The organism is Clostridium sp. D43t1_170807_H7, assembly GCF_015555905.1.
Classification (GTDB): Bacteria; Bacillota; Clostridia; order Clostridiales; family Clostridiaceae; genus Clostridium.
The window spans coordinates 1-57671 of sequence record NZ_JADNLK010000015.1; the positions used below are offsets into that span (position 1 = coordinate 1).

The following is a 57671-nucleotide window of genomic DNA, read 5'->3' on the forward strand; positions in this document are numbered from 1 at the left end:
ACCCAGCCGTTAATTGTTGATTTTGCAATGCCATATTCGCTACTTAGCTCTGCTAAGCTCATTCCTGACTTAAATAAGTCTACTATCATATCTTTATATTCTTGATCGTATCTTCTGCCCTTACCCATAATGGACACATCCTTTCTTAATTAAATATAATTTTACTTAGTTCTACTTAATGTGTCCACTACTTTATACTAACACCAAGATTATCTAGAAGTAAAGGATACTTTATGGTAGATGAAGCTGGAGAATATGAATTCCAAGCTTTTGGAGATGATAGAGCTGCTTTTCAAATACATTTAGATGATGGAACAACACTACAATCTATAACTAATGATTATGCAAATAATGCTGATGATGCACTTAAGCTTGCACAGCAAACTGATAATCAAGGCAGAGCTAAATCAACTAGCTTTACTGTAAATTTAGAAGCTAATAAAATTTATCAATATACATTGGTAGCTAAAAATACTGGAGGTATAGGCTGGGCTGATGTAAATATTAGAAAAACTTCTGGCGACACTAGTTGGAAATCAATAACTAAGGTTTATTCTAAGTTAGATGATGTAGGTAAAACTACAGATAGAAACTATATCATGCCAGATCCTGAGTATATTAGACCATCAATTTTAGCAACAGCAGATGAAACTACAGTAAAAGGATTAACAGTTATTAGTACTCCACAAGGAGTTATTCCTAATAATGATCCAAACTCTCTTAATGAAGGTATTAAAGAAAATATAGTTGACGGAGATATAAATACATATTTCCACTCATCTTATGATAATTCTAATAAAACACCTTTTCCACATGAATATATATTTGATTTAGGTGGAGAAAAATCTTTTAATAATCTAGAAATATATACACGTACATATGACCATGTTGGTGTAATAGGAGATTATGAAATATTTATAGCAGATGAGTATGATGGAGATAAAACTGTTTGGACACAGATAGCTGATGATAAAACAAGAAAAGGTAATTCAAAGGCCTCTGCAGACATAAAAATATCATTACCACAAACAAAGGCTAAATATTTAAAAATTAGAGCTTTAAATAATAGAGATGGCAATGATATAACAATAGTTGCAGAGGTAAAGTTATCAAATAAAACAAATGTTAAAAATGTAATAGCTCAAGACTCTAGTTTTATACAATACGAAGGAGATTGGACAAAACATTCTAATGGAGCTTTTGTAAATGGTGCAACATACAATACAACTACTGGTTACTTTATGTATTGTTTTGAAGGAAATGAAAGTAATATATATGTAGCTAAAGATGTTGAAGTATAAATTAGAATAGATGGTGGTAAGTGGGAAAAAGTTAAATTAACAGGATCACTAAGAGAACCTTCAATTACATTAAATATGCAAAGCGAAGGTAAGCATGTAGTAGAAGTTCGTGCTATAAATGAAGAAATAGCTCTTAATATGATATCTACAGATGGTATCTTTTATAAAGGAAAAGTTCCTGCTAAATCAAATCCACCAGTTATACATGGTGCTGATAATATAAAAATAGGAGTTGGACAAGTTGACACCTTTGATAAGATGAAGGGAGTTAGCTACAGTGATGATGTTGATACAACTGGATTACAAATAAATGTAACTGGGGAATTAGGTAAGTCTACTCCAGGAACAAATAAAGCTAATGGAGTAAGTGTAACAGATTTAGAAGATGGAGATTTAATAAAATCACTACAATTACCTACACTGGACTTAAGTAGCTTAACTGAAGGAAATTATTCTGTAAAATATGAAGTAACAGATAGCGATAATAACACTATTATAGTTGAAAGAAAAATAATAGTATTGTCAAATAAAGTTAATGATGAAACAAAACCAGGAGAAACTCCTGATATGCCAGAAACACCTGATACTCCTGTGGAGAAACCTGAAGGAACTCCTAATGTACCAGTAACACCTGATACTCCAGTAGAAAAACCGGAAGAAGCTCCTGATGTATCAGAAATACCTGGATCCTCAGATGAAACTTCTGATAATACAAATAGTAATAATGAAACTAATAAAAATCCAGAAAAGCTTCCTTCAAAAGGAAATGTATTATCAAATTATGTAGTTGTTTTAGGCTCATTACTATTAGTAGCATTAGGATTAGTTTTAACAAAAAGAAAAATTACAAGTTCTAAATAAAATATAAAAAGAGAATTGGATATATAATCTAATTCTCTTTTTATCACTTGATAACTATTAAGATATTTTATAATTCTTAATAACACTATACTCTCTCCTAAAACTATATTAAGGCTACAAGGTGCCATAAGAATTTTTCCTGTTCCAGTATATACTTTAATCATATATTATTAATATTTATATTTTTCATAAATTATCCCTTCTCTAAGTCCTATAGCACTTATAATATACTTTTCTGAATCAAAATACTTAAGTATTACTAAAATAGCTCCAAGAGGTGCTGCAAATATTTCAGCTCTCTTTTTTGATAACCCCTTAAAATTACTTCTTTCTTTTATAGGTAATTTTAAAAACTCAGCATATATTTTAGAAATCTCATCTCTTGTCATACTATAATTATGAAGTAATTCTTTAGGATAATCTTCATTACCTTTAGATACTCTACCTATATGTTTTGCAATACCACCAATTCCAATTACATTTAAGTTATTATTTTTCTTCAACCATGATATTTCTTGCAATCTATCATAAATAAATTTATTAAGCTCAATCTCCATTTCCTTACTTTCAAGATTATTAAACATTTTAGTAAGAGGAATACTTCCTAGTGGTAAGCTTATTGTTTCTTTAAATTCCCCATTTTCCATAAGTGTGATTTCCATACTAGATCCACCTAAATCCAATAAAACAGCATTTTTCTCTAACATTGAATTTTTAATTGCTAAATATCCATACTTAGCCTCTTCCAGTCCAGATAAAATATTTACCTCTAATCCTAAATCCAATTTAATTTTATTGCATACATCATACTTATTTATAGATCTTCTAATAGCTTCTGTTGCAACAACATATATTTCTAAGACTTCATATCTTTTGCATATATCCTTAAATACTTTTAATACTTTAAGAAGTATATTTAATCCACTTTCACTTAAATAATCATCTTCTCTTAAATAACTACCTAATCTAATTGTCCTCTTTGCTTCATTTATTACTTTAAATGTTGAATCTCCCTTTATTCTATAAATTATTAATCTTACTGAATTAGATCCAATATCTATTATTGCTCTTCTCTCCACCTTACTCACCCCTTAATTAACATTTTAAACCTTTCCTCATCTGATATAAATTTTTTTTTACTTTTATTAAATTTTATAATATTATATTTAATTTTATTTCTTATAAACAAAATTAAATATAAGTATATTAAAAATGATAGTTAAACGTTTCCTTATTATTTTTGTTTTTACTTTATTGACGTTTTATTATTACTTATCTATAATTACTAATATATTATAATTTATAAATATTTTGTAAATTATATTTAATTTTTAAAAGGGGGCTTTTATAATGAATGGATTAACTATAGTAGGACTTGCCATATTAGTTTTAGCTATTGCTTATGTTACTTATGGAAGATATCTTGCTAAAACTTGGGGTATTGATCCAAATGCAAAAACACCAGCTTATACAAAGGAAGATGGCGAAGACTTTATTCCTACACCAAAAGCTGTAGTATTTTCACATCAATTTTCATCAATTGCAGGGGCAGGACCTGTAACAGGACCAATTATAGCAGCAATGTTTGGCTGGGTTCCTGTTTTATTATGGTTACTAATTGGTGGAATATTCTTTGGGGCAGTACATGACTTCGCAGCTTTATATGCATCTGTTAAAAATGAAGGTAAATCAATTGGAGGCTTAATTGAGCAATACATCGGAAAAGCAGGAAGAAAATTTTTCTTTTTATTTGCTTGGATATTTACTTTGCTAGTAATTGCAGCCTTCTCTGATATAGTTGCTAGCACATTTAATGGAATAGCACAAGATGGTTCTTTACTTACACCAAATGCATCAGCTGCATCAATTTCAATGCTATTTATAATAGTTGCAATGATTTTTGGAGTTTTTATTAAATATAAAAACCCAAGTCAAAGTTTACAATTTATAATCGGAGTTGTTCTTTTAGTAGCTATGCTAGCTGTAGGAATAGCATTTCCTCTATATTTTGATAAAACAACTTGGTTAATAGTAACTTTTGCTTATCTTTTCTTAGCATCAATTACTCCAATGTGGCTATTAATGCAACCAAGAGATTACTTAAGTACATTTTTGTTACTTGCAATGATTATTGGTGCTGTTTTAGGTGTTGTAGTAGCTAAACCTGAAATGAACCTACCTGCATTTGTAGGATTTGAAGTAGATGGAAAGTTCTTATTTCCAACATTATTTATAACAATTGCTTGTGGTGCCGTTTCTGGATTCCATAGTTTAGTTTCATCTGAAACTTCATCTAAACAAGTAAAAAATGAAAAAGATATGCTAAGTATAGGCTATGGTGCTATGCTTATTGAATCTTTATTAGGTGTAATTGCTCTTGTTGTAGTAGGTGCTGCTGCTATTGGCGGAAAGATGCCTGAAGGAACTCCTTTTGCTATATTTTCAAGCAATGTTGCTGGTTTCTTAGGTCTTTTAGGAATTCCAGAACATATTGCTAATTGTATAATGACAATGTGTGTATCAGCATTAGCACTAACCTCTTTAGACTCTGTTGCACGTATTGGCCGTATGTCTCTTCAAGAATTATTTAAAGATGATTCTAAAGAAGCTACTGGAATTTCTAAATTAATGACAAATAAATATTTTGCAACAATTCTTACTTTAGCAATAGGACTTATCCTTTCACTTGGTGGATACAATAACGTTTGGCCATTATTCGGAGCAGCTAATCAATTATTATCTGCATTAGTATTAATTACTCTTGCTGTATTCTTAAAAAGTACTAAAAGAAAAGGCTTTATGTTATGGGCTCCTATGGTTGTAATGTTATCTGTAACATTTACAGCATTAGTACAAGCTATTTTAGGTATTATTAAAAAAATAACTGCAGGTCAATTTGTATTTCTTACTGATGGATTACAATTAATATTTGCAATTCTACTAATATGTTTAGGATTTATGGTTGCAGTTTCTTGCTTTAAAAAATTATTTAAAAAAGATTCTAAAAATAATGTAGTTACAACTAATTAAAATAATTAAAAAGCGTGGAATCATTTATTTGATTCCACGCTTTTTACTATATTTATCTAATAGTATTTCTATTAATGATATATTAAACTGTTATACCAAAATGTTGTTAACAACATTTTGGTATAACATAATGCTAAGCTATTAAATAAATATAACCATCACTTATCTTATTTAACTATCTACTTCATTATTTATATAAAGGTTTATTTTTATCAAATCATTTTAACTTATAAATTTAAACATCAAAAATAAGCCATCATCAAAACTAACAATGGCCAACCTTATAATATATTTTTTATTATTCATTCTATAGAAATAATGCTGTCTTTCTATATTTTATATAGGTATAACTTTTGCTTTTATATTATTCCATGATAAATATGTGTTAATTTCTGCTTTTATATTAACTTTAAAATCAAATTTTTCTATTATAGATATATTCTTATCATACTCTATATTATTTCTATATTCAAAAGCTCTCCAATTCAAATAATTATCCAAATACTTACTTGCCACCCCATTAAATCTACCAAGCCATTTCTTAACTTTATTTGAATATAATATATCTATACTTGAAATTTCATTAATACTTACTTTTATTTTATTAATTTCATTAAAAGCTTTAGCAAAAGTTTTTAATCTGCCATCTATAAATCCAACAACATATGCTTTCCTATCAATTCTTGGAATAATATTGTCTCTTATATCAAAAAATCCAATAAAATTCCTAGCCGCAAATATTGGAAGAATATCTATAGAATCATTAATAGCATTAACTACTATAATATTATCCCTTTTTTCTCCATGATATTTTCTTGCACCTTTAAAATTTTCAGGTAAAACTAATTTTGTTAATTCAACATATGATCCTATTTTTTCAATATAATTTTTCTTACATAAATCATGTAAAAATCTATGTCTCCAAAAAAATGCTGTTACTAAAGTAATACCTATCTTTAGAGCACATTCTCTTAAAGATAATCCTTGAATAAAAACTTCAAAATATTTTTCCCACATCTTTTTAAATTTTTTAGAATATCTAAATGGATTATTTTTATTACCATTAAAAGTTTTTCCACACTCTTTATTTTTACATTTATATCTTTGAATACCGTTATAAAAACCAAATTTAATAATATGGGCTCCTTCACAATAAGGACATATATTTTCATGATTTTTTTCAAAAGTATCAATAGTATTTCTTATTTCTTTTATATCTTTATTATTAGATTTATTATTCATTAAAGTTTTATAGACATTGATCATAATTACATCACCAATTGTAATTATTGACCTGTATCTATAGTAATAAACAAAATCTACTTCTAATTTTTATTTTTTGTCGATTTACCAATCTAGCTTTTGTTCTATAATTTTATAAAAAATACTATTACCCAAAAGATTATTGAGTAATAGTATTTTTTATAACGTATAATCTGTAATACACAACATAATCAATTAATTTCTACTTATGCTGATTCACTAAACTTATCCATAGTTAAAATCTTAGTTTTATTTGCCTTTATCATAAGAATAACTGCCACTACTAAGGCAACAGCTTCAGCTATTGGGAAAGCAAGCCACATTATATTTATTCCATTTGAAAATTTAGAGAATAACCAAGCAAGAGGTAATACAACAACACATAATCTTAAAAGTGAAACAACTAATGAACTTATTCCACACCCTAATGCTTGGAAAACACCTTGAATTGCAATGCTACATCCTGCAAATAAAAATCCTACTGAAATAATACGTATTGATAAAATACAAAGTCTTGCTGTTTCATGTGATAAACCAAATAAATTAACTAAAGGCACTGCAAAAATTTGAAGTCCTATAGTTCCAACAATCATTATAATACTAGTATATAAAATACCATATTTAATTCCATCATTTACTCTCTTATGATCTTCCATTCCATAGTTAAAAGCTACAATTGGAGTAATTGCACCCCTTAAACCTAATGCTGCAAATAATATAAATTGTTGTATCTTGTAAAATATTCCATAGGCTGTTACTGCTGCCATAGATACTGCTCCAAATATAATATTTACTCCATATGTCATAAATGACATTAAAGCTTGCATTATAATAGCAGGAAGACCTACAACATATATTTCTTTAACTATTTTTTTATCTAATTTTAAATAAGCTATCCCATTTGATATTTCCTTATTCTTTTTATAATGGAAGTACATTGCTATTAACATAGATACTACTTGCCCAATTACAGTTGCATATGCGGCACCAGCAACGCCCATTTGTGGACAACCAAGCCATCCAAATATTAATATTGGATCTAATACAATATTTGTTATAGCGCCTGCAATTTGTGCTATTGTAGAATATAGTGTTTTTCCTGTTGATTGTAAGACCTTCTCATAAATAGAAAACATAATCATCCCAAATGATAATAATGTACAAATCATTAAATAAGTTCTTCCCATTGATAAAACAACATGATCAGAAGTCTGACTCTTTAAATAAATATCAATTCCTAATATTCCAAATATAAAAAAGCATATATAAATAATAATACCTAATGATACACCATTTCCAGCAACTCTTGCTACTTTCTTAGGATCATTCTGTCCAAGTGTTTTTGAAAGTAATGCATTAACACCTACCCCTGTTCCTATTCCAAATGCTACAATAAGCATCTGTATTGGAAATGCTAGTGTAAGAGCATTTACAGCATACTCTCCTGCATGAACTAATCCTCCTGAATCTGGTATTCTAGCTACAAATATACTATCAACTATATTATAGCAAGCTTGTAATACCATTGACAAAACTATTGGTATCCCCATACTAAGCATAACTTTTGGAACTGCTACTGTTCCCATTTTGTTCATATTTATTTTTTTATATTCTAAATTATCTAATATTATTCAACCATCTTTTCACTATTAATTTCTTGATATGATGAATTTTTATCTTTAATTGTATGCAACTTTACCATTGCTAATCTTGCTATAGGCTGTGCTATAAATAATTCAACTGCAAAGGAAATAGCAAAATTTCTTGGCCACTTATAAAAGAACATTTTTATTGGTTCCATACTGATTGATCTCATTCCAATCCAGCTTCCTATAACAGTTAAAAATATAGACATTAATAATACTGTACATAAAGTATTTACAATAATATGTGAGTTAAAACTATCTTCCTTGTTTATTATTTTTTCAGTCATTATTTCTGCTGGTTTAAAAGTAAGTAAAACAAGAACTACAACACTAATCCATATTAAAGGTAATACTTTCATAACATCAGCCCATACACTCATATTAAATCCAATTTCAAAACAAGTGATTAGTGGTGCAATTATATTTACTGATATAATTGATATCATAACAATAAAAAGTACTGACTCCTTGCTATTTCTAGGTAGTTTCATGTAAAAATCCATAATTTAATTCCTCTTTCTTTTATTTTGTATTGAAATTTTTCCGGAAAAAAATAAGCGTGAGACCAATTGCTTGATCTCACGCTGAACCATTATACTCGCTAAAACTTTCTTTTTTATTATAAACCAATTTAAAAATATTTTCAAATTATTATTTTATATAAATTTTAGATTTTCTTTTCCTTAGAAATTTCAAGATTATAACCCTTCTAACTAACCTTTTTTTCTCTTTAATAACCATAGCTCCACCTAAAATCATAATAGCTGCAAAAGCTACTATTGGCATTACATTTTTGCCCCCTGTTTGTGGCAACTTATTATTTTGATTATTATTGTTATTAGAATTCTCACTCTTGTCTTCACCAGGACTTAAAACTACTTCATTATTTTTATTATCTTCTGATTCATCTTTATCACTATCATTTTCTGAACCACTATTATCGGCATCATTGTCTGTTTCATCATCTGAAGCTTCCTTAACCACCAATCTCTCTTCCTTATCAATAGCAATAATTCCTTCTGAGCCAACTTTTTCAATATATTTAATTAAGCTCTCATCTAATGCTGAGTATTCATTTAAAGTTGGATAATCACTAAGCATTGTATATCCATCTCCACCTACAGCCATAAAATCATTTGTAGCTAAAACATATTCTTTGTTTAAATCCAAATCTTCACCATTTATCTTAATAGAAAGAACTTTATGTCTAGTTACACCTTGATCATCTGTTTCCTTTTTAGTCTCAACTGTAATTCCTGCAAAATGTGTAAATGAACCAGCACCTTCTACCATTCCATGCTCTAAAGCTGCCACTATATCACTACCCTTAACCTTTTTAGTTACAATATAATTACCAAAAGGTAGAACTTTAATAACTGAATCTTTAGTAATATCTCCGGCTTCTATTGAATCTCTTATTCCCCCACCATTAGTTATTGCTATATCTGCTCCAGTTTCATTTAACATAGCTGAAGTTATTAATCTTCCTAGATTAGTATGTCCACTTCTAACTAATTCTCTAGAACCTTCTAATTTAATAGGGGTACTTCCAACAACTTCATTTAAAATATCCTGTTGATTATCTCTTATACTAGTAATCAAATTAGAAATTTCTGCATCTTCTTCTACTAAATTAGCTGTATCTACAGTTTTTAAATCAATATTTTCAACCTCTAAATTTTCATTAAATGATACTGTAACTTGACCTAATCCCTTTAAGTACTCTCCAGTACTTGCTATTTTAGTTTCATTATTATTATTAAACTCTGAATAATCTTCTAATATTGAATGGCTATGTCCATCAATAATTAAATCAATTCCGTCCACAGCTTCTGCTATATCAGTTGCTTTTACTGTGCTATCAGTATCAATACCTAAATGACTTAATGCAATAATTATATTAGCTCCTTCATCATTTAATTTTGATACCATATTTTCAGCATCTTTAATTATAGAATCTTTAGTTCCAAAATCTAATCCAATTACATTATTAGGATTTGTTTTATATGCTGTTTCTGGAGTCGCAAGTCCAAAAATACCTATTTTTACTCCATCTATCTCTTCTATAGTGTATTCATCATATTGAGCAACTCCATTTTTCTTAACATTTGCAGCTAAAACCTTTATTTCTGCTTCTTCCCCTAATTCCGCTAATCTCTCTTGTCCATAGTTGAAATCATGATTTCCTGGAGCCATTGCTGAATATCCCATTGCCTTTAATATTTTAGCTATACTACTACCAAACTCTAAAGTTGCAATACTTTGACCATGGAATGTATCTCCTGCATCAACTAATAATTTATTATCGTAATTATTTATATAAGCCTTAACCTTGGAATAATTATCAACTCTTGAGTGAACATCATTAGTATTGAAGATTGTTATTTCTTTAGACTTCTCAACATATCCTTCATTTATCTGCATTACAGCAACTGTTCCACTTACTTCGCAAGCAACTAATAATAATGGATATCCTGTTTGACTATCTTCTGCCGCTATAAAATCCATCCCCTCAGGCGCAACGTCTCCTGCCATATCACTGCTAAAATCTCTAGTATTTATATATTCTTTAAAAGATATATTATTAGGATCTGTAATATCATATGCCATTACTCCACCAATTCTCTCAAGACCTACAAATGCATAAATTTTATCACCAACAACTCCAACTCTAACTTCTTCTGGTTCAGGCCCCTTTTTACCACTTCTATTATCAATTTCTACTGATTTATTAGTACTATTAAAATAATCTGGATACACTTCTGCAGTTATCTTTTCAAAATCACTACCACTATCATATACTAACTCCATAGTATCAGCATCCCAAACTGAAAAAGAGCGTCCACCTAATACATAGTTTTTATCTTCTTCTAATCCATCAAATTTACTATTATCTAAAACTTCTACTTTTTTACCATCTATTTTTATTTCTTTTACCGCATTAAAGTCCCCAAACTCTCTTGCATCACCTTCATTTGCAGTTAAAATATAACTTTTACCATTTACCTCATATAAAGTTATACCATCAGGCATATACACACCATAAATATTTTCTTCTTTTTTAATATTAATATTCTTGTCTTTAACTACATCAATTTCATTTCCTTCTTGTGAATGATCTTTAAATCCTAACCCCTTTACAGAAACAAATTCTCCTGATTCAATATCTAAGGTTGCTATTGAGTTAGCTTCTTGTAAAGAAATATATGCCTTATTGCTACTTGAATCAACTGTAATATATTCTGGCTCTAAATCAACTGATGGCTTTGCATCTTTCATTAATATTACATTATCATTTAAAAGCTCATCTCTCTTATCATCAAACTTTTCAAATGTAGCTAACTTTGATTCCCCACTTTCAAGATTAACTATAGTTACTGAACCCTGTGGATCAACAATTCCTTCTCCAACCCCTTCTCTTGGTTCACCTTCATTAGCAGTTAAAATATATTTTGAGTCAGGAGTATATGTAATCATATCTGGTTGAACTCCACATTCATAAATAGCTTTTAAGTTACCATCATAATCAACAATTACTATCTTTCCATCCTTAGTATAATCTTGCTCTTGTACTGATACTGCAATTTCTTTTCTTTCATTATTTATAGAAATACTTGTTATATCACCATATACAAAACCGTCTTTTTCAACAAAAGATTTAACATTAATAATACTATCCTCATTTAAGGTACCACTAGCATTATCTAAACTAACAATATGTATTTGAGACATAATACCATTAATAACATAAAATTTATTATTATCTTTATTATATTTTACAATTTCTGCAGCTCCACCATCTTCACTAGATGAACCTGTGCTAAAGCTTGCTACCTTTTCTATAAAACTTTTACTTTCTGCTTTTACTAATGTGAAATCAAACATAGATGTCATAATCATAGTAGTAAGTGCAGCACTTAATATTTTATAAAGTATCTTCTTTTTAATCACTCTGTTTCCCCCTAATAATCTTAATAAATACTACTGTTTTACAACCTAATTATAGTTATGTTCTTTAAAATCTAGTTTAATTCCATGTTAAATATTGTTAAATAAGAGAATCTGATTAAATAATATAAAAAAATATGGCATGTAATATAAGTTAATATATTACATACCACATTTTACTTATCAAATATTTAATAAAACTTTATTTCTTTAATCCTTTAGAAACTGCATATTCTAACATTAATACAACTAATGCTAAAATCGATAATATAGGGTTAGGAAATCCTCCTAATTGTTGGAACGTAAAAAAATCTGCTAAGAAAAATATCCATATTATAGCTGTAATAATATGCAATATGACTCTTGGCCACTTTTTACTCATGAAATTCATAAAAGGACCCTTTGCTTTTATGTTATTTTCTTCTTTAATAACTTTTTTATTTCTTATACTACTTGATTTTTTATTTACTGTTTTATTCTTACGTTTCTTACTTTTTGCCATTATATTGCCTCACTTCTCAGTTCATACTTTAATGAGTTAATTATATAATTTTTATAGGTATTTTAAAAGGCAAAATATTCTCACTTATTAACACTGCTCTACCAAAAAATATATAGTAAAATGCTTTTACTCTATACTTTTTAAATATTCTACAAACTGACGAGCAATTCTGCCTGAACGTCCTCCCCTTGACATAGCATGTTGTTCTGCTAACATATCAACATTTTCAATTTTTTTAACTTTATATTCCTCAAGCAATCCATGTATAATATCTAGATATTCCTTTTTATACTGTATTCTTCAACTTTTTTAATATCACTTTTTTCTTTAATATCTATCATATTAAGAAATGCCTTCATAACATCATCTTCTAATATATTATTAAATACTACAAATGATTTAGCCTTCATTCTAATTCCTCAAATCCTTTTTTAGTTACAAAAAAGCCTTCCCCAAAATAAAGGTCATATGTTGCTAAACCAATCAACTCTTCATTCAAAAACCATAGCCCAATTTTCTCTATTAAACTTCTATTGAATTCTGGGTGGAAAAACATCCACTCCCATCTTGCCCAATTCCAATTAATATGTTCACGATTATATTGAGATATTTCAACTAAAAAATCACATACTTTATCATAATAAGTATAATTAAAGTTTTTAAACTTAAATTTCAATTTTTTCATCTCCTTTATATACAAAATATAAGTTATCTCCACTACAAATTTCTACTTATAGAGTTGTTAAAGAAACAAATAACTTGCAAAATAATACGATTACTAAGCAACTGTTGCTTTTCCAACTGGTTCTCAAAATTTATTTGTTATTTTTCATTTAGTTGCATAGTTTTAAATTTACACCTATTCTAAAAATGTATTACACATCCATTCATAAAATTTTTCTTTCTCTTCAAATTGTGGGTAATGGGCAGAATCTTCAAATATAACCATTTCCTTTCTTCTTTCTCCTCCTAGATTGGTTAAATACTTTTCTGCTACTTCTGGTGAAGTCATACAATCATATTTCCCCATAACAAAATAAACTGGAATATCAATACTTTCTACAATATCTGTTATTTGATATTTTATTGTTTCCATGATTAATTCATCTTGATATTTAGATGTTGCAACAAAAAAACGAATTGCATCACTCCAATTATATTCAGTACCAAATAAAAAACCTTTTATATAATCTTCATTTTCATCAATATTTCTTGCTGCAAATTCATATTTTCTAACATATTGACGTGGAACAATAGCATTACCTTGTTCAATATCATTTCTAAAACTTTCCAACTGCTTCACATCCTCCATATCTCCTGCTATTTTTGCAGCATTTATGCATTTATTTAGTCCATCTAATTCGCTTTCAATCATATAAGATACTTGTCCTATTCCAACATAAGCTTGATATAACTCTGGTTCTTGACTTGCTGCCATTGTTGCTATATATGTTCCATATGAGTGTCCAATCAAAATTACTTTTTCTTGTCCTAAGTATTCCTCAATATACTTTGTAACTTCAATTAAATCTTCCACATGGGTATTTGCATAAACATCTGAATAATCAGTCCCAAAATCATAAGATTTTCCACTGCCCCTTTGATCATAATGAACAATTGTAAAATTCTGTTCTAATAAATTCTGATACTTTCTGACATATGGTATTTCTGAACAACATGGCCCGCCATGTACAAAAATAACAATTGGATTTTCTTTATGATCCCCTCTAATCATAACTTCTAATTCTGTTCCATTTATTTCAACTTTACGTAATTCACTTATACTCTTTTCAGCTTTTATTTTAGGACTCCATGTCGGCTTAAAGAACTGAAATAATAAAAATATTACAATCACACTCAATATAATCATGATTATCTTTAATAGTTTATACTTAATTTTCTTACTGGTATTCACATTGTTTTCTCCCCTTTAAATTCTTATTTATCACTCTCTGTATTATACAATTGTTCATTCAATCTACTCTATAAATTAATATTAGAAACGATTCCATAAATAAGTATCCAATTTCCACACCATGTACCAATCTTTAATCTTTGAAGTTCTGGTTTCAAAAATTGCAATACAACTATTAAACCAATAAATACAAACGTAAAAACCCAATCTCCAATTGAATTGTCTGTTGGTTTACTATCAATAATCTTTATGAATTCAAGAAACTTAAAACTTGACGATTAAAATCCTTTGCTTCTTCATACGCCATGTGTCCAAGGCCCTTAAGTATTATTAATTTGCTATATGGTATTCTTTCAGCAATTTCCTCTGATGAGTTTTTTCCCACTACCTTATCACTGTCACCACCTATCACTAATGTTTTACACTTTATCCTCTCCAGTTCATTATATGAATCATGGTGAATGCAAGCATTTGCCTGTATTATAAATCTACTAAAATCTTTTGGTTTTCCTATTCTACTAAGAATAGGGTATAGTAGCCTGTATTTTTTTATATTCTTATCACTATATGATTTTTCAACTGTATCAATAACTATACCTTTATAATTGTTTACTTCAGCCATGGCTATCCAATTGCTAACAACACTCTGCACCGTTGCATTTTGTCTTAATCCATATTGGTATCGCCTATCTTAATATTTCCGTTTGTTGCATTGTAAAACATATAAATTTTCCCTCCTTCTATTATTTTTTACACAACATTATATAAATAACCTAAACACTAAATTCCTATTTAGCTGTTAGTTTTTTATGCATCAATCAAACTTTATATACATTAATCATTTGTAAATTTATACCTATTATTATATATCACTTTAATCACCTGGTAAATAATACAAATAAAAATTCCTCAACAGCATTAAAGATTAATGTTGAGGAACTCTATATTCTATATGTTATCTCATTTATTAATTAGTCCACTTTAATAAAAACCTCATTTATTTTTGATACGGTTCTCCGTAAACTCTTCAAACGATGTTTTTCCATTTTATTCTTGTGCTTATTTTCTACATAATTATGGTATAATTCTAAAGTAATATTTAGAAAATCCGTAGTGGATGGCTACGGGGGTTTTGAACGTTTTATCTCCCTAGGACTATTGGTGATACTTTATCATAGTCAGGGGGTGGTATTGGATATGCTTGAATTAATTATAAAGAGCTTTGTTGTTATTTATATAATTAGATTGGTTTTAAAACATAATCTTTTTATTCATTATTTAAAGATTTCAGTAAAATTTATTGGTCTTGATATTGAAATTAAAAGCAAACAAAAAGATGCTCCATCCTCACAAGATTAGCATCCTTTTTTGTTGATATTCATCTAAATTCAATAGCCCTAAAACAAAATAAATGTTCTAAGGATTGCTTAGTGTTGACGCACTAAGCTTTTCTTATTTATATTATATCAAATTTTTATAAAAAATAAACATAAATAATTTTAATAATTATCTCATCTATAAATTAGAATTTGCATCATAGCGATGTCTTTATTTCAAAACCAAATTCATGAAGTACAAAATCATTGTTAATCACTTCATCATAAATTCCATCAACCTTTTCAAAACCGGTTTTCTTATAAAGATTTATTGCAGGATAATTTTCATCTACAACAAAAAGTCTTAAATATTCAGCACCCATTTCTCTTGAAAGTTCAATTGCTTTATTAAGTACAATACAACCAATTCCTTTTCTTAAGTAATTAACATTTACACCCAATCGGTCAATGTATAAAGCCTTAGCATGATTTTCTTTCCAGTTTACACTATCTGCTCCTGCATTTGAATGACATAAAGCAAAAGCAGAAACTATTTCATCATTATCAATCAAAACATAAAGTTGATTATTTTTAATATCATCTTCAAAAAACTCACATGGATAAATTTCATCCCAAATTTGAATATTATTGCTATCCATATTTTTAATAATTTCTTTATAGATAGCTTTAAGTTGTGGTAAATCCTCCATAACTGCCAGTCTCAAATCCATATAAAACACCTCTTAAAATTTCTATTTTTCTTTTAGTTGCATAGTTTAAAATTTACTATTCAAAGCGTTTATATCCCCACCAATCGGGCATAAGTTCTTTTAACTTTACTGTTTCACGATTAGAATAATCAGTAAGAATTTCAATTTCCCCACTTTCTTTATCTAACTCCATTAAAAGTTCTCTACACGCACCACATGGTGAACCCACTGAACCATCTGGAATAATACATACTAATTTAGATATTTTATGTTCACCATTAGTAAACATATTAAAAATTGCATTACGTTCAGCACAAATCCCTAAGCTACAAGGAGCATCAATACATACCCCTGTATATATATTTCCTTTTTCACTTAAAATAGCTGCCGATACTTGTCCGCCAGCTATAAAAGGCGAAACTTCTCTATCATTTTGAACTTCTTTTGCCTTAATATATAACTTTTCCCATATATCCATACTTTTATAATCCTTTCAACTCCCTATTTAACTGTTATCTTTTTTAGCTATATACACTATCTTATATATTAAAAATATAGTTATTTTAATTAGCTCTACAAATTGAAATTTACATACTCCTATTATTTTAAAAGTTCGTATGGTGATTTTTTATATTCAATATCTCCAATAGAAAATTTCTTTGGATTCACCCTATTACTTAACTGTCTTGTCTCAATAAACTCTTTTGATACAGATACAAAATATTGTTGATTTTCTTTTTCAATCAAATAATACTCATTACGATCTTTTAGCTGATACGCTAAATCAAAAATTCCAGATTGAGTGATAAAGTCCAAAACATTCTCAATAGGAGTTAGCTTCTTTTTACGCATAAGTGGATAAATAAAATTTGCGTCATTAAATTTATTTAATACCACTGCATCTTGCTTACATCTACAACGTCCACTCTTTTCAAAGTCATCCAAATTAATATACTCTTTGATTACTAGTTTATCTATATTACTATCATTATCTACTAAATAATCAATACTTGTATTAAGTAAAGTTGCTATTGCTTTTAGATTCCCTATATCGGGCATTCCTTTATCAGATTCCCATTTAGTAACCGCTTGTCTAGATACACATAATTTTTCTGCTAATTGTTCTTGGGACAATCCAATCTTTTTTCTTGCTTCTTTTAATTTTTCTCCTAACGTCATAATTATTACCTCCATATTCTGATTTTTACATAAACTCATTTTACTAATTTCATGGTAAGCTATAAGATTCAAAAGTAAAAGAAACTGTTGTTTTCCTTAATGCAACGTATCGTAGCAGCTAATATTTAATTTTATCTTATTTAATATTTTATATTTGTTTATCTTGCTTATTTTATTTTTTAACTTTAAATTTAAGTGTAAAATAACTAAATAAACTTAATGATAATATATATATAGGAACCATAATATATGAAAAATTCCCCATATCATAACCTAATAAAATATTTATTATACTTTGAAATGGTAACGTTGTGTAAATAGCAATAAAGCTCATTGTAGTAAATATAGTAATATCTGGTGTACTCCATCGTGAAATGAAAAGATCTAAATTTAAAAGTACAAATAAAAGTAGAAACATAATTATCCCTAAAAATATTAACACTGATTGATATTTTACTTTAAATAATCTTATTAGTATTAAAAATAATATTGTAAATACAATTAAAACCCAAAAATAATTTTTTAAATCACTTTTTATATAATCATATTCCACAACTAAGTTAGATACCACCATACTAACAACAGTAGTAATAAAATATACTATTAGTATTTTATTACTATCTTTTAGATTAATTATTTTTTTCACATATTCCTCCATGAACAATTAAATATATATTTTAATACGCAATTTATTAAAATTGTTCATCACTATTTTCATCATCGTCAAAAGCTTTGTCAGGCATAAAAACTAATAAAATAAATAGTAAGAATATAACTATACTATTTAAAACTGTAGCTTTCCCCCAACCTATAGATAATATTAATAATATTATATTTATAGTCACTATTAATTTACTATGTTTTTGTACAAAGTTCTTAATAAATTCCAATTAAATCCCTCCTCTTATAAGTCGTATTAAAATACAATAGTTCATAACTTAAAATAAGCTAAGCAGCTGTATTTATTCCTTATTTCTTATAACTTTTAACAGCTTGTCTACATATACTTTGTCCATTTGTACATACTTTGATCCTTTTTCACTAGAATCCTTTTTAGCTCCACTATTCATAATATATTCATCTATATCTACATACTCTTGCCATGTGTCATCTTCATATTTTTCTGAAAGCTGATGCATAGAGGGATAAGCCAACCTTAACTTTGTCCCATTTTTTAACTCAATATTATAAAAAAATTCACCCTTATTTCTTCCATAATCCACAAATCCAGTATTTACATACTCTACATCACTAAAGGTATATTTATCCCCCTTTAAATTATAAAAGCTATAATCATAAATCCCCTCTTCTGTAACTACAACTACGCTTGTTACTACTATGTATATAAGTGGAATTATTGCTAACATCAGAAATTTATCAAACTTTCTCCATAATGATAACTCTTTTTCCTTAGAAAATAATTTTTCTTTCTTTAACATCATCATTCCGATTTTTATAGCCACTAGTACCATTATTACAAATACTAAATATGAATATGGATATTTTATAAGATAAATTATATATTCTCCTTTTATAAATAATTTTTCCTGTATTAATGAAATTCCTATATAGAATGCTAAAAATGCTATTACTAATACTGCAATTAATAAAATGTAAAATATAAATGATATTATATAGCTTAGCAAATCTAAAAATATATTAGATTTTTTATTATATATTTTTAAATAATTTCTCAAATTATAGAATACTACAGTAATTCCAAGTATAACAAAAATTATGTTCAATACTATATCTTCATAATTTTTATCGTATATATTCATAAATAGCCACAATATTGGACCTAAAGCTATAAGTATTGATGAAAATAATCCATATTTAATATATTTCTCTTCTCTCATATATGTATCTCCTTAAAATTTATTCTTTGATTAATTTATATAGTTATCTATCTAAGCCACTTACTATAACATTTTAATACAATTATTCATAAATATTCAATATAAGTTTACGCCAAAATTAGTAATATTAAAATATTTTTTACTTTTATGTATTTATTATCATTTTATAATTAAATTTATTTATTAAAAAACATTTCATTATTTTAGTATTATTGTTATATTTTATTGATTAATGGCAATAATAGAGATATAATATTAAATAACAATTATTATTCATAGAGGTGATTTTAATGGATATTAAAGAAACTATTTTAAATGTTATGAGAGAAGCAGGAAAACCTGTTAGCGCTGGAGAAGTTGAAAAATTATCAGGACTTGATCGTAAAGATATCGATAAGGCTTTTAAAGAATTAAAGAAAGAAGAAGCTATTGTTTCTCCTGTTCGTTGCAAATGGGAACCAGCTAAATAAAGACCGCACAATGTACGGTCTTTTTTATATTTATTTACTTTTCTATAACTTAATTTTTTAATTACATCAATTTTATCCTTCAATTATTTTAACATAAAAACTTCTATTTCTTGGTCCATCAAACTCGCAAAAGTATATATCTTGCCATGTACCTAAAATAAGTTTTTCATCATCTATTATAAGAGTCTGCGATGCTCCCATAGTTGATGATTTCATATGTGCATGTGAATTACCTTCAAAATGTTTATATTTAATATCATTAGTTGGATATGCCTTTTCAAAACCATAAATTAAATCCTTAACCACATCTGGATCAGCATTTTCATTTATAGTAATTCCAGCAGTTGTGTGAGGACAGTACACTACAACAATCCCATCCTTAACTTTGCTATCTTTAATATCCTCCTTTATTATTTCAGTAATATCAACCATAGTTTGAGCCTTATTTATACTCAATGAATGCTTATATAAATTTTTCATTTTTCACTCCTTCTATACTAAAAAGATTATATTTCCTACTGATTATAATATCATATAATAAAATAAAAAAATTAAATGAGTAGTGGATTATTTATTATGAAATCTGAGTCTATTGATGATGTACATAACAATTTATCTGATGAGCCTCTTAAAATTAATAATATACAAGATTATAATATTACAGAATTTTCACCTCACTATTTTAACGAATCTCCTAGTGAATAGTTTAAAAAGTAAGATGATTTTTACACATAATTCTGATTTTATAAAAGAAGAATTAAAAAAACAAAAACACAGTAATTAACTATGTTTTTTGCTTATATTTTTATCTTTTTTCACATTTATTCCACTTCATATAATTATATATTAATTCAACTATATATAAAATAAATACATTATTTTCTTTTGCTAAATCTAATACTTCTTTACTAGTTTTATAATTATATGAAAATGGTTTTTCACATAATATATGCTTCTTTGCCTTAATACATTTTATTGCATATTCCATATGATAATTATGTGGAGTAGCTATATATACAGCATCTATATTATCATCATTTAAAAACTCATTTATATCACTATAATATTTTTCTATATTATATTTTTCTGAGAAGCTTTTAGCTCTTTCTTCATTTCTTCAAAATACAGCAACAACTTTTCCCCCTTGAGAGTTATTTACTTCTTTTGCAAAAGCATTTGCTATTGCACCTGGACCTATAATTCCCCACTTTATCATAATACGTCTCCTACCTTATATATAAATTTTCTTAATTTATTCTAACACAAATATCCAATTTATTTTATATTTTGGAATAAATAATTGGACTCAAAAAATATAAAACTAGACCTAAAATAAAAAATACCTAATAGCATTTTTATCATGTCATTAGGTATTTTTTCATATAATTTATTCAAATTCACTTCTAATTTTCTTAAGTTCATTTAATAGTTCATAAAAATTATTGATATAATCAATATATTCTTCTTTAGTTAAAATTTCATAATCATCACTAGCATATCTTCTACTAAAATAAAAATCTTTTAAGTCTCTACATAAACTTTTATACTTTTTTAATTCATAATAATCTTGTAAATATAATACTTCTAATAGTTTAACAAGATTATATAATACTTTTATTATCATCAACTAATATTAATATATCAATATCACTACTATTTCTATATTTTCCCTTTGATATAGAAGCAAATATTAATAAAAAATCCTACATCAAAAATTTACTGTAGGATTTTTATTAGTAAATTATAATAATTATTTAATTCTATTTACACTCTTTAGAATCTTTTCAAGCTTTTCTACAGATTCTATTCTTTCATTACATTCATCACTATCTAAGCATACATAAAATCCTAATGACTTATAATCATCTTCTCTTACTTGCTTACATATTGGTGATACAAAGGCTACTTCCTGTTCTGAACCAATCTTATTACAAAAAGTACATATATTAGTTGATTTACTATTTGTCTTTGGAAGTCTACAAGCCATTCCTAAAAGTTTCCCCTCTAACTTATAAGTAATAAGAAGTTTTCTAGTTGATTCATCAATCCAACCTAAATATACAAGTTTAGAATCTAGTTTATCTAAATTGGGTATCTTTAGCTTTTTCTCCTTCTTAAAAACTTTAGTGATTTCCATTGCTGTTATCTTTTCCATCCCATATACATACTTATCTAATTCTTTTAAATAAGGTTCTATATGCAACGGATCAGTAATTTTACTAATATCTAGTATGTCTTTTTGCTCTATTGATAAATCATTAAAAATTGATAAAATCTTTTCCTGAGAGCACGCCTTTACAGTTTCTATAATGTTACCATCTACGCAATTTCTAAATGCACCATTTAAATCGCCTAAACATCTTTTTATATAATTATATTGTTGTTTTTTTATAAATTCTTTCATTATTCATTACTCCTTAACTTTAAAATACTAATAATTAAAGCAAAGAATACTAAAAATCATTTATGTTTTTCTAAAACCTTTATTAAATTTACAGCTATTTTTATTTATTTAAGCTCCAGACAAAGCATAGCTGACTTTGTTGTAGTCCTTGCAAGGAGCAAGCTGATTTAAATCTGAAAGCATTATATACCTTCATGCTAATCACCTCCTAATTATAAAGAGATTATATCATATTTTTTTCAACTGCCAAATAAAAAGTCTATATCAAAATCATATAATCTTTTGATATAATATTACAAAGAATATAAAAAGGAGGATAGTAATGAATATAATTGTTTGTTTAGATGATAAAAATGGAATGATGTTTAATAAAAGAAGGCAAAGTCAAGATAAAGTCCTTAGAGCTGATATAAAAGAACTTGTTAAAAATCAAGATCTTTTTATGAACGAATACTCTTATAAATTATATAAGGATATTGATGACGGTAATATAAAGGTTTGTGAAAACTTTTTAAATGAATGCTCTGACAATGATTTTTGTTTAATAGAAAATACAGAAGTAAAAAATTATATAAACAATATAAATACTATAGTTGTCTATAAGTGGAACCGTATTTATCCATCAGACTTCTATTTTGATATTGATTTAAACACTAACTCATGGGAACTACTTAAAACAGAAGAATTTCAAGGATCATCTCATGAAAAAATAACAAAAGAAACTTATAGGAGAATATAGCAATGAAAAATATATTTAAATTAAAAAACTCACTAATTATGACATTAGGGATTTTATTATGCTTAGTTGGATTTATTGGTTGTTCTTCAACTAATAATTCTTCTATAAATAATAGTGGACAAGTAGTCGAAAACTCTAATTCTAATAATGTACCTTTAACTAATCCAAATGGAAGTAATAACAATAGTAATACTAATATTAATATTTCAAATACTACTGATATTCCAGATTACTCTGGTCAAGACTATATAATATTAAATAATAATGTTCCTAACTTCTCTAAAGCTGATTTAACTACTACTTCTTTTGAAAAATATAGTCCACTAGATAGTTTAGGAAGATGTGGTGTTGCATATGCCAATGTAGGTAAAGATATAATGCCAACAGAAAAAAGAGAATCTATTAGCTCTGTTAAACCAAGTGGTTGGCAATCAATAAAATATGATATTGTTGAAGGAAAATATCTTTATAATAGATCTCACTTAATTGGTTATCAATTAACTGCTGAAAATGCAAATGATAGAAATTTAATTACTGGTACAAGATACTTTAATGCAACATTAATGTTGCCATATGAAAATATGGTAGCTGACTATGTAAAAGAAACAAATAATCATGTTTTATATAGAGTAACTCCTGTATTTGATGGGAATAATCTTGTTGCAAAAGGGGTTCAAATGGAAGCAAAATCTGTAGAAGATGATGGTGAAGGAATTCAATTTAATGTATTTGTATATAATGTTCAACCTGGAATTACAATAGATTATGCAACTGGTAATAGTGCCCTTAGCGGTGAAGAAGTAAATAAAACTGGTTCATCAAACAGCACAACTACTTCTTCAAGCTCAAATAATAACTCAAATAACACAACTTCTTCTAATAAAACAACTGTAATAAGAGGAAACTCTAAATCAAAAATTTATCACTGCCCTGGTCAAAGAGATTACGAAAACATGGCAGATTCTGAATACCTTGTTAAATTCAATAGTGAACAAGAAGCCATTGATGCAGGCTATCGAAAAGCTTCTAGATAGTTTTTAATTTTATCTACGAAAGCTGATAATTAGTAGCTTACTAGAAATATCTTATAATAAAAAAATTCCTACAGTAAAAATTGCTGTAGGAATTTTTATTATCTCACCTCAAAACCTTTAGTATCTACCATCCTAGCTTTTGCTCTTTTTTTGTAAAATGACTATTATCATTTTTAAATTCTATATGAAATTTATTATTTTTATCTACATTTACTTTAGTTAAAGTTGCTTGTCCCATAACTTCAGAATTTACCTCTTCATCTTTAAAATAATACATAATAGCCTTTAAGGTTATTCCATGAGCCACTATTAAAATAGTTTTCCCCCTATTTGCTTCAATTATTTTATTCATTGTTCTAGCTACTCTATCTCTAACTTCTGCTAAGTTTTCTCCATTTGGTGCTGCTAATTCAGTATTTCCTTTCATAATAAGACTTATATCCCAATCAGGATTTTCTTTCATAACTTCATCTGTTATTTGACCTTCATAGTCACCAAAACACATTTCCATAAGGCCATCATCAGTTATTACTTCAATACTTTTATCGCCTTTAATTATATTAGCAGTAGTAAGTGCTCTCTCTATAGGACTTGAATATATAATATCTATATGTATATATTTTATTCTATCTCTAAGTTCTTTAGCTCTTTCTATTCCTTGTTCTGTTAATGGAGAGTTTCCTCTACCTTGTAATCTTTTTTCTATATTCCACAGAGTTTGTCCATGCCTTGTTAAGTATATTATTGTATCCATTAAATTTCTCTCCTAAAACTCTTTACTTTTATTATTCTCCATCACTTACTATTTCAGCTTCAACATAAGGAACTTCATTTTTTCCATATTCTCTTCTAATAACTTCAGTATCAATGTCTATACCTCCAAAATATACTTCAACTTCTTTGTCTACTATTGATACATCTATAACTTGTACTTTGTTTAAATCAATAAATTTTTGCTCTTTATAGTATTTATTTATTAAAGTAGTAACTTCTAATTTAAAGTCATTTTCTTCAAATGTAACACCTTCTATATCAGTAAAAGCATTAATTACATGATTAAATACTTTTTTAGATATTGGATTTAATATATTCATTTTTAAAACCTTAAAACTCTTTATATTTAAATAGATATTATTGTGTTCAACCTTAGAAAAACTTAATTCTGTTTCTATGTTTATATTCATTCCAAACACTTGAACAGTTCCTATTAATCTTAAATAATCATTAATAAAAATATCACTTATATTAATTTTATCTTGTAACTTCAAAAAGTTTCTTATATCTTTCTTTGTTATACAAACAACCATCTTTTTTAGTCTCATTTTTATCACTCCTAATAATATTAAGATAAACTATCTAATTGATTTTTATTTTATCTCTTATATATGTTAAATTCTTCTTTACTTCTATAATTTCCTCCTCCGTAAAATTTTTAAATATATTATCAAAACTATCATTTAATTTTAAAAAAATACGTTAAAACAATAATCAATAGACTATTCTTTTAACGTATTTTCTATAAAATCTATATCTTTACTAACCTCTTTAATGATTCCCTTATCTACTATATGCTATTCTTTTCATTGATATTTCAACAACCTTATATAGGAAGATACCTGCAACTAAATTAATTATTGTTGCTGGTAATACTACTGTTAAAAATAAAGCTATAAATGGTGCTGGTAATCCAACTATTAGTTGTGCAGATAATAAAAATATTGTTCCACTAATTAATGTACCAATTGGAAAAACCACAGCTGCTATTAAAGCATTTTTCTTTTTCTCAGTTAAACTACTAATAAACTTAACTTTATTTATTAAAATTATAATTAAATATACTATATTGGCAGATATAATTTTATCTATAATATTAGGTACTTGTCCACCTGGAAATTTCGTTGTTAATGCAGTAAATACGCCTGTAATTATAGCTGAAATAATTGAGGTTTTATAATCATCTTTATTAATTATCATTATTATAAATAACATAACTAATGAGAAATCTGGTTGCATAGGTAAACCTATTGCAGGTGTTATTTGATGTAGTAATGCTCCAACAGCTAAAAGTATTGCATTAATAGTTAACTTTCTTGTATTCATAATATTATCCCTCCAAAAATTAATTAATATATTATTATTCCATTGTCCAATATCATTTTCACTGGATAAAGTTCATACCATCAAAATCACCTCCTAAGAAATAAAAAAACTCCGTCCTAAATAAATAGGACGGAGTATAATCCGCGATACCACCTAAATTGCATATATAATAAGTACACCAAACTATATATTGCCTCTCATTTTCAAGCACTAACATGCTCTATCTCCTATAACGTGGAGCTTACGGTAACCGGTACTTTCAAAAATTTCCCTTTACTCCTCTCAGGCCCATTCACTAAACCTTTTCTTATTAGGATCACACCACCCCTAATTCTCTGAAACGAACCTTAATTTAGCTACTCTCCCTGTTCATTGGATTTAAATTGAATTAACTACACTTCTATATTATTCCAATTATTTGAAATTGTCAATATTTTTTAAATTTAATTTTGATTATTCTCCATCTAGTTCTTATAAATTTTACATCATTATAAATCTCATATATCCATATTCTAAAATTATATGGCCAAATCCCTCTTCTAAAAACTCAAATACTGCTTCATCATTATTAGAAATAACTCTAGAAAATATAACAATATAATCTTTAACATCTTGAATATTAACTTCATTTCTTTTATTTATACAACATTTCAAAAATATAGCATATCTAATTAATATATATTCTAATATAATTAACTCAAAAGAAAGCGCTATTTCTTCTATATCATCATTTATACAATTACTAAAAATCTTAGATGCTATACAATTTTCAATTAAATTATCATATTTCTCAAATTCATTTATATACTTTTTCCAACTATTATTAACTGAATTTGCATCAATACCTTCTGCAAATTCATATATATCTTTTAATGAATTTTCTAATCCTATAACATCTTTATAATTTTGAGTAATATCTAAAAATAAGTATTTAACTTCTTCTATTGCTTCCTCTATATTTATGTCAAATTCATCATAATTATGACTAAGGTCATTAATATATTCCTTATCCTTATAAACTTCTAATACTTTATTTATATTTTCACTTTTTATAAGATTTAATATCATTTCATAACAAATAATTAATTTCTTATATAATGGAAAATTATTATTTTGTATTATACTAACTAACCTCTCTCTAATTTCAAAGATTTTAGAATTGCTTTCAAATTTATAATTCTCTTCTGATACCATATTAATTTTTTCATTTATATTACTTATTATTTCTACAACTTCAGGACATGCACATGATAATGTTAATTCCTTTATATCTTCAAATATATTTTCTACCCTAGGAAAACTCTTACAAGTTAAAGATAAATATTCTTCTCCATCCTTTTTTACTATATTGCATAATCCTTTTTTATCTAAAAAAGGACATACATCCTGTGTTTCCTTATTAACAAAATATTGTTCTTCATCATCTATTTTTATTATATTTTTTAATATATAGCTTTTATCACATTCTCTCCACTTATTATAAGTATCGTCATCAATATTTACATCCCATCCTGCACAACATGTAAATTTACATTTATCTGCTATACACTTAAAATTATCATAATTTTGTATCTTAAAATTTTTTATCTTCTTAATCATAGGTTACTAACTCCATTTTTTATTATTAATCTCCCATTATTTTAACGTCAATTTAAAGTTTTTTACAATACTTTCTTTAGCTTAGCTAATATTACTTGCCATTTATCACTTATAATTGACTAAACTGGTAATAATAAACCTGATTTCTTTAAAATTGGTCTTATTGCATTATATATAATAGCTACTAAAATTACAGATACTACTGCATTTATAAATGTTGTAGCTGCACTTAATTTAGCTAAAATCATAGCTGCATCTTGTGGTTGCCCTAATATATATTGCTTATAGAAGAATCCAACAATAGGATCTGCTATTACATTAAAAGCAAGTCCACCAATTGATGCTATAATACTCCACTTAAAAATATATTTTCTATCATTGCTTTCGCTTATTTTAGCAATTTTATGTGCAATTAATCCTGTTATTAAGCCAATACATAATTTTAATACGAAAGTTTTAGGTGCCACTAATATATATACAGGATCCATTAAGTCTGCAATTGTCATTCCTATTGCACCTGCTAATCCTCCATACCATCCCCCAAGTAATAATGCAGCTAAAACACAAAATGCATTTCCAATATGAAGTGAAGTTGCATCTCCACCTGGTACTGGAATTTTAATTTGCAAGTAAGTAAAAGATACAAAGCATAATGCTGCAAGCAATGCTGTTTGAATTAATTTTTTAAATTTAATGTGCTTATTCATTAATAATTCCCCCTTGTTATAAAAGCTTATATCCATTTTATACCTACTAATACAAATAAATCAATTGTATCCATACAAACTAAATTAAACTGATTTTTGTTACTTACTATTTATCTTTATTTCAAAGATAAATCTATATATTACATCTTTATTTTTTTAAAACTTATTATAAACTCAATTACATTTCTATTTATAGAATATTCAATTTTAAAATTATTTTTTTCGCATAATCTTTTGCAAATATATAATCCTAGTCCTGAGCTAGATATTTCTCCCCTTCTATTAGCCCCCTTTATAAATGGCTCTAATAGCTTATCCTTTATTTCATCTTTTATATCCCCAATCCCATTCAAAATCTTAAAATAACTATTACTATAATACTGTCCTATTTTAATATCAATATTTTGTGTTGTAGAGTACTTTAAACTATTTTCTATTAAATTGGTTAATATACTTTCTACATCTTCTTTAATTGCAATAGACTTAATTTCAGTATTCTCTTCCAAACAGATATTATAACCTTTATCTTTTATTTGATTATGAAAGGCGTCTATAATTCTTTTAGTCATTTTATTAATATTTACTTCTTCCGGATATACTTGAACTAAAGCTTCTTCCCTTGAAATAATAAGTAATTTTTCTACTAACTTATTCATCTTAATACTTTCTTCTTCAACTCTCTCTAGAGCCCTAAGTACAAACTCATCTTCAAATTCTTCTTCCTGTAACATTTGAGAATATCCTCTTATAGCTGTTAAAGGTGTTTTTAGTTCGTGAGTTGCATTATTAAAAAATTCTTTAGTATTATTTTGCATTTCTACTATATTATTTTTCATATTATTAAATCCTTCAAAGATCTTCACCTTTTCCATCTGGAAGCATTAAATCTAATAAAACTAAGTCTGGTTTAAATCATTGAAATAATATTAATGCTTCTCTAACTGTAAATGCAGACATTGCATCATAACCTTCTCTCTTAAGTGATGTTGTAAGTATATCATTTATTGATACTTCATCTTCTACTATAAGTATTTTTCTCATTTTCTCCTCAATTGTTACCTTTCAATATTTATTTTAATAATTCTATCTTGCCATTCATTAGTATAAAAATCACCTATTAGATTAGCTGTTCTAAAGTTAATCAAAATTTCATTATTATCTTCATTTATAATATAATTATATAACCACACATTCTTATCTTCATCTGTGCTCACTTCTATCTTATTATATATATCTATTCTATCATCTTTTAATTCTCCAATGTAAAATTCCTGATTACATCCATTTTGCTTATTCTTTTCAAGTATACATAAATTTGATTCTCCTAAGAAAGATACAACTTCATAATTTTTATCTATGCCTTGCATAATTCTTTTAACATTATTTGTAGAAGAGTAAAAAACTTATACATAAATATAATTTCTCCATCTTCATTTATAGCTATTTGATTTTCATCCCATAATGCTATTCCACTTAAATCTATCTTCTCTTTTTCATCTAATACTACTTTATCATTCTTAAAAGACATATTTTGAACTAAATAAATACTTATTATCTAATCCACTTACATCAGATATTTCAAATAAAATAATTAATCTTTATAATGCTATGTACTCTATAGGGTATAAAAGATTAGATACAGCTCTATTTCATATTTTTTTAACACCATCAAAGGAAAGAGAATCATCATATTTTATATTAAAACACTTCTCAAAATCATCTTTATTTTCAAAATATATTTCTGTTACTAAATAACTATCCTTTACCATAAGACTTAATAACTTTAATAAGGGCTGTAAATCAGTAACATTATTACTTTTTTCTATTTCAATTTCATATTCCTCAGTATTTAATTGTAGCTTTCCCTCAAAAATAATATGATTTATATTTTTTGCTAACTGTAATAAGTTAATACTCTCTATTTTTTGTAACATAATAATTCATCTCCTTAATTTACAACCTAACTTGCTGATTTAATAAACTTTAATAATATTATGTTACTTCTAAAATATTTCTATTAATTTTACAAAATAATATATTTTTACATACATTCCATTATACTTCTAAAATGGTTGACTTTTACCCTGCATGAATATATACTTAAGTCAGATTCTAGACTTTAAATATAATGAATCTAACTTGCAACTGTAGTCTTATAAAAAAGTTGCTTCATAATTTAATAAGACAGTTCGAAACCATCCTGTCTCAAAATAAAACTAGGGATTAATAATAGAATACTATTATTGTTTATTTAGGATGGAGTTTTTTCATCCTTTTTTTATTTTTCTGGAGGTGATAGTTATGGAAATTACTATGTCAAAAACAAAAAAGCTAACAATTTCAGCAATAGTTATTGCTCTATATGTTGTAATAATGACAATAACTCAAAGTTTTTCTTTTGGAGCTATACAAATTCGTTTAGCAACTAGTTTATATGCATTAGCTTATATTTTTCCATTCCTAGTTTTACCTTTGGGAGTTTCGAACTTATTATCTAATATGCTTTTAGGAGGCTTAAGTATATTTGATATCCTGGGTGGTGGATTGGTTGGTATATTAACAGCTTTATTAGTTTATTGTGTTCGCAAATATAAACTAAATATTACACTTACAATACTACCAATAATATTTATACCAGGATTAATAGTTCCTATTTGGTTATCAATGATATTAAATGTTCCATATAGTGCTCTTGCTGTTAGCTTATGTTTAGGGCAAGTTATACCAGCAATACTTGGTTCATTTTTAATTAAGGTACTAAAAGATAAGATTGGAGATTAATTTATGAGAAATGACTTAGATTTAAACTTACTTGGAAATCAAAATGTAAAATATGATTTTGGATATAATCCTGATATTTTAGAGACATTTGATAACAAACATCCCGAAAATGATTATTTTGTTAAATTCAACTGTCCTGAATTTACTAGTTTATGTCCTATTACTTCCCAACCAGACTTTGCTACAATTTATATTTCATATGTTCCAAATATAAAAATGGTTGAAAGTAAATCATTAAAATTATATTTATTTAGTTTTAGAAATCATGGTGATTTTCACGAAGACTGTATGAATATCATAATGAAAGATTTAATAAAATTAATGGATCCTAAATATATTGAGGTTTGGGGTAAATTTACTCCAAGAGGCGGTATTTCTATTGATCCTTACTGTAACTACGGAAAACCAGGAACAAGATGGGAAGAAGTAGCTTTTAATAGATTAGTTAATCATGATTTATATCCCGAAAAAATAGATAATAGATAATAAAAATAGACAGTAGACAAGCTTATATTCCATAAGCCTACCTACTGTTTTTTATCCAAACATTTTCTTATATTTTTCTAATTCTCTTATAGCATTAAGTTCTTCATCTTCCTTCATATATCCTTCAAAGAAATCATTTAATTCTATAGATTTAAGTATATCTTCTAATGCTAACTCTAATTTATTAACCGCTACATAAAAGCAAGCTCTATTATAATATAAAAATCCTTCATCTTCATTTTCTAATATACCTTCATTTATTATTTCAATAGCTCTATTGTAATCTTCTTTTTCTCTATACATTACTGCATAATTTAAATAGCTATATGGATAATAAGGATTTTCTTCTATTGATTTCTTATAGTATTCTTCAGCTAACTCTAAATTACCTAATTTTTTATTAAATACTCCCATATTAAAAAGAATTCTAAAATGCTTACTATCTACTTCTAAAGCTTTTTCCATATATTCTAAAGCTAATTTAGTATCTCCTAATTCATCATAAATACATCCTAAATTAGCATTTGCCCATAAATCCTTTGCATTTAGCTTTAATACTTGTTTATAATTTTTTATTGCCTCTTCCTTATTACCTAATTCATCATAAGCATTAGCTAAAAAGAAATATGCCTTTTCATATTTTTCATCATACTTTATAGCCTTTTTATAATACTCAATTGCTTCTTCATATAATTCATCATCATCGTAAATTATACCTAATCCATAATAGGCTATGGCATTAGTATCATCTAATTCTAATACTCTTCTATACATTTTTTCAGCTAAATCAAAATGTGCTATTTTATCATAAAGAAATGCTAAATCTAAAATTAAATCTATATCATCTTTTCCTTCTTGACAATTATATGCTTTCTTAAAAAACTTCAGAGCTTTTAAATAGTTCTTTTCAATCATAAAATTACGTCCTATAGATATATAATTATCAAACATGTATGTCTTATCCAAAGTAATCCTCCAAATTAAATAAGATTGCACCTTAATTGGTACAATCTTATTTTTACACTAATTTTATCATATCTAACTTATATTATATTAAATTACAGTAGCACCATCAACAGATAAAATAGCTCCACTTATATAACTTGCCATATCTGAAGCTAAGAATAAAAATGCATTTGCAATATCCTCTGGTTCTCCAATTCTTCCTACTGGAACATTTGCAGTTATTGCTTTTATCATATTTTGATCAAGTGCCGCTACCATATCAGTAGCAATTATTCCTGGTGCTACTGCATTAACTCTTATTCCATCCTTACCTAATTCTCTTGCTAAGGATTTAGTTAATCCATTTACAGCAAATTTAGAAGTAGGATATCCAACACCTGACTTTTGACCATTTATACTTACCACGGAGCTTGTATTAAGTATTACACCCTTACCTTTTTCCTTCATCTTTTCAGCAGCTATTTTACTACAATTAAACACTGCTTCCACATTTACGTCTATTATCTTTGCAAAATGATCTGAATCTTGGTTATATATACTAACATTATCACTTATACCTGCATTATTGATTAAAACATCTATAGATCCCCATTTATTCATAACTTCTTCAATCATGTTTCTAACCTCTGATAAATCTAACAAATTAGTTGGAAAACCAATGACCTCATAACTAGAATTTATTTTATTAAGTTCTGATAAAGCTTTATCTACAGTTTCTTTTTTTGATCCACATAATGCAACCTTTGCTCCATTTTCAAGGAAAGCTTTTACTGTTGAAAATCCAATTCCTCTAGTACCTCCAGTTACTATAACCACTTTATTTTTTATACTTTTCTCTAATATTCCCATAATGCCCTTCTCCTTTCACCTTAATTTACTAAATAAAATATATATTTTTTTAATTAAATATAATTTTTGCAATAATATATTCAATTATTCTATGTCTTTATTACTAAAATTAATTAAAAAATTGGTTCTTGATTATTCATTGAATATCCATCATTTCTAACATCTTTCATATCTACTAGATTATCTTTTACTTCAACTTTGCTAAGCTTTTTAACTGCACCATGAGGCTCATTTAATGAAAGCTTATCTCCTCTTCCAGAAATAACCCATAAAACTTTATATCCTCTAGGTTTAACTTGTAATTTATCTTCACCCTTACCATCAGTAAAATAAACTAACAAATTAATATTTTTATTATTAGCATATTGAAAAACAGGAGTAAATCTAGTTCCCCCACCTGAGGAACATCTTTCTTTTATATCATTTATAGTTTTAACTTTATATGCACGCTTAACTTCTTTATCACATTCTATTATAGTTATTTCATGATTATAATTTTTTACTATAGATAGTACTTCTTTAATAGCTTGTTTAAATTCTTCATCACTAATACTTCCACTTATATCAATAGCAACTGCTATTTCTGCCTTGTGATTTCTAAGTTCACCTCTTAAATCTAATCTATTAGGCTGTCTTCTATTTCTTCTTGTTATAGTTTTCTTTTTATTACTTTCTACAGTTCCCATTAATCTCTTAAGATATAAATTCCAAGGAAGTTCTCCTTTACTTTTTCTTAAAGCAGATATCATTCCTTCTACATGAAGGGGAATTGTACCTTTTTCAGCATTACCTATGAACTTTTCAGTAAAATCCTTAAGCATTTTTTCATCTATGGACTCATTCTCATCCCATAAATCATGAGCTTTTTCTGGATCAAATCCACATTCTGAATCTTCAGCCCAGCTATCATCTTCTTCGCCTTCATCATTTTCTTCAAGTACATTTAATACATTTTGAATATTTTCAGCATAATATTCAAATGTATTATAAGGCTCAAGATTTAAACCGTACTTTAAATTTATTCCCTTTAAAGTAATTGCATATGGTGGTAAATTATTAAGATATTGATTTACTACTATATCCATAGCTAAATTAATTGCAAGTGTACTAAAGTTACCTTTTAACTCCTTAGCTCTTATTACGTGCATAGATAATATATGATGAATTTCATGCTTAATAGTACTTTCCATTTGTTTTATATTAAGCTGCAAGAATATTATTGGATTAAAATATATAACATATTTAGCACCTTTAAAATTTATACCAGTAGGAGTACTTATATCAAAACGTATTTCTCTTCCCATTTGAAATAAAAAGTAACCATAGAAATTATCCTTTTCTTCCATAAGACTTAGATTTACTTTATCTATAAGTTTAAAAAATTCTTCTTCAAAATCTTTAGGAATATCTATCTGAAACTTTTCACCAGCACGTAATGCTTTAAACATAACTGAACTATTTACTATTTTATCAGCTTTAATATAAAGTTCCTTTTTTAACTTTTCAAAATAACTATCCATATGCTATCCCCTTATTGCACTATAAGCTTCAAAATAACTTTCTACAAACTCTTCATTCTCTAAAGCTCTTTTATAACTTTCAGGATAGCTATTTTTCATATCCTTCATAATCCCTACCATTAAATCTACAGGATATTTCTTTAAAAATTCAATAAATCTATTTATGTGATATACATCTTCCTCATTACTATTTTTTATGTTTTCTTCTAAACTCTTTAAAATATTCATTGCACTTAAATAAAGTCTAGTATGACTTTCACTTTTAACCTTTTCTATAACTTCTTCACTTAAAGTATCACCTACGAAAACTTCCTCAAAAGATATTAAAGGACTATGTTCTGATTCAACAAAATTTATAAATTCCTCTGCTATAACCTTTCCAACATTACCTTTTATAACATTTAAAAATACTGCCCTAGGTATAGAATCTTTCTTCTCTTTATAAGCTTTAAATGCTTTAGATACTCTTTCATAACTTCTTGGTGTTGCTCTTACATCATCTTCATTTATCTTATGTAAATATTCTGGGAAAACTCCAATAAACTCTATTACTTTTTGCTCAATTTCAGCTTCCATTGCCCACTTTAACCAAGCTTTATAATCACTTTCCATGTTAAGCCATACAAATCTATTTTCTTGAGCTGCATCCATATCAACTACTTGATAGTCAAAATCTGAACCATATTTACTTGATGGATTCATTGCTGCTAATATATTTACATCATCATGTAATTTGTATCCATTAATTTCTCTATTTAATATTAAATTCATAAGTTCTTGCTGTACTGTATGCTCACAACGATTTATTTCATCTATAAATAAAAGAACTTTTTTCCCTTTTGCTATTTCTTCATCAATTTCCCTAAGCTTTGTATGAACAGCATATATTGTTGTTTTCTTTTCAACTTTATTTCCATAAGAGTCTATAGATATATACGATTCTACTGTAGGTAATCCACCTATTTCTCCTTCTTTAAGAAGATTTCCATCAATAACTATTAAACTCCAATTATTTTCCTTAGCTAATCTATTTGCTAAAGCTGTCTTTCCAATTCCACTTTCACCAACTACTAAAGGAACTTCCTCAGTTGCTAATACTAATTCCACACTTCTTAATGTATCTATAAAATTCATTTTAACTTCTCCTTACATTATCTTTAGTTTTTCATCTACAGCAATTCTTTTTGCTTTTTTACTTCCATATTTATAAATAAACATAATCTTATCAATAGCTATAACATCACTTTCTTTATCAATAACACTACAGTTTAAAAAATCTCTCACATACTTTTCTTCTACATCATCTTTTGATAATACTTCTCTTAATATCTCTTTTAGTTCATCTTGAGATATTTCTTTTAACATATCTTTACTAATATATCTAATTACTAAAATATTAGCCTTTAAAAAGCTTAATAACTTATCTTTATTTAAATTATTAATAAATTTTACTGCTGCTTCATTATTCTTAATGGCTGCAACTTCTGCTTTATAACATGGTGAATTAATATATCTTAATGCATCATAACTTATATTTACAGCTGCTTCCTGAACACTTTCATAGGGCTCTTTAATATATTTAATTGAATCGTAATCTTTTCTTACAGCTAGTAATTGTAATTCTTCATTAGGGTTTTTTGCATATCTAATAGCCCATCCCCTTTGCTCTATAGCTAATTTAATTACATAATTACTAGGATTTTTAATATAATTTAAATTACTCCACCCATTCTTTATAGCTTCTATCATCATTTCCTCTGTAGGATTATCTATAAACTCAATAGCTCTAGGATTACTTTTCATAGCTATCTCTTGCATTTCTATAGTTGGATTTTTTATATATCTTAATAAAAGTCCATCTTTTTCTATAGCTATTTTTTTCATTTCCTCTGTAGGATTACTTATATTTTTTATAATAATTGGATTTATCTTTATCATTTCAATTACTTTTACTTCATCCATAAAACTACCTCTATCTCTATTATTAATTTCTATTTTTATTTAATAATAATTATTATCTATATTCATTATAATACTTTTTCATTTATTTTAAAGTAGATAAATATAGTAGGATTTATTATTTTTTCAAATTATATTTGTATTTAATTAATATTCTCTAGTTTATTCTTTATTCTATATAAAAACTCTCCATATATTGAAACTTAATCAATATATGGAGAGTTTTATTATTCATCCTTATAAAATTTTCTATTTACTATTACTTGTATTCATATTCATAGCTGTTGTACTACTAATTCCATATGCTCTAGATCTATTTATAACATCATAAATTTTAATTGTTGGTGCAAGCCATACAGTTCCAGTACCACGATATACATTAACAAGACCTTCTCCACTTACAGCTGATCCAATTAATGACTTAGCTGATCTCTCTACTGTGAAACTAATATTTCCACTTCTTAATATAGCAAAATTTCCATCTACTTTTAAAGTTTCATTATCTAAATGTATTTCATCTATTTCGCATACAGGAACTCTACTTTCTAATACTACTATTCCCTTACCTTTTAAAGACAATTGGAATATACCCTCGCCTCCAGCTAAAGCTGATGATATATTTTTTTGAATTATAGGCTTAACTTGAATGCTTCCTTGTGCACAGTAAAACATTCCTTTATCTACTATAATCTCACCATCAATTTTTAAAACTAAAAAATGATTAAAAGAAGGTTCTAGAACTATCATTCCTGTTCCTTTATATTCCGGTTGGGATACAGATTCACCTGTTACAGCTGATGAAAACATCTTTCCTATTAAGTTGCCTGCTGTTACTCCAGAAACCATTTCTAAATTTCCTTTAAAGTAACTCATTGCACCTGGCTCTAATCTTACTTTATCATTATTTAAATATATAGCAACTTGTCTTGCTTTTATATTTTGTTGCTCCATAAAATACATATCCATTGCAGCTGATGTATCAGTAGAGCCTTGTAGTTTGTTATATTCTAATATTTCTACTTTCACACCTTCATATTCAGTTGTATCAATAACACTTACATTCTTTCTTGTTCCTATAGCACTAATCCCCATATCTATCACTTCCTAATTAAAATTCTCAATTATTATTATATCAAAACTATTTATTTTAAAATATTGTAAATATACTAAAATTCCACAAATAATATGAACCATATTATTTATGTTGAGTATATTATAGTATAAAATAAATTCAACAGAATATGAATTAAGTTTTTATATTCTACAGAGGAAAATTATGGAAAAATGTTGTAATAATCGCAACAGAAATTGTTGTAGAAATAATTGTGGTAATTTTAATAACTGCGGATTTGGTAATTGTGGATTTGGCAACTGCGGATTTGGCAACTGTGGATTCAACAACTGTAGATGTGGTAACAGCAGATTTAATAATAACTCATTGATTTGGCCATTACTATTTTTATTTTTATAAGTGCACTAAGCTATTATTAATTTTAACATTATTATTGTTATGTTGATACTCTATTTTGGTACACTTCCTTTAATATTATAATAACAAAAGTTAGGATATCATCTCCATCCTAACTTTTGTTTTCTTATATTTCTCTAGTTTCTTCTTTTAATAATTTCTTTTCCTCATCATTTAAATATGGACTTAACTTATCATAAACTTTTTTATGATAATTATTTAACCATGCCTTTTCATCATCACTTAATAACTCTACCTTAACTCCATTTAAATCTATAGGACAATATGATATAGTTTCAAATTTATAAAATTCTCCACAATCATTAATTTCATCTTTAACTACTACCATAACATTTTCAGTTCTTATTCCAAATTTCCCTTCTTTGTAAACACCTGGTTCATTAGTTAACATCATTCCTGGTTCTAATGGAACTATATTTCCATTTTGTCTTATACTTTGTGGTCCTTCATGAACATTTAAGAAAAATCCAATTCCATGGCCTGTTCCACACTTATAATCTAAACCTTGCTCCCATAATGGTCCTCTAGCCAGGATATCTAAGTTACAACCTGTAGCTCCCTTTAAAAATTTAGCTTTTGCCAAATTAATATGACCTTTTAATACTAAAGTAAAGTCTCTTTTCTCCTCTTCTGTAATATCTCCTAATACAAATGTTCTTGTTATATCAGTAGTTCCATCTAAATATTGACCACCTGAATCAACTAAAAATAATCCCTGTTTCTTTAATTCATAATCACTTTCAGCAGTAGCACTATAATGCATCATAGCTGCATGTTCTTTATATCCTGCTATAGTTCCGAAACTATCTCCTTTTGCTAATTCACCTTGACTTCTTAACTCTGATAATTTTTTACTAGCTGATATTTCAGTAACTTTTTCTTTACCAACATTATCTTTTAAGTATTTTATAAATTTAACCATTGCAACGCCATCTTTAATATGGGCATTTTCAAAGTTAGCTATTTCAATTTCATTTTTTATAGCCTTTAAATTAGTAGTTACATTTAATTTTTCTGTTATTGTGCAAGATAATAAAGAATAAAGCTTAGCATTAACTTTAGCTGGATCTATTAACGTATTTTCCTTAAGCTGTTTTACATGTTCTTCAATTTCATTATAATCATATATAACAACTTCTTGTGCCTTTAAAGCTTCTTCTACTTCATCATCAACTTTAGATTTATTAATATAAAGTTTTGCCTCATTTTCTGTTATTATTGCATAACTTAATACTACTGGATTAAATAAAATATCATTTCCTCTAATATTAAAAAGCCATGCTATATCATCTAAAGAAGTTAATAAATAGTTTTGAGCTTCATTTTCCTTCATATATTTTCTAACTTCACTTATTTTTTCTTTTACACTTTTTCCACAATATTTTTCATCATGAACAAAAATCTTATCTTCCGGTAAACTTGGTCTATCATTCCATATTTCCTCTAATAAATCCTTGTCCATCTTTATTTTGAAACTATTCTTCTTAGCTATCTTTAATAGCTCTTTATATTGATTAGCACTATAACAACTTCCATCAAAACCTAAAGTTTCATTTTCTTTAATATTCTTTTCTATCCATTGATCAATAGTATCATATCCTGGTGTTGCCATCTTCATTAAATCAATTCCAGTTCCCTGTAATTGCTCTGCCGCCTGTATGAAATATCTTCCATCAGTCCATAATTTAGCTTCTTTTTCTCCAATTAATTATTATTTTCCCCCTCTAACTTATTACAATAAACTTTTACCTTATTTATAACTTTATTATCTCCCTTTAACATATAAGTACCTATAAAAATACTTATTGGAATTATAAGTAGACATCCTATATTAGAAATAGCTAAACTAAATAAATTTTGAAAAAATTCTTTTGAATTAATAACACTTTCAAATGTATAGTTATTTTTCATAAATAAAATACTGATCATCATAGTTTCCCCTATTGTGGCAAAGAAAAGTGTGTTAACTGTAGTTCCTAATATGTCTCTTCCCACATTAAAACCCATCTTTATTAACTCTTTAATAGTAATCTCACTCTTAACTTCATTAAATTCAAATAATGATGAGGTTATTGCCATTGCTGTATCCATTATTGCACCTAATAAGCTTATTATAATCATACATATCATTAATTGATTCATATTAATATTTACATTAGGAGATAAGTAAATACTAATATCCGAACTTAAATCCAATTCACTATATCCACCAAAATTAGATTTATTACCTATAAACATAATCATTAAACTTAATATGAATGTAACACAAATAACTGATATAACTGCAGCATAAGTTTTTAAATTATGCCCATTTTGATATATTAATGTTATCTGACAAAAAACTATAACAGCTAAAATAGTTACTATTATTGGATTAATTCCTAAAATTATAATATAAAGTCCAATTACTAAAGCAAATATATTACATACAAGTGCAATAAAAGATTTTGCCCCTCTATCTCCCCCTATTAGAATCATCAGCACTAATAATACTATCGCCAATATTAGTATCATCTTTCTTCATTCCTTTCCTAAAAAATAATACCGCAACTAAAGCTGATATAGGTACAGCTGCAACTATTCCTATAGATCCAATTAGGAATCTAACTATTTCAAATGAAATATCAAATTGAATCATCCTTACCAAACTATATCCATTTATTATTTTCAATATAACAATAGCTAAACTTCCTCCTATATAAGAAAACATTAATACATTTATCATAGTTCCCATAATATCATGTCCAATTTCCCTTATAGATTTAACTAACTGCTTTATAGTAATAGATTTTGTTGAATTAACAATTTCATTAACAGCAGAATTAATTGTTATACTTACATCCATAACAGCGCCTAAACAACCTATTATTACACCTGATAAAAATATATTTTCTATATCATTGGGTCCTGCTATATAGTCCATTAATTCATAATGCAAATCACCAGTAAACTCTATAGTTAACTTATATAACACATATATTAACGAAGTTGTTATTAATGTTGAAATTATTGCACCTATATTTTTCCTTGAAAAACCTCCAAGTAACAATAATGTTACAGTACTAAAGAATATTATCATTAATAAATTTATTAACATAAAATCTTTTCCTGAAATATATAACCTTATAAAATATATAAATGCAGATATATTAACAATTAATGTAGCTAGTGTATATACTCCAAAGTTTCCAGCTATAACAACAATAGTAAAGATAAATATTTCTATAAATAAAACTATAAATTTATCTCTTTTTATCCCACTAATGCTACCTGTAAATTCTCCATTATTCTCTCTTATATTTACAAGCAAATCATCACCTTTTTTATATTTTTCATTTTTAAGCATAGATGATGAGTATGTATTTTTTAATGTAACGATTTCTCCTTTAAATTCACCATTTTTCACTTTGGCAGTAATAACCTGATTGTAATAATTTTCTACCCTTCCATCAGGTCCTTCTTCAGTTTTATCAAGAGATTCACTAACCTTTATGACCTTTGCTATAGTTGATTTGTATACACTATAATTATTATTAGTCCATATAAATATAGCTATAGAAGTAACAAATAATATTAACAAGCTAAAAACTCTTATTTTATTATTTCTAATATATTTTTTTACTTTTTCCATAGTAACTCCCTTCTTAATATTAATAGAATAACAACAACTTAAAGTTTATATCATTTATAAGTATACATCAAATATAAAAAGGTTGAGAATAATATACTCCCAACCTTTTATAACAATCAATTTTATTAACCTAATATTTGTTTTACCATTGGATTAATTTTAGCTCTATCAAACTTACCATTTACCATTGGCATTATTTCTTTCATTATTTTCCCCATATCTTTAGCTGTATAGTTGCCATTAGTTATGATTTCTTTTAACATAGCATTAACTTCTTCTTCAGTTAATTGCTTTGGTAAGTATGGTGTTAAAACTTCTAATGCAAAGTTTCCTTCTGCAATTTTTTCTTCATTACTAGCTTGAACTGCATATTCTAAAGCTTCCTTAGTTTGCTTTATGCTTTTTTCTATGATTTTAATAACATTCTCATCTGGAATATCTTCTCTGTTATTAACTTCATATGCTTTAATTTCTGAGTTGACTAATCTTAAAACGCTAACTCTCGCCTTATCTCTTGCTTTCATTGCAGCTATTTCATCTTTTTTTAATATATCTTTTAACATATTTATTATAGTTAGTTTCTATAACTAACCTACCCTCGCTTTCGTTTATTATATTTCTAAGTAAATTATACCAGTTTTATACTTAAAATCAAATTTATCCAAAAGTTATTTTTATTTCTTCTTTTTATCTATTTTCCTTTTTACATCCTTTAAATACTTATAAGCTTTATATAAAGTGGGATTCTTTACTTCCTCTTCTTTCTTATGAACAAATTTTATTAATTCCATAATAGGCTCTATTTTATTAAGAGTATCATTATATCCTTCAATTATTCTTACACGCTTTGCATCTGTATCTAAATTTAAGGTTCCCGTTATAGTATTTTCAGCTAAATTTTCTGGTGCTATTATTATAAGTCTTGAATTTGGATAAAGCGATCTATCAATTTGTGCATCTTTAGATAATAAAATCACAATTATAATGTCACATTTTTCTCCATATACAGGTTGGATTGGAACATTATCAGATATTCCTCCATCTATATATTTTTCTCCTAAAACCTCAGTACTATCATATATTAAAGGTAATGAAGCTGATGCTAATACAATCTTTTTAGCAGTTTCATCATCATAATCATTTATCTTAAAATACTTAGCATTAAAATTAGGTAACTTTGTACATGCTGCATAACATATCTTTTTATTTTTCTTAATTTTATTAAAGTCTAGATATTTCTCTACCATCTCTACAGCTCCATCATTACTAATGGCTCCATGCTCTAATTTATCTGTTAAAAATTTCTTTGCTAATTGTAGATTCTTACCTCCTATATATAATCCAATTCCTCTTTTAATCAATTCTGTTTTGCTAATAGGAACTAATTTATCCATTGTTACTTTTTCCCAAAGTTCATCTGCTTTCTTCATTTCATCCATAGCAAATAATACAGAATTAAAGGCTCCTATAGAGGTTCCAGAAAAAACTGATATGTATTTAGTCAAATTTAATTGCTTTAAAGCTTTCCAAACTCCAAGTTCGTATGCTCCTTTGCCTCCACCACCAGCTAATACTAATCCTATTTTCATAAATTCCTCTCCCTATTTTTCCCATTTTTTTATCATATAAATTATACTATAAAATTTAAGCCCATAAAATATTCATGGAATTTTTTCTCATTAATATTTTTATTTAATATTCTTAGAATTAATTCTAAAGTTTTAATTTTTATATAATAATCATTATTATATATGATATACTATTTATAACATTTCATTTAGGAGCTGATTAATTTGAACAATAAAACATTTAATATAATTATTTCGCCTGCAAAAAAAATGAATATAAATAATGATGATATTATAAGCGAATCTATGCCGTGTTTTATGGACAAGACAGAATATTTATATAGTAATTTAAAAGATTATAGCTATGATGATTTGAAAAAACTTTTAGCTTGTAATGATGAAATTGCAGAACTTAACTATTCTAGATATAAAGATATGAATTTATATAAAAACTTATCACCTGCAATTCTTTCTTATGAAGGTATTCAATACAAATATATGTCTCCAGACTCATTTAGCAATTCAGAATTTGATTATGTATCAAATCATTTAAGAATTCTATCTGGATTTTATGGTATTTTAAAACCATTTGATGGTATTGTTCCTTATAGACTAGAAATGCAAGCAAAATTAGCAATAGGAACTAGCAAAAACTTATATTCTTTCTGGGGGGACTCTTTATATAAAGAACTTACCAAAGATACTAATACTATATTGAACCTTGCTTCAAAAGAATATAGTAAGACTATCGAAAAATATTTAACTAAAGATGATACTTTTATAACATGTGTTTTCGGAAGTCTTGTTAACTCTAAAATTAAAGTAAAAGCAACAGAGGCTAAAATGGCTCGTGGACTTATGATACGCTATTTAGCTGAAAATAATATTACTGATATAGAAAAAGTTAAAGACTTCAAAGAACTTGGATTCTCTTATTCAGAGGAACATTCAAAACCTAATGAATTTGTTTTCTTAAAATAATTATAAAAATTACGCAATAAAAGGGGGCTGTATCAAAATAACTTTTTATACACCCTCTTTAGCTTATCCAATAAAATATTAATTACTTTAATATAATTCTTTATAATTATACAATATAATGATTCAGCAATATTACTTCTCTTTAAATTGTAATTTTTTGCAACAATATAATGTATATTTTTATCAAATTTACTTGTACAAAAATTCCGCTCCAGCAGTTTACTTTATTTTCCATAGGTGTTATTATATATAACTGTAGGGTGGCCAAACTACTTATAATTAAATGAGAAAATAACTAAAATTAATGGGTGTTAATTTTATAAAAATATATACTTAAATGGGGGATAGATTTTTTTATGAGATATTATATTTTAAGAACTAACGTGAAATCAGAGACTACTACCCATAAATTACTTAATGGGTATAACTTTAAAATAAATAATTTAAATGCTGAAAGATTAATTAGTGATGCTAAGGATGAAGAAATATTCTATTTACTATATAACATTTCTGAAAAAAGATTCGTAGAACAAGGATTGATTAGAAGCGTTGAATCAAATAGACCTTCAACTAAATATGAAGCTCTATTCGCTGAAAGAAAACCTTTAAATATTCGTTATTTACCATATTCAACTCCTAATTGTGGAATAATTCCAACTTCTAAAAAGAAGGTAGAAGAAATTCTGAATGTTGCAGTTTAATAAAAAAATACTCAACATTTCATATTATTTTAAGTAATACTAGTTTAAATCTTGGAATAATAAAGGAGCTGATCTATGATAAGCTCCTTTAATTTTTCCTATGTTTATTATATTATTTTAATTTCCAAATATCTTCATTGTATTGAGCAATTGTTCTATCAGATGAGAAGAATCCAGCTTTACTGATGTTTATTAAAACTTTTCTGTTCCAAGTTTCTCTATCTGAGTAATCTTCAAATACTTTGTCCTTAGTTTTAATATAATCTTCAATATCAAGTAATGTCATGAACCAGTCTTTAACTATTAATTCGTTGTGAAGTCTGTTTAGGTTAACTTCATCTCCAACCTTTAACATTTCATCACTTACTATAAAGTCAACTAGTTCTTTGATATTTTCTTTTTCATAATATTCTTTTGAAACATAATCAGCCTTCTTATAATGCTCAATTACTTGTTCACTTGATTGACCAAAGATATAGATGTTGTCATCACCAACTAATTCATGAATTTCAACGTTAGCTCCATCTTCAGTTCCTAAAGTTAATGCACCATTTAACATAAACTTCATATTACCTGTTCCTGAAGCTTCTTTAGATGCTAAAGAAATTTGTTCAGAAACATCACAAGCTGGTATTAACTTAGAAGCCTTAGTTACATTATAGTTTTCAACCATAACAACTTTTAAGTGTTTGCTAACAACTGGATCATTATTTATAATTTCTTGTAAGCAAAGAATTGTATGGATTATATCTTGTGCAATTATATAAGCTGGTGCAGCCTTTGCTCCAAATATCATTGTAATTGGAGTTGTTGGAATATTTCCTGCTTTAATATCTAAATATTTATGAATGATGTATAAAACATTCATTTGTTGTCTCTTATATTCATGAAGTCTCTTTATTTGAATATCAAATATAGAGTTTTCATCTACTTCAATATTTTGAGTATCCTTTAAATACTTCTTTAATGCAATTTTATTATGCTTTTTAATTTCTCCAAGTTTTGCTAATACTTCTTTGTTATCAACATACTTAGCTAAGTCTTCTAACTTAGTTGCATCAGTCTTGAAGTCTTCACCAATAAGTTCTGTAATATAGTTAGTTAATTCATTATTACAGTGGATTAACCATCTTCTAAAAGTTATACCATTTGTCTTATTGTTAAACTTTTCTGGATATATATCATAGAATGGTCTTAATTCTTCTTGCTCTAAGATTTCTGTGTGAAGTGCCGCAACACCATTTACACTAAATCCATAGTGAATATCCATATGAGCCATATGAACTCTATCATCTTTATCTATGATATAAACTCTTTCATCTTCGTATTTTTCTCTAACTAAGTTATCTAATTCTCTAATAATTGGCATTAACTGAGGCACAACCTTTTCTAAGTAAGCTATTGGCCATTTTTCTAATGCTTCAGCTAATATTGTGTGGTTAGTGTATGCACAAGTTTTGGTAACGATACCAATAGCTTCTTGCATTTCAATACCCTTTTCTCCTAATAATCTTATTAATTCTGGTATAACCATTGAAGGGTGTGTATCATTAATTTGAACAACTACATGCTCATGTAACTTGTGTAAGTCATATCCGTTTTCTTCTGCTTCTAAAAGAATTAATTGTGCAGCATTACTTACCATAAAGTATTGTTGGTATATTCTTAATAAGTGTCCTGCCTCATCACTATCATCTGGATATAAGAATAATGTTAAATTCTTTTTGATATCTTCTTTATCAAAGTTTATTCCATCTTCTACTAAAGTTTCATCTATAGTGTCTATATCGAATAATCTTAATTTATTTGATGCTTGATTATATCCTGTTACATCTATATCATATAATGTTGAAGTCACTTTAAATCCACCGAATAATACATCAAATTTAATATCAGATTTATTTAACCAACCTTCTGAAGTTATCCAAGGATTCTTTTCAGCTGTTTGTTTATTATTCTTAAATACTTGTTTAAATAATCCATAGTGATAGTTTAATCCAACACCATCTCCATTTAAACCTAAAGTTGCTATTGAATCTAAGAAACATGCAGCTAATCTTCCTAATCCACCATTTCCTAATGAAGGTTCTAATTCTACTTCTTCTATTTCAGTTAAATCTTTTCCATTAGCAGCTAATACTTCTTTAACTTCATCATAAAGTCCTAAATTTATTAAATTATTTGATAATAATTTTCCAATTAAAAATTCTGCTGAAATATAATATAATTTTTTATTTCCTTTATTTGTTCCTTTATTTTTAATGCATCCTTTTGTCATTTCTAATAATGCTAAATATACTTCTTCGTTAGTTGCTTCTTCTATTGTTTTTTGAAATCTATTTTTTAAGATTTCAGCTAAATTATTTTTTACCATAATAAATTATCCCACCTTAAATTCATTATTTTTAAAATATTTACTTTAGAAATTTATTTTTTGTTTAAATCATTTACAATTATATAATAACAATTTTATAAAATTATCATTGTACATTTTTATTATTTTTTGTATATTTATTATGTTACTTTTAAAAAATAGTATTTTTTTTATATTTTTCCTTATTTTTTTGTAAACATTTGCACCTATTAAGCTAATTCAAAAAAATAATAGGCATATTTTTTAAATATACCTATTATTAAAAAAGATTGATTTATTAAATTTCATTAAAATAATTTATAACAGTTTCCTTGTCACTAAAATGATGTTTAGTTGTTCCAATTATTTGATAATCTTCATGTCCCTTTCCTGCTATAACAACTATATCATCTTTACCTGCAATTCTACATGCATACTCTATGGCTTCTTTTCTATCTTCAATAACAGTATGACTATCCTTAATTCCTTCTAATATATCTTCTATTATTCTGTGTGGGTCCTCTGTTCTTGGATTATCAGAAGTTACTATTGTAACATCACTGTATTTCTCAGCAATTGCTCCCATTAAAGGTCTCTTTGTTTTATCTCTATCTCCACCACAACCAAATACTGTTATTAATTTTCCTTTAACAACTTCTTTCATAGTTTCTAAAATATTTTCAAGTCCATCAGGAGTATGAGCATAATCTACAACTATTGTAGAGTTCATTTTATCATGATAAACTCTTTCACATCTTCCAGCAACTGCTTTCATTGTATCGAAAGCTTCTATAGCATCCTCTACACTTACATATCCACCAACAACAAGCATTCCTATAACACCTAATGCATTATAAATATTATAAAGTCCTGGAATATGAAGTTTAACATTCCCTTTAAACTCTTCACCAATATATAAATCAAAAGTTGAACCATTTGCTTGTAACTCTAAATTTTTAGCTCTAACATATCCATTATTTACTCCATAAGAAGTAACTACTTTATCATCACTGCTATCCTCATGTAATGTATCTAACATTTTCTTTCCGTATTGATCATCACAATTTATAACAGTAGTTTTAGCACCCTTTATAAACTTAAATTTTGCATTATAATAATTTTCAAATGTTTTATGATAGTCCATATGATCTTGAGTTAAGTTTGTAAACATTCCTCTACTAAAGTTTAACCCTTCTACTCTTCCCATTGCAGACGCATGAGATGATACTTCCATTAAACAGTACTTACATCCTGCCTCTCTCATATCCTTAATAAGTCTAAATAATTCTATAGCTTCTGGAGTTGTCATCGATGTTGGAATCATTTTCTCTCCAATGTAATTAGCTATAGTTCCTATAAGTCCAACCTTATTTCCTGCATGCTCTAATATGTGCTTCATCATATATGTTGACGTAGTCTTTCCATTAGTACCTGTTACCCCTAGGAATGCTAAATCATTATCTTGTATGTTAAAGAAAGTCTTAGCAATAATAGCCATACATTCTCTTGTATCATTTACTCTTATATAAGCAACTCCCTCTTTAACATCACTTATATCTTTACTATGAACAATTACTTTTGAGCCTTTTTCTATAGCATCATTTATCAAATCATGTCCATCTACTTTTAAACCTATAACAGCAATAAAAAGACTCCCCTCTATCACTTGTCTTGTGTCTCTTGTAATATCTATAACATCTATTTTTGTATAATCTATTTCATTTGTAGAAGTATAATCTAACTTTGAATCTTTTAATATTTCACTTAATAACATCTAAAATCTCCTTATCTTAAATTGATTTTTACTGTTCATTTATAACAATATATTTTATTGCCCCATAATATTGTACATCATTTATAGTTCTTTATCTATAAAAAGTAAGGTTAATACTACAATAAAGTCCTACCTGTAATTTTAACCTACTATTTTTATATTAATCATTATCTAATGATTACTCCTATATTCTATATTTTTTCAAAATTTTGTTGCATTTTAATACCACTTGTAATATAATTTAACAAATAGTTTTTTTAATAGAATTTCATCAAAGGCGATGATAAAGTTAATTTAAAAATTTAAAATATAAATTTGATTTTAATTTTACTTTTAAATTTTTATTTCTTATCTTTGAGCCTTTGTCTAAGTAAGAATTATTTGTAGGGCTCGCTTTTAGCGGGCCTTTATTATTTTATAAAAGGGGGCTAAAAAATTGTGTAGCTTTGTTGTATTTTCTTCTAATAAATTAAACTTATCTGACTTCTCAAATACTTTAAAAAAGGTTGAACATAGAGGACCAGATAATAACTATGCTGCTATTGAAAATGGTTTATCATGGGGCTTTAACCGTTTATCAATAATGGATTTATCTTCCAACGGAAATCAACCATTTAAATATAATTCCTGTGAACTTGTATGTAATGGAGAAATTTATAACTATCAATCTTTAAGGGAATTATTATCTAATGAATATAGATTTCATTCCAATAGTGATTGTGAAGTATTAATCCCACTATATTATAAATATGGTATTGAAATAATGTGTAAAATGCTTGATGCTGAATTTGCTTTAGTTTTATATGATGCTGAAGCTGATTCTATAATGGCTGCTAGAGATCCTATGGGAATTAGACCTATGTTTTATGGATACACAAAAGAAGATCATAAAATTTCTTTTGCAAGTGAAGCAAAGGGGTTAATTGATTATTGTGACAATATTATGCCATTCCCACCTGGACATTATTATAAGGATGGGGAATTTATTTGCTATAATGATTTATCAGATTCAAAGTTTATCAATAACGATGATTTAGAAACTATTTTTACTAATATAAGAACTAAATTAGTTTCAGCTGTAGAAAAAAGGCTTCATGCTGATGCACCTATTGGCTATTTATTAAGTGGAGGATTAGATTCTTCTCTTGTATGCTCTATTGCTCAAAGATTTATGAATAAACCAATTAAAACTTTTGCTATTGGAATGGACACTGACCCAATAGATTTAAAATATGCAAAACAAGCAGCTGAATTTTTAGGTACTGATCATACTGAAGTTATAATAACTAAAGATGATGTTTTAAATTCATTAGAAGAAGTCATATATCATTTAGAAACTTTTGATATTACTACTATTAGAGCTAGTGTTGGAATGTACTTATTATGTAAATACATTCATGAAAATACTGATTTAAAAGTTATTTTAACTGGTGAAGTAAGTGATGAATTATTTGGTTACAAATATACTGATTTTGCACCTACTCCAAGCGAATTCCAAAAAGAATCTCAAAAAAGAATAAGAGAACTTTATATGTATGATGTTTTAAGAGCTGATAGATGTATTTCTGCTCATGCATTAGAAGGACGAGTTCCTTTTGCTGATATTGATTTTGTAAATTATGTAATGAGCATTAATCCAGCTAAAAAGATGAATACTTATAATAAAGGTAAATATTTATTAAGAAAAGCATTTGAAGGAGATAAATATTTACCTGAAGATTTATTGTATCGTGAAAAAGCTGCTTTTAGTGATGCTGTTGGACATTCTCTAGTAGATTACTTAAAAGAATATGCTGAAGGAAAATACACTTCTGAAGATCTTGAGTTAGCTAAAGAAAAGTATGAGTATTGTACACCATTCACTAAGGAATCTCTTCTTTATAGAGATATTTTTGAAAAATATTATCCTGGAAATGCTAAGTGGATTAAAGATTTCTGGATGCCAAATAAATCTTGGGAAGGTTGTAATGTTAATGACCCAAGTGCTAGAGTTCTTTCAAACTATGGTGATAGTGGAAAATAGTTTGAATTGTATATAATCTATATTTAAAGTAATGAACTTCTCTTTAATGAATAATTTCATTTTAAACAAGTCAAAGTATTTTTGTTTTAAAAAAGGACTATCTAAAAAATTTAGATAATCCTTTTTTCTTTGTATTTATATTATAATTTGTTATATGATTAAAAATATGATTTTATACACTCTTTTATTCACTTATCTCTGTAGAGGCAATCTTTTTTATTTTATGTCTCTTTTTATTATACTCTTAATATGATGTTCTAAATCTATCTATTAGATTCTTCTTCTAATATCATTCCAACATTATATTCCTCAATACTATTTAAAGTTACTGATGATGTTGTTGGTGTATACCAATCTTCATTAATAAAAAAGTCTTTCCATTCATCACTTACAAAAATATACCCATGCCTTGCATATATTTCATTTCTAGCTATTTCTAATTGTTCTTTGCTTAATCCTATCAAATCATCTTCAGTTAAATATCTTGTACTACTATCCGGTATAATAAAATAATTGTCCTTAGTTACAGAAGTAGCTAGTATCTTTTTAACTGTATTACCTTGATTTTGTAAGTTAAATATACCATTAGCAAATAAACAACTTACTAATAGTGTTCCCCCAATTATAATTTATATTTTCTTATTCATGATATCCCCCATAAAAAAATTTTATACCCTTATATAATATTCAAAAGTTAAAAACTGTGTCTATTTATTAAACATTTCTTAACATATCCCCCTATCCCTTTCATGATATAATTAATATGAAGGTTTTATTTTAGAGGTGAATATATGAAGGAAATCATAATAGTTTTATTATGTATTATACTTATAGGTTTAATAATAGTGATTTTCTATGGAGGAAATTACTTATATAACTTAGGTATAAATCCAAAATATCCAAAAGATTTGATATTTAAAAGCAATACTAATGAAGAAACAAAACAAAATGAAACTAGTGGTATTTCTACTATTGACAGTAAAACTTGGTTACTTAAATACAGTAATTATGAAGATTTATTTCTTAAATCTAAAGACAATTTAAAATTACATAACTACATTATAAAAAATAAAAATAACTCTAATAAATGGGTTATTACAGTTCATGGCTATACTTCTCAAGGCACATATATGGCTTCATATGCTAAAAGATTTTATGATATGGGATATAATATTATAATTCCTGACTTAAGAGGTCATGGTAAAAGTGAAGGTACTTATATAGGAATGGGTTGGCATGAAAGATTTGATATTGTTGATTTAACAAATTATATTGCTAATACTTATAAAGACTCTCAAATTGTTCTTTTTGGTATTTCTATGGGAGCTGCAACTGTTATGAATGCTTCCGGCGAAAAGCTACCTAAAAATGTTAAAGCAATAATAGAAGATTGTGGATATACATCTACTTGGAATCAATTTGCTTATCAATTAAAAGCATTATTCAAATTACCAGCATTCCCTATGATGCACGCTGCAAGTATTATTTGCAAATTCCGTTCTGGATATTTTATTAGTGAAGCATCTCCTATTAAACAAATAAAAAAATCAACAACGCCAACACTTTTTATTCATGGTGATAAAGATGGATTCGTTCCTTTCTTCATGCTTGATAAACTTTATAATGCTTCACCTGTGGAAAAAGAAAAATTAATTATATCTGGTGCTAAACACGCTAGAGCTAGTTATGTTAATCCTAAATTATACTGGGAATCTATTGAAAATTTTTTAAATAAATATATTAACTAAATTGTTCGTTAAGGCTTGAATGCCGTGATTACGAAAATTAATGATATTATTAATTTTTCTCTATCACTGGCTATTAAGCTAAAAGATGCAATTTATCTGCAGAACACCTTAAAAGTTAACGACTTCTGCTATATTTTATATAATAAATTGTTAACTTCTAAATATATATTTTTAAATAAACTAAGAATATTAATATACAAATTGACTATCATATCAAAAAAATTGTAGCACAAAACATTAACTATAAAGGGGCACGTTATAAGCAGATACATGGAGAAAGAAAAAATGAAATATTAATTTGGAGAGAACATTGAAATTGAGCCGTAGAATTTAATCTTTGTGGAATTGAACTTGCGTAAAGAAGTTGTATTGAAGCGTTAGCGGCTTTTACAACTTTAGCAAGTTCAATGGAACAAAGATATAAATTCTAGGCGAAAATTTCACCGTTCCCGGAAAATAAATATTTCATTTTTTCGCCCCATGTAATGCGCAATATTATTCAAGTGTTATTTAGAGTTTAGTATTGATCTTGTTTTTATAATAAATTCCGCTTCGCTTCTAGCTTCAACAAATTCTCCATCAACCATGGCAACTATAGTTCCATCCATTCTTCCACCACATTCACCTATGCAGCCATAAACTATCTTTTCATCTTTAAATTCACCTTTCACTATATCGATATCTATTCCTGAACATCCTGGGCACATTACTATCATGTTTATCTCTCCTTTTAATATCTTATGTACTTACTTATACAATTATTTATTTAATTATACAATATAAGCTACCTCTGAGGTCAATCCAATAAATGGATTAACCTCAGAGGTAGCCCGATTTATGTCTAAATTTCTACACCTTTTTTAAATTGACTATTATACAAATTCGCATAGAATCCATCTTTAGCTAAAAGCTCATTATGTGTTCCACTTTCTATAATTTCCCCATCTTTTAAAGCTAAAATCTTATCTGCATTTTTAATAGTGCTTAATCTATGAGCTATTACAAAGGTCGTCTTTCCTTCCATAAGCTTAAGCATTGCATTTTGAATTAATACTTCTGTTCTTGTATCTATTGAAGAAGTTGCTTCATCTAATATTAAAATTGATGCATTTGATAAAATAGCTCTTGCAATAGCTAAAAGCTGTCTTTGCCCTTGTGATAAATTACCACCATTATCAGATAAAACTGTATCATAACCTTGTGGAAGCTGCTTTATAAAATGATGAGCATCTGCCATTTTTGCTGCTTCTATAACTTCTTCATCACTAGCATCTAATCTTCCATACCTTATATTTTCACTAACAGTCTCAGAGAATAAATAAGTATCTTGAAGTACCATTGCTACTGTTTTTCTTAAACTTTCTCTAGTTATTTCATCAATATTTTTTCCATCTATTAATATTTCTCCACTATCAATATCATAAAACTTAGTAAGTAAATTAACTATGGTAGTTTTTCCTGCTCCTGTTGGTCCAACTATTGCAATAATTTCACCTTTCTTAGCCTCTAATGAAACATTTTTTAATATTTCTTTTCCATTAGTATAAGAGAAAGTTACATCTTTTAATTCAACATGACCTTCTATGTTATCAATATCAACAGCCTCATCTTTGTCCTTTTCTTGCTCCTCATCAATAACTTCAAATACTCTTTCTGCCCCTGCAAGTGCACTTTGAATAGTATTAAAAAGATTCATTATTTCATTTATTGGCCTTGTAAAGTTTCTCATATATAATAAGAATGAAAATACCACTCCCACTGTAATTGTTGAACCTTTTAAAATTAGGTATCCACCTGCAACTGAAATTATTAAATATGAAATATTATTTATAAAATTATTTATTGGTCCCATGAATGAAGAAACACCTTGAGCTATTATTGCACTTTTAGTAAGTCTTTCATTTATTTCTGAAAACTCTTTTTTAACTTTTTCTTCTTCTGAAAATAATAATACAACCTTTTGCCCAGATACCATTTCTTCAATATATCCATTTAAACTTCCAAGTTCATTTTGTTGCTTCACAAAAAATCTTTGCGTTTTCTTAGCTAAAGTCTTTGTTACTATAAATATTAAAGGTACTGTTATCATTCCAATTAAAGTCAATATAGGGCTCAATAAAAGCATAGCAATTAACATTCCAACTACATTAATTATTCCTGAAAATAACTGTGTTACACTTTGAGATAAAGTGGTATTTATATTATCTACATCATTAGTAAGTCTACTCATTAAATCTCCACTTGAATTACTGTCAAAATACTTAAGTGGTAATTTTTGAAGGGCAGTAAATAAATCCTTTCTTATAGTTGCTGAAACCCTTTGAGCTATTTTTAGCATAACCATATTTTGATAATATGTTGAAAATATATTAACTAAATATATTAAAACTAGCATTATACAAATAAATGCTAACCCTTTCATATCTCCAGTTTCAATAAAATTATCTATTGTATATCCATTTAATCTTGTCCCCAAAATACTAATTAAAGTTGTTATAAAGCAAAAAACAAATACTATAAAAATGCTAATTTTCTTTTCAATTAAATATCCAATTAATCTTCTTACAGTTCCTTTGAAGTCTTTAATTTTTTCTCCCTTTTTTCTATACAGTTGCTGTGGTCCTCCCCCGGGCCTCATTTGTATTGGTCCCTTACTAGACATTTAAAACCGCCTCCTCTCCTAATTGTGATATAGCAATACTTCTATATATTTCACAAATTTTAATAAGTTCCTCATGAGTACCTATAGCAGCAATTTCTCCGTTATCTAAAACTATTATCTTATCTAAATCCATTACAGCACCTATTCTTTGTGCTATAAGAAATACAGTAGCATCTTTCATTCTATTCTTAATTGATTTCTGTAACTTTGATTCTGTTGCCATATCTAAAGCACTACTTGAATCGTCTAAAATCAATATCTTAGGATTTTTTATTAAAGTTCTAGCAATAGAAACCCTTTGCTTTTGGCCTCCTGATAAATTTTTACCTCTTTGTCCAACTTCCCTATTGTATCCTTCATTACTTGAAGTTATAAATTCAAATGCCTGAGAATCTTTTGTTGCCCTATCCATCATTTCTTCATTAGCATTTTCCATACCAAATCTTAAATTATCTGCAATACTTCCTGAAAAAAGAATTGTATCTTGAAGAACAACACCAATAATTTTTCTTAAATCATTTATTTTTAAATTTCTTACATCTTTATTTCCAATCATTACAGAGCCAGAGGTTGTATCATATAGTCTTGGAATAAGTGATATTAATGAACTTTTTCCACTACCAGTAGCCCCTATAATACCTATCTTTTCACCTTCTTTTGCTTTAAATGATATTCCCTTTAATACATAATCACCATCTTTATTGTATTTAAAATAAACATCCTTAAATTCAACATCAAATTTATCTATTTCATCTGTATCTTCTCTATCCTTTATTGATGATTCCACATCTAAAACTTCATTAATTCTATCTGCAGATACCTTTGCTCTAGAAAAATTAATGATACTCATTATCAACATATTTAAAGAATTCATTATTTGAACTAAGTAATTAATAAATGCCATTATCTTACCTATCTCTAATGAACCATTATTAACATAATTTCCACCAAACCAAAGTATAGCTACAACACTTAAGTTCATTATTAATGTAACTAATGGCCATAAAAGTATAGTTACACTTTGAGCTTTAATACTGATATCCATTAATTCATAATTTGCAGAATTAAATTTTCTTCTCATCTTATCTTCTATTGCAAATGCCTTAATAACTCTAACTCCAAGTAAATTTTCTCTCATAACTAAATTTACATTATCTATTTTCTTTTGCATTCCTGTAAAAAATGGAATAGATCTTGATGTAATCAAAATTACACTTAATACTATTAATGGTATTACTACTAAAAAAATTATTGATAACTTAATACTAATAGTAAGTGACATTATAATTCCGCCTAAGCAAATAAGAGGTGACCTTACCATTCCTCTAAGTGCCATCATAACCATATTTTGAACCTGAGTTACATCATTAGTTAACCTAGTAATAAGTGATGAAGTCTTAAATTTATCTATTTCTAAAAATGATAAACTTTGTATTTTATCAAATAATCCTTGCCTCATATTTTTTCCCATAGTCATTGAAGCAAAAGTTGAAAATAATCCACAAAGCATTCCACCTAATACTCCTATAAAAGCAACTACTATCATTTTAAATCCAACATTTAAAACATAACTAATATCGCCATTTGCAACACCTAT

Annotated in this window: 60 protein-coding genes, 2 pseudogenes and 1 other annotated feature (1 of these 63 running past the window's edge); of the genes and pseudogenes, 15 read left to right on the forward strand and 47 right to left on the reverse strand. The window is 26.9% G+C overall.

Translation table 11 applies throughout. From position 1 onward, the window contains the following. The first annotated feature begins 233 nt into the window (after nucleotides 1-233). Both I2E98_RS10620 and I2E98_RS10625 read left to right on the forward strand, forming a co-directional pair. Nucleotides 234-1301: a discoidin domain-containing protein gene (locus tag I2E98_RS10620; RefSeq protein WP_195468892.1), complete on the forward strand. Its 1068-nt coding sequence runs from the start codon at nucleotides 234-236 to the stop codon at nucleotides 1299-1301. Nucleotides 1302-1376: 75 nt separating this feature from the next. Continuing rightward, nucleotides 1377-2162, forward strand: coding sequence for an immunoglobulin-like domain-containing protein (locus I2E98_RS10625; RefSeq protein WP_195468893.1), 786 nt, complete (start codon nucleotides 1377-1379; stop codon nucleotides 2160-2162). A gap of 170 nt (nucleotides 2163-2332) precedes the next feature. Here I2E98_RS10625 and I2E98_RS10630 read toward each other — a convergent pair whose 3' ends face one another. After that, nucleotides 2333-3241 (reverse strand): Ppx/GppA family phosphatase, encoded by a 909-nt coding sequence (locus I2E98_RS10630; RefSeq protein ID WP_195468894.1) that lies wholly within the window; start codon nucleotides 3239-3241, stop codon nucleotides 2333-2335. A 271-nt stretch (nucleotides 3242-3512) separates the two neighbouring features. On the opposite strand from I2E98_RS10630, the gene I2E98_RS10635 reads away from it, so the two are divergent. Then, the gene (locus tag I2E98_RS10635) at nucleotides 3513-5192 is read left to right on the forward strand and encodes a carbon starvation protein A (protein WP_195468895.1); all 1680 of its coding nucleotides are present in this window, start codon (nucleotides 3513-3515) and stop codon (nucleotides 5190-5192) included. 336 nt (nucleotides 5193-5528) lie between these two features. Here I2E98_RS10635 and I2E98_RS10640 read toward each other — a convergent pair whose 3' ends face one another. The 9 genes from I2E98_RS10640 to I2E98_RS10685 all read right to left on the reverse strand — a co-directional run bounded on the left by I2E98_RS10640 (nucleotide 5529) and on the right by I2E98_RS10685 (nucleotide 15088). Then, complete coding sequence (locus tag I2E98_RS10640) at nucleotides 5529-6458, reverse strand: IS1 family transposase (RefSeq protein ID WP_195468896.1); 930 nt, start codon at nucleotides 6456-6458, stop codon at nucleotides 5529-5531. 203 nt (nucleotides 6459-6661) lie between these two features. Next, nucleotides 6662-8050: an MATE family efflux transporter gene (locus tag I2E98_RS10645; protein ID WP_195468897.1), complete on the reverse strand. Its 1389-nt coding sequence runs from the start codon at nucleotides 8048-8050 to the stop codon at nucleotides 6662-6664. Nucleotides 8051-8082: 32 nt separating this feature from the next. Continuing rightward, nucleotides 8083-8604: a hypothetical protein gene (locus I2E98_RS10650; protein WP_195468898.1), complete on the reverse strand. Its 522-nt coding sequence runs from the start codon at nucleotides 8602-8604 to the stop codon at nucleotides 8083-8085. A gap of 148 nt (nucleotides 8605-8752) precedes the next feature. After that, nucleotides 8753-12052 (reverse strand): choice-of-anchor I family protein, encoded by a 3300-nt coding sequence (locus I2E98_RS10655; RefSeq protein ID WP_195468899.1) that lies wholly within the window; start codon nucleotides 12050-12052, stop codon nucleotides 8753-8755. Nucleotides 12053-12251: 199 nt separating this feature from the next. Further along, nucleotides 12252-12551 (reverse strand): hypothetical protein, encoded by a 300-nt coding sequence (locus I2E98_RS10660; protein WP_195468900.1) that lies wholly within the window; start codon nucleotides 12549-12551, stop codon nucleotides 12252-12254. Nucleotides 12552-12823: 272 nt separating this feature from the next. Continuing rightward, nucleotides 12824-12961, reverse strand: coding sequence for a hypothetical protein (locus I2E98_RS10670; RefSeq protein ID WP_195468902.1), 138 nt, complete (start codon nucleotides 12959-12961; stop codon nucleotides 12824-12826). Beyond that, a complete protein-coding gene (locus I2E98_RS10675; protein ID WP_195468903.1) occupies nucleotides 12958-13227 on the reverse strand; it encodes a hypothetical protein in 270 nt (89 codons plus the stop codon). The genes I2E98_RS10670 and I2E98_RS10675 overlap by 4 nt, the downstream gene beginning before the upstream one ends. 183 nt (nucleotides 13228-13410) lie before the next feature. Further along, nucleotides 13411-14466 carry an alpha/beta hydrolase gene (locus I2E98_RS10680; protein WP_347708032.1) on the reverse strand — a complete coding sequence of 352 codons (1056 nt, stop codon included), beginning with the start codon at nucleotides 14464-14466 and terminating at the stop codon, nucleotides 13411-13413. A gap of 247 nt (nucleotides 14467-14713) precedes the next feature. Next, nucleotides 14714-15088, reverse strand: coding sequence for an alpha/beta fold hydrolase (locus tag I2E98_RS10685; protein WP_195468904.1), 375 nt, complete (start codon nucleotides 15086-15088; stop codon nucleotides 14714-14716). Nucleotides 15089-15663: 575 nt separating this feature from the next. Between I2E98_RS10685 and I2E98_RS10690 the strand changes: the two genes are divergently transcribed. Further along, nucleotides 15664-15825: a hypothetical protein gene (locus I2E98_RS10690; protein WP_195468905.1), complete on the forward strand. Its 162-nt coding sequence runs from the start codon at nucleotides 15664-15666 to the stop codon at nucleotides 15823-15825. Nucleotides 15826-16000: 175 nt separating this feature from the next. Here the strand turns inward: I2E98_RS10690 and I2E98_RS10695 are convergent, their stop codons facing one another. The 6 genes from I2E98_RS10695 to I2E98_RS10720 form a co-directional block, all read right to left on the reverse strand. Beyond that, nucleotides 16001-16513 (reverse strand): GNAT family N-acetyltransferase, encoded by a 513-nt coding sequence (locus I2E98_RS10695; protein WP_195468906.1) that lies wholly within the window; start codon nucleotides 16511-16513, stop codon nucleotides 16001-16003. 55 nt (nucleotides 16514-16568) lie between these two features. After that, nucleotides 16569-16970: a cytidine deaminase gene (locus I2E98_RS10700; protein WP_195468907.1), complete on the reverse strand. Its 402-nt coding sequence runs from the start codon at nucleotides 16968-16970 to the stop codon at nucleotides 16569-16571. A gap of 122 nt (nucleotides 16971-17092) precedes the next feature. Continuing rightward, entirely contained in the window at nucleotides 17093-17671 is a 579-nt protein-coding gene (locus tag I2E98_RS10705; RefSeq protein WP_195468908.1) for a helix-turn-helix transcriptional regulator, read from the reverse strand. A 172-nt stretch (nucleotides 17672-17843) separates the two neighbouring features. Further along, entirely contained in the window at nucleotides 17844-18317 is a 474-nt protein-coding gene (locus I2E98_RS10710; RefSeq protein WP_195468909.1) for a hypothetical protein, read from the reverse strand. A 46-nt stretch (nucleotides 18318-18363) separates the two neighbouring features. Beyond that, nucleotides 18364-18561 (reverse strand): hypothetical protein, encoded by a 198-nt coding sequence (locus I2E98_RS10715; RefSeq protein ID WP_195468910.1) that lies wholly within the window; start codon nucleotides 18559-18561, stop codon nucleotides 18364-18366. 72 nt (nucleotides 18562-18633) lie between these two features. After that, nucleotides 18634-19530 carry a hypothetical protein gene (locus I2E98_RS10720; RefSeq protein ID WP_195468911.1) on the reverse strand — a complete coding sequence of 299 codons (897 nt, stop codon included), beginning with the start codon at nucleotides 19528-19530 and terminating at the stop codon, nucleotides 18634-18636. Between the two features lie 290 nt (nucleotides 19531-19820). Here I2E98_RS10720 and I2E98_RS10725 point away from each other — a divergent pair, with 290 nt between their 5' ends. Beyond that, complete coding sequence (locus tag I2E98_RS10725) at nucleotides 19821-20000, forward strand: transcriptional regulator (RefSeq protein ID WP_133013904.1); 180 nt, start codon at nucleotides 19821-19823, stop codon at nucleotides 19998-20000. Nucleotides 20001-20072: 72 nt separating this feature from the next. Here I2E98_RS10725 and I2E98_RS10730 read toward each other — a convergent pair whose 3' ends face one another. Then, nucleotides 20073-20480, reverse strand: coding sequence for a secondary thiamine-phosphate synthase enzyme YjbQ (locus I2E98_RS10730; protein WP_195468912.1), 408 nt, complete (start codon nucleotides 20478-20480; stop codon nucleotides 20073-20075). 96 nt (nucleotides 20481-20576) lie between these two features. On the opposite strand from I2E98_RS10730, the gene I2E98_RS16210 reads away from it, so the two are divergent. After that, the gene (locus I2E98_RS16210) at nucleotides 20577-20705 is read left to right on the forward strand and encodes a hypothetical protein (RefSeq protein ID WP_279324979.1); all 129 of its coding nucleotides are present in this window, start codon (nucleotides 20577-20579) and stop codon (nucleotides 20703-20705) included. Nucleotides 20706-20805: 100 nt separating this feature from the next. Here the strand turns inward: I2E98_RS16210 and I2E98_RS16055 are convergent. From I2E98_RS16055 to I2E98_RS10750, 3 genes and pseudogenes are all read right to left on the reverse strand, one after another. Beyond that, nucleotides 20806-21105: pseudogene (locus I2E98_RS16055) on the reverse strand (Gfo/Idh/MocA family oxidoreductase); the annotation flags it as partial. 282 nt (nucleotides 21106-21387) lie between these two features. After that, nucleotides 21388-21627: a hypothetical protein gene (locus I2E98_RS10740; protein WP_243251072.1), complete on the reverse strand. Its 240-nt coding sequence runs from the start codon at nucleotides 21625-21627 to the stop codon at nucleotides 21388-21390. Nucleotides 21628-21750: 123 nt separating this feature from the next. Continuing rightward, nucleotides 21751-22404 carry a FusB/FusC family EF-G-binding protein gene (locus tag I2E98_RS10750; RefSeq protein ID WP_195468913.1) on the reverse strand — a complete coding sequence of 218 codons (654 nt, stop codon included), beginning with the start codon at nucleotides 22402-22404 and terminating at the stop codon, nucleotides 21751-21753. 322 nt (nucleotides 22405-22726) lie between these two features. Between I2E98_RS10750 and I2E98_RS10755 the strand changes: the two genes are divergently transcribed. Together I2E98_RS10755 and I2E98_RS10760 are read left to right on the forward strand one after the other, a co-directional pair. Next, entirely contained in the window at nucleotides 22727-23143 is a 417-nt protein-coding gene (locus I2E98_RS10755; protein WP_195468914.1) for a ribonuclease Z, read from the forward strand. Nucleotides 23144-23145: 2 nt separating this feature from the next. Next, nucleotides 23146-24177, forward strand: a complete 1032-nt coding sequence (locus tag I2E98_RS10760) for a DNA/RNA non-specific endonuclease (protein ID WP_195468915.1) — start codon at nucleotides 23146-23148, stop codon at nucleotides 24175-24177. Between the two features lie 124 nt (nucleotides 24178-24301). On the opposite strand, the gene I2E98_RS10765 is transcribed toward I2E98_RS10760, so the two are convergent. The 10 genes from I2E98_RS10765 to I2E98_RS10805 all read right to left on the reverse strand — a co-directional run bounded on the left by I2E98_RS10765 (nucleotide 24302) and on the right by I2E98_RS10805 (nucleotide 30517). Continuing rightward, nucleotides 24302-24931, reverse strand: a complete 630-nt coding sequence (locus tag I2E98_RS10765) for a histidine phosphatase family protein (RefSeq protein ID WP_195468916.1) — start codon at nucleotides 24929-24931, stop codon at nucleotides 24302-24304. Between the two features lie 31 nt (nucleotides 24932-24962). Beyond that, on the reverse strand, nucleotides 24963-25499 hold the full coding sequence (locus tag I2E98_RS10770) for a hypothetical protein (protein WP_195468917.1): 537 nt from the start codon (nucleotides 25497-25499) through the stop codon (nucleotides 24963-24965). Nucleotides 25500-25734: 235 nt separating this feature from the next. Next, nucleotides 25735-26277 carry a tryptophan transporter gene (locus tag I2E98_RS10775; protein ID WP_195468918.1) on the reverse strand — a complete coding sequence of 181 codons (543 nt, stop codon included), beginning with the start codon at nucleotides 26275-26277 and terminating at the stop codon, nucleotides 25735-25737. Between the two features lie 122 nt (nucleotides 26278-26399). Beyond that, nucleotides 26400-26659 (reverse strand) — a binding site (T-box leader). Between the two features lie 98 nt (nucleotides 26660-26757). Next, nucleotides 26758-27876 (reverse strand): flagellin lysine-N-methylase, encoded by a 1119-nt coding sequence (gene fliB, locus I2E98_RS10780; RefSeq protein ID WP_195468919.1) that lies wholly within the window; start codon nucleotides 27874-27876, stop codon nucleotides 26758-26760. 119 nt (nucleotides 27877-27995) lie between these two features. Continuing rightward, nucleotides 27996-28583, reverse strand: a complete 588-nt coding sequence (locus tag I2E98_RS10785) for an ECF transporter S component (protein ID WP_195468920.1) — start codon at nucleotides 28581-28583, stop codon at nucleotides 27996-27998. Between the two features lie 140 nt (nucleotides 28584-28723). Then, a complete protein-coding gene (locus I2E98_RS10790) occupies nucleotides 28724-29419 on the reverse strand; it encodes a HAMP domain-containing sensor histidine kinase (protein ID WP_195468921.1) in 696 nt (231 codons plus the stop codon). A gap of 76 nt (nucleotides 29420-29495) precedes the next feature. After that, the gene (locus I2E98_RS16215; protein ID WP_279324980.1) at nucleotides 29496-29624 is read right to left on the reverse strand and encodes a hypothetical protein; all 129 of its coding nucleotides are present in this window, start codon (nucleotides 29622-29624) and stop codon (nucleotides 29496-29498) included. Nucleotides 29625-29638: 14 nt separating this feature from the next. Further along, nucleotides 29639-29950, reverse strand: coding sequence for a hypothetical protein (locus I2E98_RS10795; protein ID WP_195468922.1), 312 nt, complete (start codon nucleotides 29948-29950; stop codon nucleotides 29639-29641). Continuing rightward, complete coding sequence (locus I2E98_RS10800) at nucleotides 29938-30111, reverse strand: hypothetical protein (protein ID WP_195468923.1); 174 nt, start codon at nucleotides 30109-30111, stop codon at nucleotides 29938-29940. Before I2E98_RS10800 ends, I2E98_RS10795 begins: the two co-directional genes overlap by 13 nt. Nucleotides 30112-30232: 121 nt before the next feature. Beyond that, nucleotides 30233-30517 carry a hypothetical protein gene (locus I2E98_RS10805; RefSeq protein ID WP_195468924.1) on the reverse strand — a complete coding sequence of 95 codons (285 nt, stop codon included), beginning with the start codon at nucleotides 30515-30517 and terminating at the stop codon, nucleotides 30233-30235. A gap of 367 nt (nucleotides 30518-30884) precedes the next feature. On the opposite strand from I2E98_RS10805, the gene I2E98_RS10810 reads away from it, so the two are divergent. Continuing rightward, nucleotides 30885-31364 carry a QueT transporter family protein gene (locus I2E98_RS10810; protein WP_207737602.1) on the forward strand — a complete coding sequence of 160 codons (480 nt, stop codon included), beginning with the start codon at nucleotides 30885-30887 and terminating at the stop codon, nucleotides 31362-31364. 3 nt (nucleotides 31365-31367) lie between these two features. Then, on the forward strand, nucleotides 31368-31850 hold the full coding sequence (gene queF / locus I2E98_RS10815) for a preQ(1) synthase (RefSeq protein WP_195468925.1): 483 nt from the start codon (nucleotides 31368-31370) through the stop codon (nucleotides 31848-31850). 51 nt (nucleotides 31851-31901) lie between these two features. Here the strand turns inward: queF and I2E98_RS10820 are convergent, their stop codons facing one another. The 6 genes from I2E98_RS10820 to I2E98_RS10845 all read right to left on the reverse strand — a co-directional run bounded on the left by I2E98_RS10820 (nucleotide 31902) and on the right by I2E98_RS10845 (nucleotide 38236). Beyond that, nucleotides 31902-32801, reverse strand: a complete 900-nt coding sequence (locus tag I2E98_RS10820; RefSeq protein ID WP_195468963.1) for a tetratricopeptide repeat protein — start codon at nucleotides 32799-32801, stop codon at nucleotides 31902-31904. A 102-nt stretch (nucleotides 32802-32903) separates the two neighbouring features. Beyond that, nucleotides 32904-33665, reverse strand: coding sequence for an SDR family NAD(P)-dependent oxidoreductase (locus tag I2E98_RS10825; RefSeq protein ID WP_195468926.1), 762 nt, complete (start codon nucleotides 33663-33665; stop codon nucleotides 32904-32906). 113 nt (nucleotides 33666-33778) lie between these two features. Further along, nucleotides 33779-35185: a VWA-like domain-containing protein gene (locus I2E98_RS10830; RefSeq protein ID WP_195468927.1), complete on the reverse strand. Its 1407-nt coding sequence runs from the start codon at nucleotides 35183-35185 to the stop codon at nucleotides 33779-33781. A gap of 3 nt (nucleotides 35186-35188) precedes the next feature. Further along, entirely contained in the window at nucleotides 35189-36319 is a 1131-nt protein-coding gene (locus tag I2E98_RS10835) for an ATP-binding protein (protein ID WP_195468928.1), read from the reverse strand. A 12-nt stretch (nucleotides 36320-36331) separates the two neighbouring features. Next, nucleotides 36332-37147: a hypothetical protein gene (locus tag I2E98_RS10840; RefSeq protein ID WP_195468929.1), complete on the reverse strand. Its 816-nt coding sequence runs from the start codon at nucleotides 37145-37147 to the stop codon at nucleotides 36332-36334. Between the two features lie 246 nt (nucleotides 37148-37393). Next, nucleotides 37394-38236 (reverse strand): AIM24 family protein, encoded by an 843-nt coding sequence (locus I2E98_RS10845; protein WP_195468930.1) that lies wholly within the window; start codon nucleotides 38234-38236, stop codon nucleotides 37394-37396. Between the two features lie 184 nt (nucleotides 38237-38420). Between I2E98_RS10845 and I2E98_RS10850 the strand changes: the two genes are divergently transcribed. Further along, nucleotides 38421-38615, forward strand: coding sequence for a hypothetical protein (locus I2E98_RS10850; protein WP_195468931.1), 195 nt, complete (start codon nucleotides 38421-38423; stop codon nucleotides 38613-38615). 124 nt (nucleotides 38616-38739) lie between these two features. On the opposite strand, the pseudogene I2E98_RS10855 reads toward I2E98_RS10850, so the two are convergent. The 5 genes and pseudogenes from I2E98_RS10855 to I2E98_RS10875 form a co-directional block, all read right to left on the reverse strand. Continuing rightward, nucleotides 38740-40341 (reverse strand): annotated as a pseudogene (locus I2E98_RS10855) (aminopeptidase P family protein); the annotation flags it as partial. Next, the gene (locus I2E98_RS10860) at nucleotides 40338-41147 is read right to left on the reverse strand and encodes a YibE/F family protein (RefSeq protein ID WP_195468932.1); all 810 of its coding nucleotides are present in this window, start codon (nucleotides 41145-41147) and stop codon (nucleotides 40338-40340) included. The pseudogene I2E98_RS10855 and the gene I2E98_RS10860, both read right to left, overlap by 4 nt. After that, nucleotides 41089-42264: a YibE/F family protein gene (locus tag I2E98_RS10865; protein ID WP_195468933.1), complete on the reverse strand. Its 1176-nt coding sequence runs from the start codon at nucleotides 42262-42264 to the stop codon at nucleotides 41089-41091. The genes I2E98_RS10860 and I2E98_RS10865 overlap by 59 nt, the downstream gene beginning before the upstream one ends. 125 nt (nucleotides 42265-42389) lie before the next feature. Continuing rightward, a complete protein-coding gene (locus I2E98_RS10870) occupies nucleotides 42390-42827 on the reverse strand; it encodes a GatB/YqeY domain-containing protein (RefSeq protein WP_195468934.1) in 438 nt (145 codons plus the stop codon). Between the two features lie 111 nt (nucleotides 42828-42938). After that, nucleotides 42939-43853 (reverse strand): patatin-like phospholipase family protein, encoded by a 915-nt coding sequence (locus tag I2E98_RS10875; protein ID WP_195468935.1) that lies wholly within the window; start codon nucleotides 43851-43853, stop codon nucleotides 42939-42941. Between the two features lie 204 nt (nucleotides 43854-44057). Between I2E98_RS10875 and yaaA the strand changes: the two genes are divergently transcribed. Both yaaA and I2E98_RS10885 read left to right on the forward strand, forming a co-directional pair. Continuing rightward, nucleotides 44058-44813 (forward strand): peroxide stress protein YaaA, encoded by a 756-nt coding sequence (gene yaaA, locus I2E98_RS10880; RefSeq protein ID WP_195468936.1) that lies wholly within the window; start codon nucleotides 44058-44060, stop codon nucleotides 44811-44813. A gap of 356 nt (nucleotides 44814-45169) precedes the next feature. Continuing rightward, nucleotides 45170-45514 carry a hypothetical protein gene (locus I2E98_RS10885; RefSeq protein ID WP_195468937.1) on the forward strand — a complete coding sequence of 115 codons (345 nt, stop codon included), beginning with the start codon at nucleotides 45170-45172 and terminating at the stop codon, nucleotides 45512-45514. 112 nt (nucleotides 45515-45626) lie between these two features. Here the strand turns inward: I2E98_RS10885 and I2E98_RS10890 are convergent, their stop codons facing one another. Both I2E98_RS10890 and I2E98_RS10895 read right to left on the reverse strand, forming a co-directional pair. After that, entirely contained in the window at nucleotides 45627-47888 is a 2262-nt protein-coding gene (locus I2E98_RS10890) for a glycogen/starch/alpha-glucan phosphorylase (RefSeq protein WP_195468938.1), read from the reverse strand. Between the two features lie 277 nt (nucleotides 47889-48165). Then, complete coding sequence (locus tag I2E98_RS10895; protein ID WP_195468939.1) at nucleotides 48166-49641, reverse strand: UDP-N-acetylmuramoyl-L-alanyl-D-glutamate--2,6-diaminopimelate ligase; 1476 nt, start codon at nucleotides 49639-49641, stop codon at nucleotides 48166-48168. Nucleotides 49642-50077: 436 nt separating this feature from the next. Between I2E98_RS10895 and asnB the strand changes: the two genes are divergently transcribed. Beyond that, nucleotides 50078-51664, forward strand: coding sequence for an asparagine synthase B (gene asnB / locus I2E98_RS10900; RefSeq protein WP_195468940.1), 1587 nt, complete (start codon nucleotides 50078-50080; stop codon nucleotides 51662-51664). 263 nt (nucleotides 51665-51927) lie between these two features. On the opposite strand, the gene I2E98_RS16335 is transcribed toward asnB, so the two are convergent. Beyond that, on the reverse strand, nucleotides 51928-52293 hold the full coding sequence (locus I2E98_RS16335; RefSeq protein ID WP_195468964.1) for a YARHG domain-containing protein: 366 nt from the start codon (nucleotides 52291-52293) through the stop codon (nucleotides 51928-51930). Nucleotides 52294-52455: 162 nt separating this feature from the next. Between I2E98_RS16335 and I2E98_RS10910 the strand changes: the two genes are divergently transcribed. Next, nucleotides 52456-53412: an alpha/beta hydrolase gene (locus tag I2E98_RS10910; RefSeq protein ID WP_195468941.1), complete on the forward strand. Its 957-nt coding sequence runs from the start codon at nucleotides 52456-52458 to the stop codon at nucleotides 53410-53412. Between the two features lie 506 nt (nucleotides 53413-53918). Here the strand turns inward: I2E98_RS10910 and I2E98_RS10915 are convergent. From I2E98_RS10915 to I2E98_RS10925, 3 genes are all read right to left on the reverse strand, one after another. Next, a complete protein-coding gene (locus tag I2E98_RS10915) occupies nucleotides 53919-54128 on the reverse strand; it encodes a DUF1450 domain-containing protein (protein ID WP_195468942.1) in 210 nt (69 codons plus the stop codon). Nucleotides 54129-54253: 125 nt separating this feature from the next. Beyond that, entirely contained in the window at nucleotides 54254-56074 is a 1821-nt protein-coding gene (locus tag I2E98_RS10920) for an ABC transporter ATP-binding protein (RefSeq protein WP_195468943.1), read from the reverse strand. Beyond that, nucleotides 56067-57671: the 3' portion of an ABC transporter ATP-binding protein gene (locus I2E98_RS10925; protein WP_195468944.1), read on the reverse strand. It continues 126 nt past the right edge of the window; 1605 of the gene's 1731 nt are visible here — the last part of the coding sequence; its start codon lies beyond the right edge, outside the window; it ends in the stop codon at nucleotides 56067-56069. The genes I2E98_RS10920 and I2E98_RS10925 overlap by 8 nt, the downstream gene beginning before the upstream one ends.

What these genes read in the sequence shown, in the direction of transcription:
- I2E98_RS10910 (WP_195468941.1), top strand. Translation starts at nt 52,456, where the DNA reads ATGAAGGAAATCATAATAGTTTTATTATGTATTATACTTATAGGTTTA.
- I2E98_RS10865 (WP_195468933.1), bottom strand. Translation starts at nt 42,264, where the DNA reads ATGGAAAAAGTAAAAAAATATATTAGAAATAATAAAATAAGAGTTTTT.
- I2E98_RS10645 (WP_195468897.1), bottom strand. Translation starts at nt 8,050, where the DNA reads ATGAACAAAATGGGAACAGTAGCAGTTCCAAAAGTTATGCTTAGTATG.
- I2E98_RS10890 (WP_195468938.1), bottom strand. Translation starts at nt 47,888, where the DNA reads ATGGTAAAAAATAATTTAGCTGAAATCTTAAAAAATAGATTTCAAAAA.
- I2E98_RS10845 (WP_195468930.1), bottom strand. Translation starts at nt 38,236, where the DNA reads ATGGGGATTAGTGCTATAGGAACAAGAAAGAATGTAAGTGTTATTGAT.
- I2E98_RS10640 (WP_195468896.1), bottom strand. Translation starts at nt 6,458, where the DNA reads ATGATCAATGTCTATAAAACTTTAATGAATAATAAATCTAATAATAAA.
- I2E98_RS10705 (WP_195468908.1), bottom strand. Translation starts at nt 17,671, where the DNA reads ATGACGTTAGGAGAAAAATTAAAAGAAGCAAGAAAAAAGATTGGATTG.
- I2E98_RS10860 (WP_195468932.1), bottom strand. Translation starts at nt 41,147, where the DNA reads ATGATACTAATATTGGCGATAGTATTATTAGTGCTGATGATTCTAATA.
- I2E98_RS10720 (WP_195468911.1), bottom strand. Translation starts at nt 19,530, where the DNA reads ATGAGAGAAGAGAAATATATTAAATATGGATTATTTTCATCAATACTT.
- I2E98_RS10650 (WP_195468898.1), bottom strand. Translation starts at nt 8,604, where the DNA reads ATGGATTTTTACATGAAACTACCTAGAAATAGCAAGGAGTCAGTACTT.
- I2E98_RS10805 (WP_195468924.1), bottom strand. Translation starts at nt 30,517, where the DNA reads ATGTTACAAAAAATAGAGAGTATTAACTTATTACAGTTAGCAAAAAAT.
- I2E98_RS10810 (WP_207737602.1), top strand. Translation starts at nt 30,885, where the DNA reads ATGGAAATTACTATGTCAAAAACAAAAAAGCTAACAATTTCAGCAATA.
- I2E98_RS10695 (WP_195468906.1), bottom strand. Translation starts at nt 16,513, where the DNA reads ATGGATTTGAGACTGGCAGTTATGGAGGATTTACCACAACTTAAAGCT.
- I2E98_RS10870 (WP_195468934.1), bottom strand. Translation starts at nt 42,827, where the DNA reads ATGTTAAAAGATATATTAAAAAAAGATGAAATAGCTGCAATGAAAGCA.
- I2E98_RS10725 (WP_133013904.1), top strand. Translation starts at nt 19,821, where the DNA reads ATGGATATTAAAGAAACTATTTTAAATGTTATGAGAGAAGCAGGAAAA.
- I2E98_RS10795 (WP_195468922.1), bottom strand. Translation starts at nt 29,950, where the DNA reads ATGCAAGGCATAGATAAAAATTATGAAGTTGTATCTTTCTTAGGAGAA.
- I2E98_RS10895 (WP_195468939.1), bottom strand. Translation starts at nt 49,641, where the DNA reads ATGTTATTAAGTGAAATATTAAAAGATTCAAAGTTAGATTATACTTCT.
- I2E98_RS16210 (WP_279324979.1), top strand. Translation starts at nt 20,577, where the DNA reads ATGAAATCTGAGTCTATTGATGATGTACATAACAATTTATCTGATGAG.
- I2E98_RS10840 (WP_195468929.1), bottom strand. Translation starts at nt 37,147, where the DNA reads ATGGATGAAGTAAAAGTAATTGAAATGATAAAGATAAATCCAATTATT.
- I2E98_RS10770 (WP_195468917.1), bottom strand. Translation starts at nt 25,499, where the DNA reads ATGAGACTAAAAAAGATGGTTGTTTGTATAACAAAGAAAGATATAAGA.
- I2E98_RS10700 (WP_195468907.1), bottom strand. Translation starts at nt 16,970, where the DNA reads ATGGATATATGGGAAAAGTTATATATTAAGGCAAAAGAAGTTCAAAAT.
- I2E98_RS10920 (WP_195468943.1), bottom strand. Translation starts at nt 56,074, where the DNA reads ATGTCTAGTAAGGGACCAATACAAATGAGGCCCGGGGGAGGACCACAG.
- I2E98_RS10765 (WP_195468916.1), bottom strand. Translation starts at nt 24,931, where the DNA reads ATGGATACAATAATATACTTAACAAGGCATGGACAAACTCTGTGGAAT.
- I2E98_RS10915 (WP_195468942.1), bottom strand. Translation starts at nt 54,128, where the DNA reads ATGATAGTAATGTGCCCAGGATGTTCAGGAATAGATATCGATATAGTG.
- I2E98_RS10620 (WP_195468892.1), top strand. Translation starts at nt 234, where the DNA reads ATGGTAGATGAAGCTGGAGAATATGAATTCCAAGCTTTTGGAGATGAT.
- I2E98_RS10625 (WP_195468893.1), top strand. Translation starts at nt 1,377, where the DNA reads ATGCAAAGCGAAGGTAAGCATGTAGTAGAAGTTCGTGCTATAAATGAA.
- I2E98_RS10875 (WP_195468935.1), bottom strand. Translation starts at nt 43,853, where the DNA reads ATGAAAATAGGATTAGTATTAGCTGGTGGTGGAGGCAAAGGAGCATAC.
- I2E98_RS10775 (WP_195468918.1), bottom strand. Translation starts at nt 26,277, where the DNA reads ATGAATACAAGAAAGTTAACTATTAATGCAATACTTTTAGCTGTTGGA.
- I2E98_RS10790 (WP_195468921.1), bottom strand. Translation starts at nt 29,419, where the DNA reads ATGAAAAATAATATAGTAGAAATGCAAAATAATACTAAAGAATTTTTT.
- I2E98_RS10660 (WP_195468900.1), bottom strand. Translation starts at nt 12,551, where the DNA reads ATGGCAAAAAGTAAGAAACGTAAGAATAAAACAGTAAATAAAAAATCA.
- I2E98_RS10825 (WP_195468926.1), bottom strand. Translation starts at nt 33,665, where the DNA reads ATGGGAATATTAGAGAAAAGTATAAAAAATAAAGTGGTTATAGTAACT.
- I2E98_RS10820 (WP_195468963.1), bottom strand. Translation starts at nt 32,801, where the DNA reads ATGTTTGATAATTATATATCTATAGGACGTAATTTTATGATTGAAAAG.
- I2E98_RS10750 (WP_195468913.1), bottom strand. Translation starts at nt 22,404, where the DNA reads ATGAAAGAATTTATAAAAAAACAACAATATAATTATATAAAAAGATGT.
- I2E98_RS10800 (WP_195468923.1), bottom strand. Translation starts at nt 30,111, where the DNA reads ATGTCTTTTAAGAATGATAAAGTAGTATTAGATGAAAAAGAGAAGATA.
- I2E98_RS10730 (WP_195468912.1), bottom strand. Translation starts at nt 20,480, where the DNA reads ATGAAAAATTTATATAAGCATTCATTGAGTATAAATAAGGCTCAAACT.
- I2E98_RS10635 (WP_195468895.1), top strand. Translation starts at nt 3,513, where the DNA reads ATGAATGGATTAACTATAGTAGGACTTGCCATATTAGTTTTAGCTATT.
- I2E98_RS10685 (WP_195468904.1), bottom strand. Translation starts at nt 15,088, where the DNA reads ATGGCTGAAGTAAACAATTATAAAGGTATAGTTATTGATACAGTTGAA.
- I2E98_RS10670 (WP_195468902.1), bottom strand. Translation starts at nt 12,961, where the DNA reads ATGAAGGCTAAATCATTTGTAGTATTTAATAATATATTAGAAGATGAT.
- I2E98_RS10830 (WP_195468927.1), bottom strand. Translation starts at nt 35,185, where the DNA reads ATGGATAGTTATTTTGAAAAGTTAAAAAAGGAACTTTATATTAAAGCT.
- queF (WP_195468925.1), top strand. Translation starts at nt 31,368, where the DNA reads ATGAGAAATGACTTAGATTTAAACTTACTTGGAAATCAAAATGTAAAA.
- I2E98_RS10885 (WP_195468937.1), top strand. Translation starts at nt 45,170, where the DNA reads ATGAGATATTATATTTTAAGAACTAACGTGAAATCAGAGACTACTACC.
- I2E98_RS10690 (WP_195468905.1), top strand. Translation starts at nt 15,664, where the DNA reads ATGCTTGAATTAATTATAAAGAGCTTTGTTGTTATTTATATAATTAGA.
- fliB (WP_195468919.1), bottom strand. Translation starts at nt 27,876, where the DNA reads ATGATTAAGAAGATAAAAAATTTTAAGATACAAAATTATGATAATTTT.
- I2E98_RS16215 (WP_279324980.1), bottom strand. Translation starts at nt 29,624, where the DNA reads ATGAGAAAAATACTTATAGTAGAAGATGAAGTATCAATAAATGATATA.
- I2E98_RS10835 (WP_195468928.1), bottom strand. Translation starts at nt 36,319, where the DNA reads ATGAATTTTATAGATACATTAAGAAGTGTGGAATTAGTATTAGCAACT.
- I2E98_RS10850 (WP_195468931.1), top strand. Translation starts at nt 38,421, where the DNA reads ATGGAAAAATGTTGTAATAATCGCAACAGAAATTGTTGTAGAAATAAT.
- I2E98_RS10760 (WP_195468915.1), top strand. Translation starts at nt 23,146, where the DNA reads ATGAAAAATATATTTAAATTAAAAAACTCACTAATTATGACATTAGGG.
- I2E98_RS10755 (WP_195468914.1), top strand. Translation starts at nt 22,727, where the DNA reads ATGAATATAATTGTTTGTTTAGATGATAAAAATGGAATGATGTTTAAT.
- I2E98_RS10785 (WP_195468920.1), bottom strand. Translation starts at nt 28,583, where the DNA reads ATGAATAAGCACATTAAATTTAAAAAATTAATTCAAACAGCATTGCTT.